Raw genomic sequence first — 57,671 nt, 5'->3', positions numbered from 1 at the left:
ATATAGTGATCAACCCTTTTTATTTCACGTCTTACTTTTTAGCTATTCAGCCGCCTCATTGGTCACGCGTAGCACTTCTTCCAAGGTCGTTTTACCTGCCAATACCTTACGCAATCCATCTTCACGAATAGAACCCGATTGCTGTCGTGCATAATCTTCTAGTTCATATTCTGCAGCATTACCATGAATCAAACGGCGCATCGCTTCATCTACCGGGACAATTTCATAAATTGCAGTACGCCCCGTAAAACCTGTATGTGAGCAATGTTCACAGCCTTTGGGTTGCGGAAGTTTTAAATCGCTTGCATCGGTCACACTTTTAAACAGTTCTTTTTCAAAGTCATCTGCTTCATGCCAGGTGGCACAGTGTGAACATAAGGTACGCACTAAACGCTGTGCAATTACGCCAATTAAAGAACTTGACAGCAAGAATGGCTCAATACCCATATCTTTTAAACGGGTGACTGCACCAATAGCTGTATTAGTATGCAGTGTAGATAACACCAAGTGACCCGTTAAAGAGGCCTGCACCGCAATTTCGGCAGTTTCCAAGTCACGAATTTCCCCGACCATCACCACATCGGGGTCTTGGCGCAGCATGGCTTTTAAAGCACGTGCAAAGGTCATATCCACTTTGGTGTTGACCTGTGTTTGCCCAATCCCTTCTAGTTGATATTCAATCGGGTCTTCTGCAGTCAAAATATTTTTAGAACCGTCATTTAGGTCGGACAAGGCAGCATATAAGGTCGTGGTTTTACCGGAACCTGTCGGCCCTGTAACCAAAATAATCCCGTGTGGTCGATGTACCAGTTGCTTTAAGCGATCATAATCATTTTGCATCAACCCTAAATGCGTCATGTTTAAACGACCAGCCTGCTTATCTAGCAAACGCATCACCACTCGCTCACCATGTGAAGATGGTAGCGTTGAAACACGCACATCAACCTCACGGCCCGCTAATCTAAGCGAAATGCGACCATCTTGCGGGATACGTTTTTCTGCAATATCAAGCTTGGCCATGACTTTAATACGTGACACCAACAATGGCGCCAATTCACGACGAGGTTGTACAATTTCACGTAGCTGACCATCGACCCGTAAACGGACTGACAATTTTTTCTCAAAAGATTCGATATGAATATCGGATGCACCGACCCGAATCGCTTCAGATAGTAAGGCATTGATTAAGCGTACAATAGGTGCATCATCTTCCTGATCCATCAGATCTTCTGCTTCTGGAACTGAATCTGCTAAACTGAGCAAGTCAGGATGATCTTCCAGTCCCGCAGCGACTTGCTGCGACTCACCCGTATCACCAGCAAAACTGCTGCTTAATAATTGGTGAAATTCCTGATCAGTACAAAGTTGATGCTTTGCAGGATGCCCCAAAAAACGACGTGCTTCCTGAATAGCAAGCATCGGCGTGTTTTCACGACGTACAATAAAGGCATGATCGCCCTCATAACAAATTAACACCCCATGGCGTTTGGCAAAGCTATACGGTATTTGTAATTGTTTCAGTACTAACATCAGCGATTATAATAATGATGAAAAAATTTAATTTGAGTGTACTCTAAGCGTATGACAGCGTGAAGTCTGTTTTCGCTGATTTATCAAGAAAGGGATAGGCCATTGTCACAAAATCATGAGATTTCAGAAACTGATTCAGCTAAATTAAAATGGTGGGGTGACTATGAGGTTGAGCTCAATCATCCTAAAGCATGGCAATTTGGCTCACTCTTAGTACGTTTGACACGTGGCATGCAAGAATGGCGTTTGGAATACTATCGTCCGCAAATTCAATACGATTATGAACAGCAATGGCATAAAATTGATGATCCTGAGTTTGCCTTTCCACAACCTATAAAAATTGAACGTTATATGTTCAAATCTACACAAAGTAAATTACAGCTCATGCCACGTTTGGCAGACCGTTCTGTGGTGATTAAACCTGTCGATCCAATTTATATTCCTGCAGGGCAACGTGGCACATTGTATATCAGCACACCGTTGTGGATGTCTGCCTTTGTAAATGGACAACGTGAACCCATTTTTGATTTGCCGATTATTCGCCCGAAAGATACTTGGTTTGGCCCAAATCATCGTACAGGTGAAGTTTGTTATGCCACAGCAGTCGATGGCCGTACCGAATTACATCAACTCAAACCACGTGCATTTCGTGCCGTCACGCCTATTGAATTTCACAACACCAGCAATCAACAATTGCGTTTTGACCGAATGAATGTGCCTGTGCCTGCGCTGCCTTTATTTTTCAGTGAAAGCACAGGTCGTTTATGGACTTCACAAATTAAAGTGATCCACGAAGGTTTAGACCGTCCACCACGGATTCGGATTGAAAATCGTACCCCGCCACATGCAGGTGAGGTGACCTATTTGCAACCGCCACGTGAAACGGCAGGTGCTTTATTTAATATGTTTGATTCATTTTTCTAAGAGGATGTTATGGCAGATTCCAATATTTCCAAAGAAATCACCAACAGCCTCAAAGGAATATTTACCAGTGTCAATACAGATCGCTTGATCGAAATTTTGGTCGCAATTGTACTGTCTTTGATTGGTTTTTTAATTGCACGTTTTGTTTCCAATACCTTTGTACGTACAATCGGTGCGCGTTTTAATGCGCATCAACGCTTGGTTTGGCGACGCGGGATTTTTTACTTTATTTTCCTACTGTTTGTGATGGCGAGCCTAAAAGAAGCAGGCTTTAAACTCAGCGTGTTTTTAGGTGCGGCAGGTATTTTAACCGTGGCTTTGGGTTTTGCCTCACAGACATCAGCATCCAATTTAATTAGTGGTATGTTCCTGATTGGTGAAGGTTCTTTTGAAGTAGGTGATACCATTCAAATTACCCTGATTCGTGGACATACCATAGAAGGCGAAGTGATCTCAATTGACTTACTTTCAGTCAAATTGCTAACCCAAGACAATATTTATGTGCGTTTGCCCAATGAACAATTGATTCGTGCGCCCGTACACAACTTGTCTAAGTTTCCAATCCGACGTGTGCCCATTACCCTCGCGATTAACTTCCATGAAGATATTATTAAAGTACGTGAAGTGTTGCTCAGCGTCGCCAATCAATATCCACTGGTTTTATCTGACCCAAAACCAGCAGTGACGGTTACAGCTTTCCGTGAATCTTCAATTGAATTGTTATTTGCAATATGGTGTCAGCAAGAAAACTTCTTAAAAGTACGTGATGAAATGCAGGAACGTATCCGTAATGGTTTCTTAGACAACCAAATCGAAATCCCTGTACCCAAAATGGGTTTTGTTGATCATCCTTTATCGCACCCTTTAAACAATGAAGACCTTGATCAATATGCCAATGCTCAAGCACTGAAACGAGAACCTGACTTAAAGTAATCGTTGCAGACTTAGACACTTTGCCTTTCATTAAACTTGATGGTCAGTTCAAGCTTTAGAAGAAGGCGAAGTGTTGTTTTTTACGAGATCTGGCTCAGGAATTGGGGCAATATATGCAATCAGCAGCATGCCTAAACCTGCAGCAAAGAATGACAACACGCGCATGAGCGTACCAATATTAGATAAATCTAAAAGTACTAATTTTAAGGTCACAATCACTAAAATACTGCTGCCTAAAATCCACAAGGCACGTAATTGTTTCAGACTGGCAATCCACATAGCGATACAAGCCAAGCTCACCCAAAGCATGGTCAAACTGAGCTGCACAGTGGCGTCTTGCCAAACAGCAATCTGGTTGATTGGAGTTCMCAAATACAGATGCAAGGCGCGTAACAGCACATAACTACTTAGCCACAGTAAACTCAAGACCATAATTACCGCAGCCAAGCCTTGATCTAAATGGGTTTTGCGTTGCAGATTCAGCATCCACAAAATAGCCACCAACATGGCTATACTGACCAAATCAAATGGATTCAAAATAGGCAGTACATAGCCGTAAAATGCTTGTTCAGTCAAAAATTGTGAACATAGCATCCACATCAACATGAAGATTAAATTGCTACGCGCATACCAAAACTTGCGCCAATCTGAATCTGGTTGTTGCCACCAACACCACGCCGCAAAGAGCAATGGTAAAATCACCACACTACTATATGGATGCTGTGGTAACAGCGTTAAACTTGCCATCGCCAAAATGGGTAACAGCCCTAAACTCAGCCATTCTTTGTCGCTACGGACAGTCCATAAAGGACGCAACCACAACACACTGAGCACGCCTGTAAACAAGGCAAATAGCAGACGTTCAGTGCCCGAAACCCAATGCACCGCTCCATCATAGCTACGGCTGAATAATAAACCTGCTGCAGTGAGCGAAACTGGCGTTAGACCTAACCATTTGGGCAATAGCCATGTCCATGTCGCTTGACGAGAAAGTAGTACTTCATTGATGATTAAATAGATCACCACCACCGCCAAAAGCGTCTGTACGGTTGCAAGCTCTCCATCGAAGTAATCTAAGCCTAACCATAGCCATAAACTGGTTGCAGACAACATCATCAAACACAGTACACTGGTAGTTGCTGTGCTCAGTTGTTGTCTGAAAGCTGCACGGCTGTTGGAAAACACCACAACCGTGGCATAACTTAGGCTCAGCACCCAATAAATACTGCGCTCGAAATAAGGCAACTCGACTAAATAATACAGCCCAGATAAGCCCGCTACGGCAAACAAACCGAGTGCCAAATAACGGCTAATTTTAGAATATTGAATAAAGGCAAAAATAAACACAGCCACGCCTTGTAATGCCCAACCAATGACACTCCATTGTTCAGGCAGTAAAATAGGTGGAATCAACACACTAAAAATCAGCATCAAACTGAAATAACTTTGTGCAATAAATTTGGTCTGCCGATGCTGTTTGGTCAGCCAATACAAACCAGCAAAAATTACAGCAAACAACAAACTAAAAGCTGCCTGCCCTGCTGTTTCTTCAAAATACATCAGATATAAACAGGCATAACCGACAATGGGTGCGCCAAAAATCAAGGCAAGGTCTAAAATAGGTTTCAGCTGAAACGTGGCGACATCTTCCTGTGCCAAAAGCTGACTAAAGCGAAAACCCAACCAAATAAAAATAGCCGCATGCGCCAAAACTAAAAGCGTTAGCACCTGCCGTTCAAAGATATAACCATGATAAAAGGCATAGCTGCCACCCACCACAACCGTCATTAAAAACGCAATTTGATTTAAATATTTCCACGGACGTAAACTACTTAAAATGGCAACCGAAATATTAATCAGCAAATAATAGGCAATAAATTCAATGGCTGTTGCATTACGAACAGGTAAAGTAAACGGTGCGAAATACGCAATTAGCATTGCCATGAGGGCAAGTTCGACTGATTGTTGTTTTAAACTCAGCCAGAGCGTGAGCAACATCACCACAATAAAACACAGACTGGCGATAGCTAAATTTGGAATGACCAAATTGTAATAGGCAAAAAATAAGGTCAGACACAGCCCAGCCAACCCCAAACCTTGCACACCCAAAGCAAAGCTGCGATTTTTGTTGCGTAACAAATAACCGAAAACTGTCACTGCAGCACTCACACCAGCAACGAACAAAAGTTTCACTGCCAAACTAAATTGCCAATGCTCAGTAGCAAAACGTAACAGCAACACCACGCCAATGAGTAAGACTGAAATTGCCACTTTTAACACAGGATTGCCATGTAACAGCCAGGATTGAACTTGTTGCAATAAGCTATTAGTTGATGCACGTGCCTGTGTTGCAAAAGGTGTGGCAGACCTTGAGGAATTGGCTAAATCGGAAGCGGAATATTCTTGATGAAGATGTTCTTGATGTGGATATTCTTGATCTTGAGATGGATAAGAAACATGAGCTGGTTGTTCCTGAACCGAGTTCGGCGCACTCGACAATGTGGAATCAGATTGAATAGCGATGATTTCAGGTTGAGAAGTGGTTGATATAACAGTCTCATCCACCTTTGCCTTAACCGATGAAAGATCTGCATCAAGCTCAGATGTATTAGCTAAAACATGCTCTACTAAGTGTGTTTGAGTCTTCGTCTTTTGGACATGCGTATGGGCAGCAGCACTTTGTAATTGCTGTAATTGATAGAGGCCTTGTTCCAAACGATGCAACCATCGCAGTAACATAAAAACCCACACACTTAAAGCAACAGCTGCCAATAAATACCAATCCACCAATATCGCTAAAAAAGCAATTAAAGCCGCAATATATAAAGGAGTTCTAGAGCTTTGGCGTTGTACTTGTGACTGTGCCCCTGCAACCTGTTCCAGTGAGTTCTGCACTCGTCCCACAAAAAACATCACGCTGATCACCGCAGCAACTGCACAGATATAACTCAGCATCGGCACATCGAGCCACCATGCGCCAATTGCAATTATGATTAATAGCATGAACCAAATGATTCGAATTTCATTCTGCCCTGTCTGCATTGCTCTCTGCCCTGTCTGCATTGCTCTTCATTTTATTGATATTGTCATGGCTCCGATCATACAACAGCCAGCACGAATCTGAATCAGTATTCATCAGCAATTCGGTAACTGCTCGTGGGCAGCACTTGACTTAAAATCAGTTTCTGCGACAACTGCAAAAATCACGTACAATAAACTGCTTATTTGCAGAAGGAATCAATCCATGCCACCATTTGTCTTGGTCGATGGCTCATATTTTCTATTTCGTGCCTTTCACGCACTACCACCATTAACCACGTCAACTGGTTTACATACCAATGCTATTCGTGGCGCGATCTCTGCGATTCAAAAGTTGATGCGTCGTACTCAGCCTACTCACATGGCGGTAATTTTTGATACGCCTGAGCCGACTTTCCGTCACGAACTATCGCCAATTTATAAAGGTGACCGCCCAAGTATGCCTGAGGAACTTTCTCAGCAAATTCCATACTTACATGCTTTAATTCGTGCTTTGGGTATTCCACTTTACATGCTACCAGGCGCAGAAGCCGATGATATTATTGGAACTTTAGCCAAACGTGCCGAAGCCGAAGGACAGCAGGTACTGATTTCTACGGGCGATAAAGACATGGCGCAGTTGGTGACTGAAAAAGTTACCCTTGAAGACAGCTTCAAAGAAAAGCCAATGGATATTCAGGCTGTATTTGACAAGTTTGGCGTATGGCCGCATCAAATTATTGATTATCTGACCCTCATGGGTGATGCTTCCGATGGTATTATGGGCGTGCCCGGCATTGGCGCCAAAACTGCTGCAAAACTACTGACCGAATATGGCTCGATTGGTGGAATTTTAGAAAATGTCGACCATATTAAAGGCAAAGTCGGGCAAAATATTAAAGATAATGCCGATGGCATCGCGCTAGATCATCAACTCGCCWGCATTGTTTGTGATCTTGATCTGAACATTGGCTATGCCGATCTAAAACTGCAAGACCCAAATGTCGAAGCCTTACGCAATTTATATACCGAGCTAGAATTCCGTAATCAATTACAATCGCTCGATCATCCCAATAATCCCAACAACAGCAATTATCAACAAGCTGCACAAACAGTCGCCGCACCGACAGCCAATGAAATTGCAACTGAAGATCAATCCACGCAAAGCAGTGTCGATGATCAACTCGGTGCAGCAACATACCACACCATTTTAGATCAGGCACATTGGGATGCTTTACTGCAACGCTTGCAAACTGCACAGCGTTTCGCCTTTGATACCGAAACCACCAGTCTGGATTATCGCATCGCAGAAATTGTTGGTTTCTCTGTCGCATTTGATGCCAAAGATGCCTATTACGTACCTTTGGCGCATGATTATGCGGGCGCGCCACAGCAGCTCAACCGTGATCAAATCTTAGCGCAAATCAAACCTATTTTAGAAAATAATGCGGTGGAGAAAATTGGGCATCATTTAAAATATGATGCGCACGTGCTTGAAAATCACGGTATTCATTTACAAGGTTGGTATTTCGATACCATGTTGGCCTCTTATGTACTCAATTCGGTCGCAACCCGTCACGGCATGGATGATGTGGCACGCTTATATTTAAGCCACCTGACCACATCTTATGAGCAAATTGCAGGCAAAGGCGTCAAGCAAAAAACTTTCAATCAAATTGAAATTGAAACGGCTGCGCACTACGCTGCAGAAGATGCGCATGTTACGTATCGTTTATATGAAGTGCTGTCTGCGAAGCTACAAAAGCATCCTGAATTGGTCAATATTTTGCACAACATTGAAATGCCTGTGGCGCGTGTGCTGACCAGTATGGAAGAAAATGGCATTCAGCTTGATCTGAAATTTTTAGATCAATTGGGTGTCGATTTTTCCCAAACCATGCAAGATTTGGAAAACCAAATTGTAGAATTGGCAGGTGAAAACTTTAATGTCAGCTCACCGAAACAAGTGGGCGAAATCCTGTTTGATAAACTCGGACTCAAAGGCGGCAAGAAAACCGCAACAGGTCAATACAGTACCAGTGAAAGTGTTTTGGAAAAAATTGAGCATCCGATCAGTAGTTTAATTTTAGACTACCGTGGTTTATCTAAACTCAAAAGCACCTATACCGATGGCTTACTGAAACAAGCCAACAACGATACGCATCGAGTGCATACCAGTTATCACCAAGCTTTGACTGCAACAGGGCGTTTATCTTCTACTGATCCAAACTTACAAAACATTCCAATTCGTACCGAAATTGGTCGTCAAATTCGTAAAGCCTTTGTCGCACCTGAAGGTCGCGTGTTGTTGGCAGCCGACTACTCGCAAATCGAATTGCGTTTAATGGCACATTTTTCACAAGATGATGCCCTACTCGATGCCTTTAACCATGGACAAGACGTGCACCGCCGTACTGCGGCAGAAGTCTTGGGTATTGCCTTAGAAGACGTAACCTCAGATCAGCGTCGTCAGGCCAAAGCTGTAAACTTCGGTCTGCTCTACGGCATGTCGGAATTTGGCTTAATTCGTCAGCTTGGGTTTACCCGTGAAGAATCACAAAACTACATCAAGCAATACTTCCAGCGTTATCCGGGCATTTATGAATATATGCAACGTACCCGCCAAGTCGCGCTAGAACAAGGTTTTGTAGAAACTATTTTAGGTCGTCGCCTCTATACGCCAGATATTGCTGCACGTAATATGATGGTACGTAAAGCGGCAGAACGTGCAGCAATTAACGCGCCATTACAAGGCTCTGCAGCTGATATTATTAAAATGGCGATGATTGAAGTCGACAAAATGTTACCGCAAGCGCAAGCCAAAATGTTGCTGCAAGTACACGATGAATTGGTATTTGAAGTCGATGTAGATGCGGCAGATGAACTCGCGCCGAAGTTGGCAGAAGTCATGCAATCTGTGGTGGAAATTTCTGTACCATTGGTGGTGGAAGTCGGAAAAGGCAATAACTGGGATGAAGCGCACTAAAGTCGTTGCGCTCTCTTTTTTCAGCACCTTCCTTCGCCTAGAAGGAGGTCAGGATGCAGGTTATTTGTATTTCTGAAGACTCATTAAGGTCGTCAGCCCAAACTTAAACTACAAAAAAAGGACTCGATTTGAGTCCTTTTTAATGTTTTAGGATAATGCGACTTATAAGCCAGTCAGCAATACAATCGCTACCTGATTCATAATAATTTCAGCGATATATAAAGCCAAAAATGCAATAATTGGCGTCAAATCAATCATGCCCATGTTCGGCAATAAACGACGAAATGGTGCTAATAACGGCTCTGCCAACTCTTGAATCACCTCAATATACGGGCCACGAGATTGAGTAAACATCACCACCCAACTCAAAATAATGGTGGCAAAAATCAAATAACGACAGAAACGGATTAAATCCTGAATCATGGTCACAAAAGTCAGAATCAGTAAGTGAATTGGACTATTCGGCATCGCACCATTGAGATACATAACACCAAAAATTTTGAGTAGATACAACACCACCAACAAAGCCAAGGCTGCAGAGTTAACTCGACCTTTGCCCACCGTTGGAAAAATACGTCCAAATACATCTACAATTTTGGTGGCTTTAATGGTTGAAAGCACCACAGGGTTATAAGGACTCACCGCTGCCAATTGCATTAAGAAACGGAAGAATACGAGCAAAATCGCTACGTTAATGATAATGCCAAAAATTAGCGCAGAATTTGCACCCATACTTAAACTTTCCTAAAATTTAAATTCGTTGTTTTTCAATAATTAAATACTATCACTCAACTCTTGCGCTAATTCTTGACTACGCGTTTTAGCAGCAGCCAACGCCGCCTGAATATTTTGTGAAATTTGTGCATGATCAAACACTTCAATCGCAGCTTGGGTCGTGCCATTTGGTGAAGTCACATTTTTGCGTAATTCTGCAGGTGTATTCGAGCTAGTAATTGCCATTTGCGCAGCACCCAAAGCAGTTTGCAAGGTCAATGCTGTCGCAACTTTTTCATCTAAACCTAAGTTCTTGCCTGCACGAATCATGCTTTCCATCAAATAGAAAAAATATGCTGGCCCTGAACCCGATACAGCAGTTACGGCATCAATTTGTGCTTCAGAGTTTACCCAAATGGTTAAACCTGTTGCCGCCAAAACCTGACTTGCTAATTCACGGTCTGTGCTATTGACCTGTTTGGTTGCATACAAACCATGCGCACCTGTTTGCACCAAAGCAGGTGTATTTGGCATTACACGCACCACACGTTCTGTACCCAATAACTCAGAAATCGTGGCAATTTCTGCGCCTGCAACAATCGAAATCACCAGTTTATCATCAAACTGACCGTACAATGGACGCAACACTTGTGCCAAAACCTGAGGCTTGACTGCAAATACGACAATATCTGCCTGTGCGATTGCAGCCAAATTATCCTCAGTGACATGCACATCTTTTTCTTTCAATAAATCACGTACTTGTTCTACAGGATCTGAAACTGTAATACGGGTAGGCGGCAAACCTCTGGCAATCAAACCACCAATCAAGGCTTGCGCCATGTTGCCACCGCCAATGAAACTAATATTACAATTCAATACTGCACTCATGATCCACGCTCTTCGTTGAGTTCTTTGTCGTTAAGAGACTAAATTCGGTTGCCATCCATCTGCGACACAATAGTCCGACTGTGCAAGCCAAAAGCCTTTGGGGCTAAAAACGCCTAGCATAACATTATCTAGGCTTAATATTTGAATTGTATGACGCGTCCACGGAAAAATTTGTGCTTCCTGAATGGCTTTTTTCAGTGGCCATGTGCCCACCCGACCATACAAATGAATTTTTTCACCACCCAAACGTGGCCGTAAAGTTAACGGACGATTCAGCAAAGTTGCAGATAAACCAACTTTGGCTTGTTGCAGTTGATAACAGCCAGACCACACTTGAAAAGTCTGATCTGCCTGCAAACATAACACTTGTTCTTCTGCCTCAAAATGTTCTGCAGCTAAATACTCCGCTTTCGGCAAACGAAATAATTGTTGCTGATAACGCAAATAATAATAATCCTGACAATGTAATGCCGCTTGTGCATCGGCTTTGGCTTGAATCACCTCACGTTGCAAGCGTTCGACCATATCAAAACTTGGGCGATATTGTGCCTGTCCTTTCATCCATGCCGATAATAGCTGACGTTGCCGTGACAAAGACAATTGTTGTAACTGAATTAAATTCAACTGCGAGTCTGTGCCACATGCAGCTAAATCCTGCGCCAAAACTTCTGCCAAAATGTTTTCAGTATCTTGCATCAAGTTTGCAGTACGCGTCACAGCTTGCTGCATTTTAGGAAAACGCTGTTGCACGACAGGCCACAATATTTCTCTTGCCCAAGCTCGGTCATAATGCACATCCTGATTGCTTGGGTCTTGCACATAATCGAGCTTTAATTCAGCACTCCATTGGCAAATCTGCTCACGCGAAATATCCAATAACGGACGCCAAATACTGATGTCATCACGCACATCGACAGCTTGCATGGCAGCAAGTCCTTGCACACCTGCGCCTGAAAACAAACGCAGCAATACGGTTTCTGCCTGATCTTGCTGATGATGCGCCAATACTAGAACTTCGTTGCTATCCAAGTGCTGCATATAGGCCTGATAGCGCGCCTGACGTGCCTGATTTTCTAGATTGCCCTCAGTCACCCTGACTTTTTGCAGTACACACGGTACATTTAAATCCTGACAGGTGGCTTGCACCAACGCGCCCCACGCTGCGCTTGGACTTTGCAATTGGTGATCAATGTAAATCGCGCGTACTTTTTCAGGGCACAAAAATGCCAAAAGATGCAGTAGCAACATGGAATCCATGCCGCCACTACATCCTATTAAAAATTTTGTCTGTGCAGGAAAAGCCTGTAATTGACTTAAGACGCTAGACCTAAATTGTCGCTGCCAAACTTCATTAAACGTTGGTAACGTTCTTCGCATCGTTGTGTTGCATCCATCGCTTGCAATTCATTCAAAGCTTCTTTTAACACATTTTTCAGACTGTGCATGACGTGTTCAGGGTTTAAATGTGCACCCTCACCTTCATCAACCACGTATTCTACAATACCAATCTTTTGCAGTTTTTCTGCGGTCAATGCTAATGCTTCACTGGCTTGTTCGGCTTTTTCTGCAGTTTTCCAGAGAATAGACGCACAACCTTCTGGTGAAATAACAGAATAAATACTATGTGACAACATCACCACACGATCTGCCACCCMAATACCCAACGCACCGCCTGAACCACCTTCGCCCAATACTGTAGCAATTACAGGTACTTTTAAGTTCGACAGTTGTGCCAAGCTAGTCGCAATCGCTTCTGCCTGACCACGTTCTTCTGCACCTACACCCGGGTAGGCACCCATGGTATCAACAAAAGTGAAAACTGGCAGATTAAAACGCTCTGCCATATCCATAAGACGCTGCGCCTTACGGTAGCCTTCTGGGTTACACATCCCGAAGTTGTGTTGTAATTTTTCGCGGGTACTGCGACCACGATGTTGACCTATAACCATGACAGGTTGACCATCAAAGCGTGCCAATCCACCGATCATTGCCCCATCATCACCAAATAAACGATCACCATGCAAGGCATCAAATTCAGTGAAAATTTCACTCACATAGTCTAGAAATTGCGGACGTTCAGGATGACGTGCAATTTGCACGGTTTTCCATGCTTTAGATTGAGCAGCTTTTTTCATAAGTCGACTGTTATCCCTAAATTAACCAAATCTTAATCGACAAATTGTTCCGACTGAATATTCAATTCAATGTCCCAATTCTTGAATTGCACTTGTTCATCGTGCAATTCAGCGACAAGCAATGGCCACTGTTTGGCATCACCCGACACGCTGAGCTGCCATTGTTGCGCATTGCGTATGCTTAATTCAATGGCAGGAAGCATCGCATCGCTACGACTTGCGTTGACCAAAACTGCAAGGCGAAGCAACAAACTTAAGTAAACAAKTTTATTGCCACCCGCTTTCAGTGCTTCTGTTTTCGCGTCTTGGCGTAACTTTCGACGATGGTTGCCGACCAAATGCGAGAGATAGTTTTGGTCAATTTGTGAAAAACCAGGAATGTCCGAATGTTGCAATAAATATGCACCATGACGATGATAACTGCTGTGACTGATGGCTAAACCAATTTCATGCAGGTACGCAGCACGACGCAATAAGTCACTATCTTCATTATTTAATTTTAATGGTTCTGCCACACTATCAAACAAATGTTGCGCAGTTTTGACCACGCGTCCAGCCTGTTTCGGATCTGAGTTATAACGCCCCATTAAGGCCTGTACACTGCGATCACGAATGTCTTCATGCTGGAAACGTCCCAACAAGTCATACATTACGCCTTCACGCAAGGCACCATCGGAATACACCAGTTTATCGATATCTAATACATCAAATACGGCATATAAAATGGCCAAACCTGCTGGCAAAACTGCTCGGCGGTCTTCTTTTAGACCATCAAATTCCATTTCTGATACGTGTTTAAACTTGAGCAAACGGTCTTTGAGTTTTTCTAAACCTTCACGAGTCAGATTTTCCTGCTCATTGCTCCAGCCCATATTTACCGTAATTTGACGACAGGCTTTAATGGTACCGCTAGAACCTACAACCGTATCCCAGCCTGCTTCTTTATAAGTGTTAGCAATCGAATACAGCTCTTTACGCGCTGCGACTACTGCTTTTTCAAAACTACTCTTGCTAATTTCACCATCGGCAAAATAGGCTTGGGTATAGGCCACACAACCCATTTGTAAAGATTCAGTATAAATTGGCTCAAACTCTTCGCCAATAATTAGTTCTGTCGAACCGCCGCCAATATCAATCACCAAACGACGTCCACTATTCGCCATCGTGTGCGATACACCTAAATAAATTAAACGGGCTTCTTCACGCCCTGCAATAATTTCAATAGGTTTAGGCAAAATTTCTGCGGCTTTTTGAATAAACTCATGTCCATTTTTGGCCTGACGCAATGCGTTGGTTGCCACAATACGCAAACGGTTTGACTGTACTGCAGTTAAACGCCCCACAAAACGCGCCAAACAAGCCAAACCTCGTTGTTGAGCTGCTTCGGTCAAATTCTTATTTTCATCTAAACCTGCAGCCAACTGTACTTTTTCTGACATTGATGCCACTTTTTTTACTTCACCATGATCCACCCGTGCAATCGCCAAGTGGAAACTATTCGACCCCATATCGATGGCTGCGAGTAACTCTTCATCAATTAAAAAATCAGACATTCTTCAAACAAACCTAGACAGAATTGTGCCTAGAGTAATTCACATAAACCTAATTTAAAAGCCATTTATCAACACAATTTAATGACTCTTTAAATTTTCTGCATATATGACAATTGTGTTACAGAATTAGCATTTTCGTTTAGCGTTATCGTCACGATCAATTAGACAAATTTATATTTTGAATGGAAAATCGACACATTCCCCTACTTTGTTCAAGATGGCTATGTAATACTAATTAAAGCTATCTTATAAATTATTTGGAGCGTAATCCATGTCTGGCAACATCGTAAACACCACTGATGCAAACTTCGAAGCAGATGTTCTTCAATCGGATACTCCTGTATTGGTTGACTTTTGGGCTGGCTGGTGTGCGCCATGTAAAGCAATTGCACCTGTACTTGAAGTACTTGCAAACGAATACGAAGGCAAAGTTAAAATTGTAAAGGTTGATGTGACTTCTTGCGAACAAACTGCAGTGAACTATAACATCCGCAATATTCCAGCTTTATTGATGTTCAAAAATGGTGAAGTGGTTGCACAGCAAGTTGGTGCAGCGCCTAAATCTAAATTGACTGCATTTATTGAAGAAAATATCTAAGTCGATTGATCCATCGTCTATTTATAGAGATGATGAAAAAAAATACGCCACACACTGGCGTATTTTTTTTGCCTACAAATTGACAAGTAGACGTTTCTCTCTTATATTGCATGCTCAGGAAACGCAGGATCTTTCATCCTCTTTCTGAAAAGACACAACACAAAAATGCCGCTCGGCAACAGAAATTGTTTTTCACATTTTTCAATCAAACAATGAATCAGTGCTCTGAATCGTTATTGTGCAAATACAATTGCTTTCATTTTATTGTATGAATGCGGCTAAATGTTGCTCCCTCTCTAACCTGTACCCCAGAATTTTAATTCTATCAGAACCTCTATGAATTTAACCGAACTCAAGAAAAAACCGATTGGCGAACTCATCAAGATTGCCGAGTTTATGGGCCTTGAAGGAATGGCGCGTAACCGCAAGCAAGACATTATTTTTGCCATCTTAAAGCGCCATGCCATGAATGGTGAAGAGATTTTTGGTGATGGCGTTCTAGAAATTCTCTCTGATGGTTTTGGTTTCCTACGCTCTGCTGCTGGTTCATACCTAGCTGGCCCAGATGACATTTATGTCAGCCCTTCACAAATTCGTCGCTTTAACCTACGAACAGGTGACACAATTACAGGGACCATTCGCCCACCTAAAGAAGGTGAACGTTATTTTGCTTTACTTAAAGTAAACCAAATTAACTACGACACCCCTGAAAATTCACGTAATAAAATTTTATTTGAAAACTTGACTCCACTTTTCCCAACAGAACAATTGGTAATGGAATTGGGGAACGGAACAACTGAAGACTTAACTGCTCGTGTAGTAGATTTGGTTGCCCCAATTGGTAAAGGTCAGCGTTCAATTATTGTCGCTCCGCCTAAAGCGGGTAAAACCATGTTGCTGCAAAACATCGCCCAGTCGATTGTGCGCAACAATCCTGAGGTTTTCTTAATCGTCCTTCTGATTGACGAACGCCCTGAAGAAGTGACGGAAATGGAACGCACCGTGCGCGGTGAAGTGATTGCATCAACCTTTGATGAATCACCTGCACGTCACGTTCAAGTGGCTGAAATGGTGATTGAAAAAGCCAAACGTTTGGTTGAGCACAAAAAAGATGTCGTGATTTTACTGGATTCGATTACCCGTTTGGCTCGTGCCTATAACACCGTTGTACCATCTTCAGGCAAAGTTTTAACGGGTGGTGTGGATGCACATGCTCTAGAACGTCCAAAACGTTTCTTTGGTGCTGCACGTAATATTGAAGAAGGTGGTTCTCTAACCATTATTTCAACTGCACTGATTGAAACAGGCAGTAAAATGGATGAAGTGATTTACGAAGAGTTTAAAGGTACAGGCAACCAAGAGATTACCTTAGACCGTCGTATTGCAGAAAAACGTGTTTTCCCTGCCATGAACATCAAGAAATCAGGCACGCGTCGTGAAGAGCGTTTAATGAGTGAAGATAATCTACGTAAGGTTTGGATTTTACGTAAATTGTTACATACTCAAGATGAATTGGCAGCAATGGAATTCTTGCTTGATCGCATGAAAGAAACCAAAACCAATGACGATTTCTTTGATCAAATGAAACGTAAAGCAGCCAATTAAACTGCTAGAAATATTAGAACACCTAAAAAAGTCATCTTATAACGATGGCTTTTTTATTTGGTTGACAAAATTTACATAAAGACACAATTGCACGTGGTATGTGTAAACTTATTTTTAAGTAAATGATTATTAAAAAATATTTAGTAAAAACCTTTTAGTTTTTAGCAGGTTAACGTGCAACTCTCCAATCTAAAATGCCAAATTAATTGTTATTTTCTGTTAAAAAAGCACGTATTTTTCGCGTTTTTTGCCTTTTTTTCAATCAACCTAGTAGCAATTCAAAAAGCGCAGTGATAGCATATTCGCAGACCAGTTAGACTGCGCCTGCGTTGTTAGTGCCTAACAAAATTTAGGAATAATAAAAGCATACAACAGACTAACTTCGGTTTTTTTTAATCTCATATTTTAGAGAGTGATGCCATGTTATTCAAAAAAATCGCTATTGCTGCTGCAGTTGCTACTACTTTAGCTTTCGTTGGTTGTGCTAAAAAAACTGAAGAAGCTGCTGCTGACGCTAACGCTGCTGCATCTGAAGCTGTTGTAGCTGCATCTGAAGCTGAAGCTGCTGCTGACGCTGCTGCTGTTGAAGTTGCTTCTGACGCTGAAGTTGCTGTAGACGCTGCTGCTGATGCTGCTGACACTGCTGCTGATGCTGCAACTGATGCTGCTGATGCTGCTGTAGACGCTGCTGCTGCTGCTTCTGAAGCTGCTGCTCAATAATCGATACGATTATGCAGTACAAAAAGAGAGCCAATGGCTCTCTTTTTTATTTACATTTAAACTTATTTAAAATATTTGTTTATTAATCAAACCGTCTAAGTACCACTTTTCCGCACATTATTTTCTTCATCTTTATCGTGCCACTCTAATTCGAATAACACAACACAATAGGCTTCATGCAATCCCCTCATATTTACCCCAAATAAGGCAGTTAATTTCTATTTATTAAGACCTAGCCGTTATTTAGCCTCACAAGCAATCTAAGCAAATCGACTTTTTATTCAGCTGCGAAGCACATGATTCAGCGCTATCTTCGACATTTGCTAAACCAAATATCGTTCAAAAACAAGACAATGCCAATATCCGTTTTATTTATGATGTTTACACAACTTTGACTAGCGAAGACCATAAGAAAGGCATAAAAAAAGCAGATCAATCGATCTGCTCATTTCCTACACGCTGGCGGAATTTCTGCCCTGCGCGGAATGTGACGACACGGCGTGCTGAAATTGGAATTTCTTCGCCCGTTTTGGGGTTGCGACCAGGTCGTTGACGTTTATCACGTAACTCGAAGTTCCCAAACCCTGAAAGTTTAACTTGTTCGCCAGAGATCAGTGCTTGGCTGATCTCATCAAAAAATAACTCAACCATTTGTTTCGCTTCACGGCGGTTTAAACTCGTGAGCTCACTTAAATGATCAGCCATTTCTGCTTTTGTTAATGCTGTCATGAAGCCCTCAATGTCGCTTGGTAAGTGTTTTCCAACACTTGCAGAATGTTATCCATACCAGATTTAATTTCAGCATCTTCAAGTGTACGTGTTGGGTGTTGCCATAACAAGGCAAAAGCCAAAGAACGTTTGCCTTGTTCAACCCCTTTACCGGTATACACATCGAATAACCAAGTTGAGTCTAACAGCGCTCCACCCGTTTTTTCAATAAGTTGCTGAATTTCACTTACATTTATCTTATCACTAATTAAAAGCGCAATATCACGTCTAACCGATGGAAAACGTGATAATTCTGTAAAATTAGATACATAAGTTTGCAAAACTGCTGTTTGATCGAGTTCTGCTACCCAAGTCGTGCCTAGATCTAACTCGTCTTCTAAAGATGGATGTAAACGACCCAAGTAACCAATAGACTGACCATCTACTAAAATTTCAGCAGATTGCCCAGGATGCAACCAAGTACGCTCTGAACGAACGTACTCAACCTGTACACGACCTGCAGCTAAAATTTCTTCAATATCACCTTTAAAATCAAAGAAATCCATAGGCTGTGCCTTGGCATGCCATGATTCTGCATGTTTAGCACCCACGGCAATCAATGCCAAAGTTGGAATTTGTTTTAAATCGTGAATGCTGCTGGCATTTTGAAAATCAAAACGTAGACCTAATTCAAAGAAACGTACACGGTTTTGCTGACGATTCACGTTGTACTGTACACATGGAATCAAACTAGACAATAAAGTCGAACGCATCACAGCTAAATCACTAGAAATTGGATTTGCCAATGCCAACGGATTTACTGCAGGGTTGAGCTGTTTTTCCAATTTTGCATCAGCAAAGCTAAAACTAATCGCTTCTTGGTAACCCAAAGTCACTGCAGTTTGACGTAATTGACCAACCTCAAATTGGTCTTGATATTTCGCCAATTGCACATCAATCACAGGCAAACTAATTTGGATATTGTCATAACCGTGAATACGTGCGATTTCTTCAATCAGGTCTTGATAAATCGCCATGTCGAAACGGTGTGATGGCGGTACGACGCTCCACTGACCTTCTGCCTGAACAGTTACTTCACAGCCTAAACATTTTAAGGCATCGGCAATGAATGCAGCATCGACACTATAACCAAGCAATTGATMTACCTGCGCCTGATTTAATTCAATTGCAGAGCGTGTAGGCAATTGAGATGCTTGTTCTGCCACTGTAATAGGGCCAAACTCACCACCAGCCAATTCAGCAATAAGCTGTGATGCACGATGCATGGCCAATAATGGCAATTCAAAATCTACACCACGTTCATAACGCTGTGATGCGTCAGTATGTAAACCAAAACGACGTGCGCGACCTGCAATATGCAACGGTGCAAAGAAAGCAGATTCAAGGAAAATTTCTGTGGTTTCATCACTGACTGCAGAAGATAAGCCGCCCATAATGCCAGCCATCGCCAAGACTTTTTCGTCATCGGCAATCACCATCACATCTTCTTGTAGCTCTACTTCTTGCTCGTTTAAAAGCACCAGTTTTTCTGCAGCATTCGCCATACGAACCTGAATAGCACCTTGCACTTTCGCACCATCAAACGCATGCATAGGCTGACCCAGTTCAATCAGCACATAGTTGGTAATATCCACCAAAATGCTGTGCTGACGAATCCCTGAGCGCGCTAATGCACGTTCCATCCATTCTGGTGTAGCCGCTTTGGTATTCACATTTTTAATTACACGACCTAAATAACGTGGGCAACCTTCGGTAAGGCTTTGCACGGTTTTTTCATCGCTAATGGTTGCTGCCACAGCCTGAATTTCAGGAGTGTTTACAGCCAATTGGTTAATTACCGCAATTTCACGGGCGATGCCACGAATACTGAAGCAGTCACCACGGTTTGGAGTAATGCTGATATCAATGACATGGTCATCTAAATCAAGATACTCACGTACATTCACGCCTACAGGTGCATCTGCAGGCAGTTCCAATAAACCATCAAGTTTATCTTCAAGGTCAATTTCTGACGCACCGCACAGCATCCCTTGCGATTCCACACCACGCAATTTGCCTTTTTTGATTTTAAAATCGCCTGGCAATACCGCACCAATGGTTGCCACAGGTGCTTTCATACCTGCACGTACGTTTGGCGCACCGCATACAATCTGCAATGGCTCACCTGAACCAATGTTTACCGTAGTGACACGTAAACGATCAGCATCTGGATGCTGTTCAACCGTTAAGACTTCACCTACCACAACGCCTGTAAATGGCTTTGCTGCTGGTGACATATCATCGACTTCTAGCCCCAGCATCGTGAGTTGATTCGATAAGGTTTCACTATCAATGGCTGGGTTGACCCAAGTGCGTAACCAATTTTCGCTAATTTTCATACATTCATTTCCTGAATCTCCCCTAACCCCTCTTTAACAAAAAGGGGAATTCCCACACTTCTATTTATTTCGCGTAAGCCCCCTTTACAAGAGGGATTTAGAGGGATTTTAAAATCTAATAATAATCTCTTTTCTCCTCTCCTAATTGTAGGAAAGGTTGTTTAAAAAAGTTTTAAGCAAACTGGCGCAAGAAACGCACATCATTTTGGTAGAACATCCGCAAGTCATTGATGCCATAACGCAACATCGCAAAACGCTCTACCCCTAAACCAAAGGCAAAACCTTTATATTTTTCTGGGTCGATGCCCGAAGCGCGTAACACGTTTGGATGCACCATGCCGCAGCCCAAAACTTCCAGCCAGCGACCACGTTCATCCATAATATCCACTTCGGCACTTGGCTCTGTGAATGGGAAATAAGATGGGCGGAAACGTACTTTTAAGTCTTTTTCAAAGAATTCATTCAATAGGTTAATCAACAAACCTTTGAGTTCTGCAAAACTGGTATTTTCTGCGACGTATAAGCCTTCAATTTGATGGAACATCGGCGAGTGTGTTTGGTCTGAGTCACAGCGATAAACACGACCTGGACAAACAATACGAATAGGCGGCTGCTGATTTTCCATGGTGCGAATCTGTACGCCAGACGTATGTGTACGCAATAAATGATTCACATCAAAATAGAAAGTATCGTGCATGGCACGCGCAGGGTGATGTCCTGGAATATTCAACGCTTCAAAGTTGTGATAGTCATCTTCAACTTCTGGCCCCGTTGCAACGGTAAAACCTGCTTTGGTAAAGAATTGGCAAATACGTTCCTGTACCTGCGTAACTGGGTGAATACTGCCAATGCTTTGACCACGACCTGGCAAAGTAATATCAACGGTTTCATTGGCTAGTTTTTGCGCCAAAGCCGCTTGTTGTAATTCAGATTGACGCGCAGTTAATGCCGCATTGATTGCTTCACGCACAGTGTGAATTTGTGCACCAAACTCTTTACGCTGTTCAGGGTCCATTTTACCCAGTGCTTTGGATTGTTCCGCAAGCTGGCTTTTTTTCCCCGTAAATTGCACTCGCACCTGGTCGAGTGTAGCAAGGTCCTCTGCTGCTGCAATTGCAGCGAGCGCTTCATTGGTCAGGGCTTCCAGTGACATAGTAACTCTCAAAAGCAACAATTTAGAAATAATTTAAAAACCCCGTATTCTAACAGTTTTTAGTCGCTATGATGAAGCTTCGATGTAATGAAAATTAGATTAGCATCTTGAAATACAAAAAGTATAAGATAAAGCCAATCACCACGAGATCTCAATATTATGGCGCTCGATCAGATTTGGAAACAGCAACTTGCCCTTGTGACTTATGGCAATGAATATTTAGCTCAAGATTTAAGTTTTAATCATTGGCTCAAGCATCAAGTCTTTAACCAGCATCAAATTCAATTTCGTGATTTATTGTCACAACATTTACTGGCACAACATTTTCAAATTTGGTTAGAGCATCTTAAACAACAAGGTGTACGACGTTTAAGCCTACATCAGGCAAGTATTTTAAATGATGAGAAAAACCCCAATCCCAATGTAGAGTTATTACCTTTTGCACACTTTATTGTAAGCCACGAGGCAAAGCACAAATCTGCCTGGATTTTTGGAAAAGAACTTGCGGAATGGTATACCGCGGAACAAGATTATATGGCGCCCGTTTCGCAACAGAGCGAGCTACGTCAGGAAGTGATGTGGCGTTATCAATTAAATCACAAACTTGCCAGACAGCTCGATACAGATTTTGCCTCTCCAAACTGGGATGCAATTGATCGCTTTATTCGCTCCGAGTTATTTTTAAATCCTTGTGCTACAGAGTTTGTTGAACCAGAGCAAAGCGCTAAACCTTATTTCGGTGTAGATCTTACTCAAAACGCAACTGAAAGCATGTACCCAACTTTGGCGTTAATTCCCGCAGACTACCCTGCTGCCTATGCACATCAGATGCTGTATCGTTTAGATGCACTGGATCAATTCATCCGGAGTAAAATCCAGCATCCTTATCATGCAGATGGCACAGAACTCGAACCGAGTGAGCAACTCAATTTACGTCATTTTTCTCAGAAAGTTGAGGATTTACACGCCAAATTTATCACAAAGGTGGCAAACCATTATCAGACCGCGCAGCTCACGCCAGTGCAAACGCCTAATCCTTTTGAATCAACGCCTAGTCAAGTACAAAGCATCGCTTCACCCCAAATAACCACACCTGCAGCTACGCATAAGGTGGGCACATCTGCCGTAATTAAACTGATTTTAATGACTGTGGTTATTTGTGCGGCTGCCTATTATTTTGGTTTATAAGCTTAGGGTCTGTTGACAATTCGTCTATGTTTGCGGCGATGCATATTTTTTAGCTGATATAAGGCATGGGACAGGAAATTTAGTCATTCTAAATGACTGGCACATAACGCAATAGCAGCAAAAAATATGCTCGCCCTGAAAGGCTGTGGCTAAAACTTTCTAAGATTGCGTTATGAAACTTGGCAATAGACCCACTATTCCCTGCGTTTGGTGCCTGATCTGCTCAGTTTTAGCCTACAGCGCAAGCCATTTATGAAATGGCAACAGCCCCCAAATTTCAGGCATAAAAAAGACCGCAAATGCGGTCTTTCTTTTAAGTCATAAAAGACTTATGCAGCTAATGCATCTTTAGCTTTTGTAGCTAAAGCAGCAAATGCAACTGCGTCATGCATAGCGATGTCAGCAAGTACGCGACGGTCGATAATCACTTGAGCTTTTTTCAAGCCAGCGATCATACGGCTGTACGATAAACCATTTTGACGAGCGCCCGCATTGATACGCGCAATCCATAAAGCACGGAATTGACGTTTCTTTTGACGACGGTCACGGTAAGCGTATTGACCTGCTTTGATTACCGCTTGGAACGCTACGCGATATACGCGTGAACGAGCGCCATAGTAACCTTTAGCACGAGCAAGAATTTTTTTATGACGGCGATGAGCCTGTACACCACGTTTTACACGAGCCATTTATAATCTCCTTAGATGTATGGGCACATAGCACGAACAGCAGCAACGTCACTCACGTGAACCATTACACAGCCGCGCAATTGACGGATACGTTTAGCAGATTTTTTGGTCAAAATGTGGCGTTTGAACGCTTGTTTACGCTTGAAACCGTTAGCAGTCGCTTTGAAACGTTTAGCTGCACCACGGCGAGTTTTTAACTTAGCCATAACAACCTCTTTAAACACCTGTTCGGCACGTCTGCACCATTGCAAAAACGACCTGCAGGTAAGGGAGGAAGTATTCTAAAGCATCTTTGCTTAAAACAAAAGCATATTAGCTAAATAAAAATGAGCGTTTCATCACTCGTTTGCCGTAATTCAACTCAGGAAAAATACTGGAATTGCGAACACCCACTTCAATTCAAAACAAAGCTAAAGCTCTGTCAAAAATTGTGCAGATCAACATCCTAAAAACTTGCAATAAGTTACGGATTACTCTTGCGATTATCCTCAATTCCATCAATACTTCGTCTCGGCTTGTGTGAGATAAAAAAGACCGTAACATGATCAAAACATCTTTATATATAACTGTATTGCTTGGACTTAGCGTGACGCATTTATATGCAAAACAAACGCAGCAGAAACCAACACCAAAAGCCACACTCGAGGTACAAAAAAGTGCTGCCTTGCCTGCTCATCTCACCACACGCTTAACATGGCGCAAGTTTCCACAACCCAAATATAAAAATGAAGATTTAAATCAACAAAACCGAGCTGCAATTGTGCGCATTTATGCAGATGAAACGGGCAAAATTAGTCAAGCCAGCATTCAAGAAAGTACAGGGCTGAAAAATTTAGATGACGCCTTATTACAAGCGGTTCGCACTGCTGAAATTCAACCGACCTATGTCGAAGATACTGCTGTTCCGACCATTGGTTTTCAAAGCTTTAATTTAAGATTTCAGGATAATCAACACGAAAATTGCCAGTTTGATTTTCAATCTAAACAATGGTTAGCACAGCAACAACAGCAAAAAGTTCAATTTAAGTATCGTCATCAACCACAATTAAACTTAAGTGCCGAAGATTTAAAAAACCACTCACGCAAGTTAAAGTTTCAATTCAAAGTGAATAAGCATGGGGAAGTGAAACGTGTGAAATTGACACATGGTTCGGGACAATATGCGCTTGATCAACAAATTTTAGCTGCAGTGAAAGCTGCTCAAGTAGATGTACCGCGTCAATTTTGGCTGTATAAAAAGTCAAAATTAAAAGATGAAATTTATTTTGATTTAGACACGTGTGATGTTCAAGAACAGTCATAAGTGTAGATAGATATAGGGGGTTGTTTGCTTAAACCCACGTATAAACAAAATAAATAAACAGATAACGCCCGATTTTGGCAAGACTCACCATCAACACAAAACGGGCAAAATGCTCTTTCATTAAACCTGCAATCAACGTAATTGGATCACCAATAATCGGCACCCAACTGAGTAATAAAGACCAAAACCCATATTTGGCGTAGGTGTGCTGCGCTTTTTCTAATTGTGTAGCCGAAACAGGAAACCATTTTTTATCTTTATAATGTTCGAGCTTGAGTCCCAAATACCAGTTCACACAAGAACCTAAAATATTACCTAGACTGGCAATGCTAATCAGCCAAATGGGGGCATAACTGCCTTCATATAACAGCCCCAACAACACGGCTTCGGACTGTAAAGGCAATAAAGTGGCCGCACCAAATGCAGATAAAAATAAACCAAATAGCGTCCAAAGCATAGACTATTTTAAAGCCCTAAAGCCCGTTTGGTTTTACGATATTCCCAGTTCGCCCAAACAATACTGAGCAAAATAAGTGCCGCACGTGCCCATGTATAACGCTGGGTAACAGGCTCAATCGCAGCACGTAAAACCTGCTGATCTGTGCTATTTAAAGCCGCAATCATATTCTGCACATGAAATGCTTCAACCACAAATAAGATCAAGCAAGACACAATGCCTAAAATAATGCTCCAATACACTTTGGCATTTTTTTCAACAATCTTGGTAAAGTTTAAAAAAAATTCTTGCATAGCCCATCCAATAAAAAAGCCACCTGAAAAAGTGAGGTATCAGGTGGCTGGCATATTAGCATAAAAGTAGATTTAAAATTGAATCGCGAGTGCTTTCTGCACCGCAGGGCGCGCAGTCAGACGTGTAATATAGTCTTGTACATAAGGATAATCTTCTAGCGAAATATTTTGCCAGTCATGACGTAGTGCCCATGGCAAAATAGCCATATCAGCGATTGAATACTCACCTGCCACGTATTTTTGCCCCATCAACTGCTTATTTAACACACCATACAAACGCTTGGATTCATTGATATAGCGTTCAATCGCATAAGGAATTTTCTCTGGTGCATAACGGCTAAAATGATGATTCTGTCCTAACATTGGACCAAAACCACCCATTTGCCACATGAGCCACTGCTCTACTTCCACACGTTCTTGCTCATCGTTAGGGTAGAACATGCCTGTTTTTCGCCCAAGATATTGCAAAATTGCACCCGACTCAAACACAGAGATTGGCTCACCACGTGGGCCGTTCTGATCGACAATTGCAGGAATTTTATTATTGGGCGAAATTTTTAAAAAATCTGGCTGAAATTGATCATCTTCTGAAATATTGATGGGGAAAATTTGATATTCCAAGCCCATTTCTTCTAATGCAATTGTAATTTTATGACCGTTGGGCGTACCCCAATAATATAAATCAATCATTTGTGCCTATGCTCCGTGCACCTTTATTTTGGTGTTTCAACAACATAATAGATCTGACCAAAAACAACAAGTATTGCACCGAAAAATAAATTTTTATTATCTATTCAATTACTTGAAACTTAAAATAAAAAATTTTCGCGCTCTTCCTTGAATTTTTTTCACTCAAACACATATTTATTTTTGCATCAGGATGATATTTCATCTTTTGCCCTGTCGATGATGATCATGACAGATAAATTCTTGTTTTAAGACTTTGCTGACCTCAGGAGGTTCTAATAATGAGTAACATCAATCTTCATCCACTTTTCCGTCGCAGTATTGGTTTTGATCGATTGAATGATTTCATTGATTATGCCATGCAAAGCGATGCACCCAACTATCCGCCCTACAATATTGAAAAACATGGCGAAAACCATTACCGCATTGTAGTGGCAACTGCTGGTTTCGACCAAAACGAGCTGGATATTTCACTTGAAAACCGTTTACTGACCATTTCCGGCAAGCCTGAGGTTGTGCAAACTGAAGGTACTGAATATCTGCATAAAGGTATTGCCCGTCGCTCCTTTAAACTGTCATTGCGTTTAGACGAGCACATTGAAGTACAACAAGCCGATTATGAAAATGGTCTGTTGGTGATTGATCTGCAACGTATCATTCCAGAAGAGAAGTTGCCGCGACAAATCCCGATCGGCAAAAAGTTACTGCTAGAAAATCCGGAAAAGGTGACCGAAAAAACCGTGAATACGGAATAATGTGCTTATTCAAAGAAAGACTCCAACAGGAGTCTTTCTTTTTTTTATACATAACAGCATAGTAGATTCAAAACATGCATAATAAAAACATAGATGAAAGCACAACCTTCAACAAAACAGTATCCGGTTGCTATCTTTAAACTTGCAGCCGTATTTTTTGTTCTCTTACCGCTCTTGTTAACTTCAGTTATTTTCTTTATCGGGCGGAGCAATAATAGGACTTATGTAGAAATCTGGACGCTATTCATTGAGCTGGAACTGACCATGCACTTATACAATCTAGGCTGTATTGCCATCGCAGTGGTCTTATGGAATTTACGTTTAATCATTACACCACAGAGAATTTATTATAGTGTTTGGAACATTCCCATTACTTTCGGCATTCAAAAACATGAAATTTATGATTGCCGGATTAATCATCAGTTTGATGCACCACTTACTTGGATGTTAAGGCAAGTAAAAACTTTCGATTCAACGAGTAATCTGGATGCATTTGACAGAAAAATGGTAACCATAGAGTTTGTTTTTATTCATCAACAACCCATCAATTGGCTGAGACATAAATTCAGCCTGATATATTTACTCAGTTTTTCCAAACAGCATCGTCATGCCATTGTTCAAATGCTTCAAGACCACTGGAAGTTAAAATTCCATCGAGACCCATAAAACCAGCATCAAAAAGCCCTGCGATTGCAGGGCTTTTTAAACTCAATGAGTGCTTACTTTTTCTTTTTAGGACCAAGCAGCATTCCCATTTGACGACCTTCCATTTTTGGTGCTTGTTCAACTACACCATATTCAACTACGTCAGCTTCAACTTTTTGTAATTGAGCCAAACCTAACTGTTGGTGAGCCATTTCACGACCACGGAAGCGTAAAGTGATTTTTACCTTGTTTCCTTCTTCAAGGAATTTGATAATTGCACGTAATTTTACGTTGTAATCGCCAACATCAGTCGCAGGGCGCAGCTTGATTTCTTTCACCTGTACTTGATGCTGTTTTTTCTTCGCTTCTTTCTGCTTTTGCTTTAGATCAAACAAATGCTTGTTAAAGTCCATGATTTTACATACTGGTGGTTCGGCATTTGCCACAATTTCCACCAAATCAAGGTCGACGCTTTCTGCTGCGCGCAATGCATCAGCCAAGCTTACAATACCTTTTTGCTCACCATTTTCGTCTACAAGACGGACTTCTTTTGCACGAATTTCATCATTCAAAGCAGGACGGTTAGATTTTCCGCCCTGTTGATTACGGTCAGGCTGTTTAATCGCTGTTACTCCACAATATACCGGCCGCGTTCTGCGACGGCTGTTTTCACTAGGTCAATGAAAGCATCAATTGACATAGTACCCAAATTTGTTCCTGAGCGAGTACGGACGTTTACCGTTCCCTCTTCCACTTCACGGTCCCCAAGTACCAATAAGTATGGAATACGCTCTAATGTACGCTCACGAATCTTAAAGCCGATTTTCTCATTTCTCAAGTCAGAAATAGCACGAATACCGTTTTCTTTAAGTTTTGCGACGACCTGTTCACTTGCAGCCGCTTGTGAATCGGTAATATTCATCACACAAGCTTGCACTGGCGCTAACCATGGTGGCATAAAGCCTGCATAGTGCTCAATAAGTATACCAATAAATCGTTCAAAGCTGCCAAGAATTGCACGGTGCAACATTACAGGCTGATCACGATCATTGTCTTCAGTGACATAAGATGCCTCTAAACGCTCAGGCAAGTTAAAGTCACACTGGATTGTACCACATTGCCACACACGACCTAAGCAGTCTTTCAGTGAGAATTCAATTTTCGGACCGTAGAACGCGCCTTCGCCTGGTTGCAACTCCCATTCCAAGCCTGCAGCATCCAAAGCATCTGCCAAAGATTTTTCTGCCATATCCCAAAGTGCATCATCTCCCACACGTTTTTCAGGACGTGTAGACAGCTTCATTTGCACCTCTTCAAAACCGAAATCTTTATACACATCTAAAGTCAGTCTGATGAAGTCTGCAACTTCTGGCCCAATTTGTTCTTTGGTACAGAAAATATGGGCGTCATCTTGGGTAAAGCCACGTACGCGCATAATGCCGTGCAGTGAGCCCGATGGCTCGTTACGGTGACATGAACCAAATTCTGCCAGACGAATTGGCAAATCACGATACGACTTTAGCCCTTGGTTAAAGACTTGTACGTGACATGGGCAGTTCATTGGTTTTACTGCATAGTTACGGTTTTCAGAATGGGTCGTGAACATATTGTCTGCATAGTTGGCAGCATGTCCTGATTTTTCCCATAGCGTGAAATCGACCACTTGCGGGGTACGAATTTCCAAGTAACCATTGTCTTGTTGTACTTTACGCATGTATTGCTCAAGTACTTGGTAAATCGTCCAACCATTTGGATGCCAAAACACCATGCCTGGCGCTTCTTCCTGCATGTGGAACAAGTCCAAAGCTTTACCAATTTTACGGTGGTCACGCTTTTCTGCTTCTTCAATACGTTTGATATACGCCGCGAGCTGCTTTTTGTCTGCCCAAGCCGTACCATAAATACGTTGTAACTGTTCGTTTTTCGCATCTCCGCGCCAGTAAGCACCCGAGATTTTGGTCAATTTAAATGATTTTAAGAATTTAGTGTTCGGTACGTGTGGACCACGACACATATCCAAATAGTCTTGGTGATAGTACAAGCCCATTTGGGTTTCGTTTGGCATATCTGCAATCAAACGTAATTTATATTCTTCGCCACGTGCGGTAAATTCTGCAATCACTTCATCACGCGGGGTCATTTTTTTCACGACATCATAGTCTTGGTCGATGAGCTTTTTCATGCGCTCTTCGATAGCAGCCAAGTCATCTAAGGTAAATGGACGTGGCATCCAGATGTCGTAGTAGAAACCTTCTTCAATAACAGGACCAATCACCATTTTTGCTTCTGGGAAAAGCTGCTTTACAGCATGCCCTACCAAGTGCGCACATGAGTGACGGATAATTTCTACGCCTTCTTCATCTTTTGGCGTGATAATTTGTAAGGTTGCATCTTCGGTGATTAAATCACAAGCATCTACCAAACGGTCATTGACGCGTCCAGCAACTGTATTTTTGGCAAGACCTGGACCGATGCTTTGAGCAACTTCCATCACAGATACGGCTTGATCAAACTGTTTTTGATCGCCATTTGGCAAAGTGATAATAGGCATAGATAAAAATCCTTAAGGAGTGATGCCCCGTACCATGGAGCATATCACCGCGAGATTATGATTAAGGGAGACCCTCAAAAGATAAAAACGGTGTATAAATAAAAAAGCGCCTTAAATTTTACACGGCTTGCGTACAGGTTTAAACCATTGTGTCCTAAAAAAGCCAAAGAATCGGTATTTCAGCTGTTTTTATTCCCTAAGTGTTGCCCAAGGCGTGTATTGTTGATGCAGATAGGTATACACCTCGGCAAAGTGTGGTAACACCGTCTCACTCTACTGTTGGCGTAAAAACACCTAATCCTCTATTTGAATGCGATACTGTTTGGGTACTTGAACCAACTCTTGAGTGCTGCTGCGTCCATATAAGGCGTGTGGATGACTATCCTCAAAATAAAATAATCTCCCCATCTAATAGCCACCATAAAACGTTGCGTATTCAGATTTTGGCTTGCATTTTGCAATATTTCCAAACACGCTAGCGATTTCATCACCAGTCGTAGCTACACCCGCGCAGGCAAATGCGCTGCAACATAATCCAAGTTATGCTGAAAACGTGCTATATCCATAATCATTTGTGGTGTTCCTGTATCCTGATGCTGCAAACTTTGAGTAGTTTCTAAAAATAATCTCTGTGCATGTCACGCTCCCCTATTCCATGCGCTTACTTTGGCGATTGCTTGAGTTGTTTATTGAATATCGCGCTGCACGCAAACTTGGAGTCGTTGAAATCTGAATGAAAATGGATTAACCCATTTTTGCTGTAGATTAAGCTGTTCAAGAAGTTGAATAAAAGTAAGCGTCCATTGAATAGACCTTATGAATTCATTCTATAAGCCTTAATTTAGTCCCTACTTAAAACAAGCAGGGACTTAAATTTATGACTATAAATAACCAACAAACATAATATCTCGTCTTTGAACATGACTAAAATTAGCCAACAACTTGACTTTAGAGAATTACGTGAATTTAGCCATGTATTTTAGTATTGGACGAACTTCGCCTATTACGCTATAAAAGACAAATAATAGAATAAGTGATTATTTTTATTAGATAAAAAACTGCTAGTTATACCTAAACTAATTTTTAAACGTACTTACAAGTGATTCAAAATAAAAACAACAGATTTTCGACTAAAGCATAACTGCATAACGGCCATAAAGTCCCTATCGTTTTAGGCAGGATAAAATAACGACACATATGGAGAAAACAATGGTCAGCGCATACGATGAACTACCGCGTACCCCTGCGAACTTTGTCGCCTTGTCCCCGTTACGTTACTTAGAACGGGCAGCTTATATTTACCCTCACCAAAACGCAATTATTCACGGTTCCCGTCAAATTACCTGGCGCGAAACTTATTTGCGCTGCTGCCAATTTGCGCATCAACTTCAAAATTTAGGCATCAGCAAAAATGATACTGTTTCAGTGCTGCTCCCTAATGTTCCCGCCATGCTAGAAGCACACTTTGCCGTACCAATGGCAGGTGCAGTGCTGAATACCTTAAATACTCGTCTGGATGCTAAAACACTGGCATTTATGCTTAATCACGCAGAATCCAAAGTGCTTTTGGTGGACCCTGAATTTGCAGCTTTAGCACAAGAAGCGTTAGAGATGGTTAATCATGAAGTTTATGTGATTGATGTCAGCGATACAGAATATGAACATGCCGCCAACGCCCTTAGCATCGGACAGATTGAATATGAAACTTGGCTGGCTGCTGGTGACCCGAATTTTGAATGGCATTTACCTCAAGATGAATGGGATGCAATTAGCCTGAACTATACGTCTGGCACGACAGGCAACCCGAAGGGCGTGGTCTATCATCATCGTGGTGCTTACATTAATGCAGCCAGCAATATTATTGCCTGCGGGATGACACCCCGTGCGACCTACTTATGGACACTGCCCCTATTCCACTGTAATGGCTGGTGTTTTGCATGGACGATGGCAGCCAACGGTGGCACCAATATCTGCTTACGTAAAGTCGACCCTGAACTGATTTTTAAATTAATCGCAGAGCACAAAGTCGATTATTTCTGCGGTGCGCCAATTGTTTTGTCGATGCTTATTAACACCCCAGAACAGAAAAAGACCCAGTTTGATCACCGTGTCGAAGTGATGGTTGCGGGTGCTGCGCCGCCAGCAGCAATTATTGAGGGCATGCGCAATATTGGCATTAATGTGACTCACGTTTATGGCTTAACTGAAACCTATGGCCCATCTGCTTTGTGTGCTTCTCAAGCAGGATGGAGCGACCTATCCATTCAGGAACAGGCACAGTTACATTCGCGACAAGGCGTGCCTTATCCGCTGCAAGATGGCATGAAAGTTTTAGACCCTGAAACCATGCAACCTGTGCCGAAAGATGGCAAAACCATGGGCGAAATTATGTTCCGTGGTAATATCGTGATGAAAGGCTATTTGAAAAACCCAGAAGCTACCGCAGAAGCTTTTGCAGGTGGCTGGTTCCATACGGGCGATTTAGCTGTCTGCCAACCTGATGGCTACGCCAAAATTACTGACCGTTCTAAAGATGTAATTATTTCAGGTGGTGAAAATATTTCTTCACTCGAAGTCGAAGAAGTGTTGTATCAACATCCTGCAGTTTTGACCGCCGCAGTGGTGGCAAAACCAGATCCACGTTGGCAAGAAGTCCCGTGTGCCTTTATTGAACTAAAAGAAGGTAAACAGGTCAGCCCTGAAGAAATTATTGCTTATTGCAGTCAACATTTGGCGCGTTTTAAAGTGCCAAAGGAGGTGGTCATTACTGAAATTCCCAAAACGTCGACAGGTAAACTACAAAAATTTGTACTCCGCGAATGGGCCAAAGAGCGTTCAGTTGGTGAGTTTAGCTAAAGTTTGAAAAATCCATACACATAAAAGACCCAATGAAAAACGACTCGTCATGAGTCGTTTTATTGTGCAATCATCAGCTCACACTATCTATCTTCTTAGATAAGTAATGCTAATCTAGCTTTCTGACAATAAAGCAACTTGCTGCACATAGTTAAACAACTTAAGTTTAGATGCTTCAAGTTCTTCTGCAGAAATTTCCTGCTTCATATCACGATGGATACGCAATACATGCTGACGCAGCGTATGACGCTCAGCTGCTTTATAGGTTTTACTAAAATCATTAATCACAGGGTCGCCGTCTTTAATAATTCGCTCTACCCAACGCTGTAACTGTGCGGTTTTTTTCGCACCTTGCTGCGGCGTCAAATAAGACAAAATTACGCTTTCATCTTCATTACGCAACAATTTACCAATACGCTGACACTGACGACGACGTGCTTCATGTGAAGTAATACTTTGCAATTCCAGTAAAGCATCAATTAAACGCTCTTCTACTGGAAGTTTTTGAATTTGTTTGGTACTTAACTGCGCCAATTGTTCGCCCAGCGCGGCCATACGTTGTACGGCTTTTTTCTGTTCGGTTTTACTTGCACGCCCTTCTAAAGATTCAAAGTCATCTTCGGTAAAACGTTGCGGTCGACGTGCCACGATTAATCTGCCTCGTAAAATTTTGCTGCAAACAGTGCTTGAATATCAGATAAAGCTTTTTCTTCATCTGCACCATCAATCACCAAGCGTAAAGTAGTTCCCTTGCCTGCACCTAACATGAGCAAGGACATAATATTTTTGGCATCAACCAATTTGTCGCCTTTACCAATTTGGATTGACGAACGGAATTTGGTGGTCACTTCAATCAGTTTCCCAGATGCCCGTGCATGTAAACCTAGTTTATTAATTACGTCAACAGTTGTGTCAATCATGACCAGTGCTTCATTTCTCGGTGTAAGACTTGAATAGACCATTTTGCCTCAAGTGCTTTTTTTAGTCTATCAACGATATAAACAGAACGGTGTTGCCCACCCGTACAGCCAATTGAAATGGTAATGTAGTGTCGATGCCCTTCGGCAAAGGCTGGCAACCATTTTTCTAAAAACTGCTGGATGTCCTGAAACATTTCATGCGTTTGTGAACTTTGTTGCAAAAATTCCTGCACAGGGGCATCTAAGCCTGAATATTTCCTGAGCTCCAAATCCCAATGTGGATTGGGCAAATGGCGCACATCAAACACATAATCGGCATCTAAGGGAATTCCGTGCTTATAGCCAAAGGATTGTAAAATTACAATAAGATTGTCGGTTTGTCCAAGCTTAGACAATAATACGTGTTTTAGATCATGCACACTTTTGTCAGTGGTATCAATATGCACCGTAGAGCGAAACTGAATCGGCATCAACAAGTTTTTTTCTTCTTGAATACATTCATTTAAGCTTTTAAAACGATTAGAGAGTGGATGCGGACGGCGTGATGCACTAAAACGTGCAATCAATTCCTGATCTTGCGTGGTCAGATAAATAATATCGACTGAACCATGCTTTTGCAGTTGTTCAAATACCAAATCAAACTCTTGCAAGTCGGCACGGGTACTGCGTACATCTACCCCCAATGCCAACTGTTCTAAGTTATTTTCCTGATCCAGTTTATCCACAATTTCAGGAAGCAATGCCAAAGGTAAATTGTCAATACAGTAATAACCCAAATCTTCCAACACTTGTAATGCCGAAGATTTTCCTGAACCCGATTGACCTGTTACGATCAAAATACGTTTCATGGCATGCAACCCTTCTATTGCCAGCTATGCAGAATGTTTGACCTGCAAATTATCAATTAAACGTGTATTGCCCAATTTTGCCGCAACGAACAACACCAGATCTTCACTAAATGCTTCAATTTTCTGCAGTTCTGTTGTACGCGCCTCTACATAGTCCACAACAAAGCCTGCTGCTGTCAATGTTGCTTTAATATTCGCTAACACTTGTGACAAAGTTTCACCTTGTTGTAATGCTTGTGCAGCAGCCTTTAAACTTTGATAGATTGTCGGTGCAATTTGACGCTGTTCTGCGCTCAAATAACCATTGCGTGAACTGAGTGCCAAACCATCTGCCGCACGAACAATTGGCACACCAATCAACTCTAGCGGAATATTCAAGTCGCGTACAAACTGGCGAATGACTGCCAATTGTTGATAGTCTTTTTCACCAAAGAAAGCATAGTTTGGCTGTACCATATTGAATAATTTGGTCACGACCACCGCAACACCATCAAAGTGTCCAGGACGCTGCAAACCACATAAGTCTGCCGTAATCTCGCTCACTGAAATATTGGTCAAACGTGGTTTGTTGCCATACATTTGCTCAACTGAAGGTGCAAAAATAATGTCGCAACCAACCTCTGCCAACAATTGACTGTCTTGGTCTAAAGTTCGTGGATAACTATCAAAATCTTCATTAGGCCCAAATTGAATTGGATTGACAAAAATACTGACCACCACCACATCACATATTTTTTTCGCTTCGCGCACTAAGGTTAAATGCCCTTCGTGCAAATTGCCCATGGTCGGAACAAAACCAATGGTTTTTCGTGCAGCGCGTGCAGGCTGTAATGAAGCCGCTAAGCCTTGAATTGTGGTTTCAGTTTTCATATTACAACTCGACTTGGAAAGTTTGTTCACGTGCTGGGAAAGAACCATCTTGAACTGCAGCATGATAGGCTTTAAACGCATCTAAAATGGCAGTTTCACCCGCTTGTTCTTTCATGAAGTTACGCACGAATTTTGCGACACGACCAAAAGTCAGCCCCAGCATGTCTTGCACCACCAATACCTGACCGTCAGTATCTGCGCCCGCGCCAATTCCAATTACTGGAATTTCAGGGAACAAGGCAGAAATTTCTTGACCTAGCTGAGCTGGCACACATTCTAATAATAGAATCGCCGCACCAGTTTCTACAACAGCTTTACAGTCAGCAATTAGTTTGTCTGCAGCTTCCCGGGTACGTGCCTGTAATTTATAACCCCCAAATACATGCACCGATTGTGGCGTTAAACCTAAGTGCACACAGACAGGAATACCATTACGAGTCAGTGTTGCAACGGTTTCACTGAGCCATGCACCACCTTCCATTTTGACCATTTGCGCACCCGCTTGCATCACTTCTTTGGAGCTTTGCAATGCATCATTTAAGGTGGCATAACTCATAAATGGTAAGTCAGTCAAAATAAAAGCGTGTTGATTACCACGACGCACCGCCGCAGTGTGATAAGCCATATCCGCCACGCTGACAGGCAAGGTTGAGTCACGTCCCTGAATAGACATACCCAAAGAATCACCAATTAAAATCGTATCAATTTCAGCAATTTCCATTGCTTTCGCCATGCTTGCATCATAGCAAGTCAGGCAGGAGAATTTTCGACCTTCCGCTTTAAATTTTCTGAGGTCACTTAAACTAATCATGAAAATATTCCTCTATGGAAAAAGCATCACGCATGCTTAATTTAAAACTTTATAGCCCTGCCCAATTGCCTGCATCCACAACAATTAAGCTCGGATGTTCAAGCAATGGCGAGTGTTTTAATAATTGTCCTTTGACGCTTAAGTTAGCATCTAAATCTAACAGCGGGATGACGACAAAATCACGTTCTAATACCCCTACATGTGGTACAGTCAGACGTTCATTTTGAATATTGGCATCAGCATAAATCAACAAGTCTAAATCTAACGTACGCTCACCCCAATGACGTAAACGCACCCGACCTGACTCTTGTTCAAAACGCTGTAATTTATCTAACAATGCCAACGCTTCAAGCTCGGTATCTAAACGCACCACAGCATTAAAATAATTCGGCTGATCTTGTGGTCCCATGGGTGGGCTTTGATACAGTTTAGATGTCTGCACTTGCCCCAGTGTTGCCAGTTTTTGCACCGCTTCAGTCAAAATTTGACGCGAATCGCCCAAATTACTGCCTAAACCAATATAGGTGATGTTGCTCATTGTGTTGGCCCAAAAATCACTTGGCTTAAATCACGTTGCACACGTTTACGTTTTAAAATTGGATGATCTGCACCAATACCTGAACTGCTTGCTGTCGCAGTCAATTGTGCTCGATTTTCTTCATACTGTTTGGCTTTACGGGCCCGACGACTACGAGGCTCAGGCTCATTCACCAAGGGTTCAATCTGCATATCACGAGCATGTGTTGCTGGTGTCACATCAACAGGTTCTTGCGCTGTTTTACGGCGGCTCTTGGCTCGTAATCGATTGTACTGAGCAATCGCACGTTCTTTTTCATCGGTGCTCATGAGTTGGTATGCATCCCACCACTGCCCCATCCCTAAAGTCGAGCTATCACCTGCTTTTTCACGCAGTAATAAAAAGTCAAATCCTGCACGGAAACGTGCATGCCCAGACAATGCTTCAATTTGCTGTGGTTTCGGTTGCAATAAACGGGTTTGCATTTCCCAAACTTCACGAATAAAAGTTTCAGCAAAGCGCGGAATAATGGTACGTGTCGCCTGACGTTTTAGTACATCTAAACCAGCTTGTGCTCGCGCTTCGGCGGCCACCACACCTTTAGAAAGATAAAAGTCACAACGCTCTAAAAACGGTTGCCACAACAGCACCGCATAGAAAAATGCAGGGTTGATGGTTTTACCAATCGCAATTCGTTGATCGGTATTTTTTGCTGCACGTTCAATAAATGAGTTGATGTCTGGTTTGATATCAGCAAATAACTGACGCCAAATACCAAACTCAATCAACATCGGCAGGACTTTGTTTAGATGTCCCATCGTAAAGAGTTTTTGCGACTCATCATATAAACGGTGTGGCGAAACATCACGCAATAACTGCGTCATTTCAGGCGTAAAAATTTTAAGAATTTTTGGATCAATATTGAAATTTAATTTAGCAGCAAAACGCAAAGTACGCAGCATACGCACTGGGTCTTCTTCAAAACGTATGGTTGGATCGCCCAATAAGCGCAAGTTTCTGTGCTTAATATCATCTACCGCATTGCAAAAATCGAGCACGATGCCTTTACGTGGCTGGTAATACAACGAATTGATTGAAAAGTCACGACGGGCAGAATCTTGCTCGATTGTGCCCCAGTTATTATCGCGCAGAATCATCCCAGCCGCAGACGTCACAGCTTTTTTCGGTGGCGCACGGAAAGTGGCCACCTCAATCAGTTCACGCCCTACATAGACATGCGCCAGCTCAAAACGTCGTCCTATAATTCGGCAACGTCGTCCGAAAACTTCTTTCACTTGTGAGGGTGTGGCATTGGTTACGGCATCAAAATCCTTCGGATTTAGCCCTAACATTAAGTCACGAACTCCCCCACCGACGATATAGGCTTCATAGCCTGCTTTGGTTAAAGCATCTAGAACATCTAAAATGGAAGAAGGTAATTGAGCGGTAGATAAACCACATTTTGACGCGCGCAAAGTTTGCAAAAGACGCTGTCTCCTACGTCTGAACGTAAAACAGATAAGATGTCGCTAATCATATCCCTAACACAATCAAAGGGCAATTTGATTCACACGCTAATTTTGCAATGTGCAGTGCTAAAATTCTGCTTGCAGCTACAATGCCAACTTATGTTTATTCTTGGCAAATAAGGCAGGCCCAATCCCTTTGACTTGCTGAAGTTCTTCAATACTTTGGAATTTTCCATTTTGTTTTCGATATTCCACAATCGCTTGTGCTTTTTTTACACCCACCCCAGACAATTGCTGCAATTGTTCAAGCGAAGCACTATTTAAACGCACCTGATTTGAATGAGCACTTTGCTGGGTAGGACGCGCTAAATAATGTTCGGTGGTTGATGATGTGGCTTGAGTCGCGCTTAAACGCTGATCTTGCACGGCTTGCTGTGCTTTCCATTTTAAATAGTTTTGATCATAGCTGTGCCCATCCACCTGAGCAGGCTTGGACTGCACATTTTGTGCTGTACTCCATACGCTGATACTGCATAACAGCAATGCAAGCCAGCACTGCCATCCGAAAGAAAAAAAGCGAAAAGAAACTTTTAATTGCTGCGATATATTCATGTTGCTGCAAAACCTGTCATTTTAATTGTTGTTTTGCCTGCTCCCAAAGTTGATCCATTTCTTCTAATGTCATATCTTCTATTGTTTTTTGTTGTAATTCGGCCTGATCTTCAATGTAAGCAAAGCGTGTTCTAAATTTATGAATCGTGCCCAATAAGCCCATCTCACCGGACACGCCAAGTTTACGTCCAACATTGATTAAAGAAAACAAACAATCCCCAAATTCATCCAGTATTTCGTCGGATTGTTGCTGCTGAATCGCCTGTTGTAGTTCTTGCAATTCTTCTTCTAACTTACCATAGGCATCTTGCACAGTATGAAAGTCAAAGCCCAACTGAGCTGCATGCTCTTGAATTTGCTGTGCTTGCACCAATGCGGGTGCATGTTTCACCTCATCTAAACGGGACTTTGCTTTACCCTGTTTTTCTTGTTGTTTGATGGTTTTCCATAAGGCAGCAACATCTTCTGCGCTAAGCTGTGCAAACTGTTCTGCCTGAAACACATGTGGATGCCGACGCATCAATTTATCACAAATGGCTTGTACCACATCATGAAAATCAAATGCGCCCTGCTCGCTATACATTTGTGCCTGAAACACCACTTGCAACAACAAATCACCTAGCTCATCACGTACATCATCTACCTTGCCTGAACGCACTGCCGCTTCAACTTCATAAGCTTCTTCAATCGCGTATTTAGTCAAACTTTCTGGGGTTTGTTTTTGATCCCACGGGCATTGTTGACGTAACTGTTGCATGATTGAAAGCAATTGCTTCATGGGTTGTTCCTTATTTCAATTTATTGCATGAATGTAGCTATTTTTTGTTATGCTCAGACAGCAAAGACGATATGCACAACAAAAATAACATCAGGGAGCAAGTTCAAATGCACAGTATCTTGATTAGTGGCGCTGCACAAGGCATTGGTGCGGCAATCGCACAATTGTTTTATCAACAAAGTTACCGTGTTGGTATTTATGATATTCATCTCGCACAAGCGCAGCAATTGGCAGACCAATTGGGTGAGCGTGCACATGCAGGTTTACTTGATGTAGCGGACTATGCGAGTTGGCAAACTGCATTATCTGATTTTTGCCAATGGGCAGGTGAGCTGAATATTTTGGTGAATAATGCAGGAATTCTCTACTCAGGCGCATTTGAGAACACCCCTATAGAAGCGCATCATCGAACTATGGCGGTGAATGTAAATGGTGTGTTGAATGGCTGTCATGCGGCTTTGCCTTATTTAAAACAAGCGAGTTTTGCGCGAGTGATTAACTTATCTTCAGCATCAGCGATTTATGGACAAGCCGATTTAATTTCTTATTCTGCTTCCAAGTTTGCAGTGCGTGGCATTACGGAAGGTTTAGATATAGAGTGGCAAAAATACGGCATTCGGGTCTTAGATGTCATGCCGCTATTTGTACAAACTGCAATGGTTAAAGATATGGATGCAGCCACCATTCAAAACATGGGTGTGCATTTATCAACAGAAGATGTTGCTCAGGTGGTATATCAGCAAGCGACGGTTAAAGATTCAATTCTTACCAATACGCATCGTGCAGTTGGTTTAAAAGCCAAAACCCTGATGCAACTTTCAAGTATTAGTCCGCAATGGTTAAATCGTCTATCCAATAGCTTGTTGGCGAAGCGTCATTAATTCTACATCTATCGTTTTTAAATTAAGTCGCTCAAAAAAATCCCGAATGTGAATTCGGGATTTTTTAATCAAACTCATCAAAGTTTAAGCCTTAACCTCGCTTAAACTTCTTCTCGGCTTTCTTAAACTTCTGCACATAACGACGACGACGTGCCGCTGTGCGCTCATCTACTTGTGACTTACGTCCTTCAAATGGGTTTTCAGAGGTTTTGAATTCAATTTTTACAGGTGTACCTTCTAGCTTATAGACTTTACGGAACACATTTTCCAAATAGCGGCGGTAATCTGCAGGGGTTTTATCTACCTTATTCCCATGAATCACGATGGTTGGCGGGTTCTGTCCACCCATGTGTGCATAACGCATTTTGATGGCACGACCTTGCACCTTAGGTGGATGGTGTGCATCTGTTGCATCATTCAAAATCTGGGTCAGTTTCGCAGGTGACACTTTTAAGTGCGATGATTCATAGGCACGGTGAATAGAAGGATATAAATCGCCCACACCTGTACCATGCAAGGCAGAAATTAGGTGAATTTTTGCCCATGGAATAAAGTCAAAACGACGCTCAACATCTAATTTACATTGTTTGCGATCATATTCGGACATATTGTCCCATTTGTTAATCGCAATCACCATGGCACGCCCTGCTTCAAGCGCGTAACCAATTAAGTGCAAATCTTGCTCGACAATGCCATCACGTGCATCCACCACAATCACCACCACGTGTGCATCTTTCATGGCTTGCAAGGTTTTCACAATCGAGAACTTCTCGATCATTTCATCGACCTTACCTTTACGACGCACACCTGCAGTATCAATCAAGGTGTATTTACGTTCATTGCGCTCAAACGGAATATAGACAGAGTCACGGGTCGTTCCTGGCTGATCGTATGCCACCACACGTTCTTCGCCCAATAAACGGTTAACTAGTGTCGATTTACCCACGTTTGGACGTCCAATAATGGCTAAACGCAAACCTGTATCTTGATCATGTGCATCTGGATTTTCATCTTCAGGAACATCTGCCAAAACGTCTTCCAGCATTTGCTGAACGCCTCGACCATGACTAGCAGCCACTTGCAATGGCTCCCCCATTCCCAATTTAAAGAATTCAACCAAAGCGGCTTCGGCATGTACGCCATCTACTTTGTTCGCCACCAAGAATACTTTTTTGCCCAAAGTACGCAATTCACGCGCAATTTGCTCATCCGATGCTAACAAGCCTGCACGTGCATCGACCACAAAAATGATGATATCGGCTTCGTGGATGGCTGTTTTAGATTGTTCAGCCATATAAGAGTCGATGCCACCTTCACTTTCGCCAATACCGCCGGTATCGACCACAATGAAAGATTTATTTTGATAGCTTGCATCACCATATTTGCGGTCACGTGTCAGACCTGCAAAGTCGGCAACAAGTGCATCACGGCTCTTGGTAATCTGGTTAAAYAGCGTTGATTTTCCGACGTTCGGACGACCAATGAGCGCAATTACGGGTTTCATAGATTAACCTTTATTCAAGATCAGTCAGTTTCAATGGTCTGTACATCCGAAACTGTGGAAGAAAGAACAGAGTATGGATGTTGGATTCAGCGTTGCGACCACGCAAACGACAAAGAGAACATCGACCACCCTATTAAATAAAAACACGGGGCATTGATGATTCAATTACCCCGCGTAAAAATACGGACAACTATTTTAGCATAAAAGTCAGAACAAAATTAGCGGTTCTGCCAAACGCTTAATGCGCCCTTTTGCGTTGCGACATAGAGTTGATTGTCTATTACACGCAAAGAACGGACTTCGCCATTGGTTTTTGAACGTCCAACCAGTTGCCCTGAGCTTGGATCAATGAGATGTAAGACACCATCTAAATCACCGACCACCAAATATTTTCCAAACAATACAGGATTAGATAAACGACGGTTCAGTAAAATGTCATTTTCCCAAAGTGCTTGCCCAGATGTGATTTCATAAGCTGCAATTTTGCCATCTGCAGTGCTGACAAATACACCATTCCCCGCGACTTCTGGGCGTTTGGTACTACTTGCATCTTCACTCCAAATCACTTGTTGTGAAGCCAAATCCAATACAGTGACCTGACCTTGGTAGCTTGTCGTCACCAAGAATTGACCTGCAACCACAGGGTCACCATCAATGTCATTTAAGCGTTGAATGTCTGAACGTCCTTCACTTATAGCAACACGGCGCTGCATACGTGGTACACCTGTCACAATATCCAGTGCATAGACATAGGCATTTGCTGAAGCAATCAGCACAGTACGTGAATCGAGCGCAACAGGTGCTGCCATACCACGCAAGCTAAATTGCACGTTTGGCAAGTTATAAGTCCAAACCAATTGACCTGTTTCGGCATTGTGTGCATATACCGTGCCGTCATTACTTACAGTCACCACACGACCTGCCTGAATTAACGATGGTGCAAGAATTGCTCCTGTTAACTTTGCAACCCACTTTTGTTCACCTGTTTGCTGATCTAAAGCAAACAATTGACCTTTGGCATTTCCTGCAACCACAATGCCATCAGCAGCATTGACACCTGCAGTTAAGCCTTGCTTAGACACTTGTTTTTGCCAAAGACGTTGCTTGCCTTGATAGGCTGCCATTTCACCTTTAGGATCAACGGTATAAACCACTCCATTTTCTGCATCTAATTGCAGGCGCAATGGATYGGCTGCTGTAGTCGATGCAACGCTTTGTGAAAATACAGGAACTAGACTTTGTGCTTGCTCAAGTTTTGGCAGTGGATTTGGCTTAACTTCTGCAACTTTAATTTTATTGGTAGAACACCCCACTAAAGCGAGGGTTAAAACGGTCAGTGCAAACGGTATTTTATACTTTCTATTCATTAGCTCTCATCCACTTGTGTTTCTAATACTGGGCGTTCAATTTCAGGATCATCCACCAAAACACCAACACTTTCGAGTTTTATTTGTAAAATTTGACGTTCTTGTTTACGTTCCACCAAAGTATCCCATGCACTTTGATAGGCTTTTTTGGCATTTTCACGGTCATTTTTCGCGACATAAACATCGCCACGCGCTTCATCTGCAGTCGCTTTAAATGCAGGATCAGTCACCGCGGCCAAAGTTTGAATAGCTTCATCGTATTTCTTTTGCGCCAACTGTGCATAAGCCAAACGCAACTTAACCAATTGCACTAAGCCTTGGTCTTTTACTTTAGAGTTTTCAACTTTCTTTAAGGCTTTTTCTGCGGCAGCAAAATCTTGCTGATCGTAAGCGAGTTTAGCCATTAAGAATTGGGTTTGAATGGCTTGCGCAGAATCCGGGGCTTCTTTCACAATTTTATCGGCAGTTGCAGACAATTGACTAAAGGCATCTGGATTACCTTCCGCTGTACGTGCATCATCCATCAATTGTTGCACTTTCGCAGTATTCATTTGCTGCTCTGCCAAGGTTTTTTTCTGCCAATATTGCCATCCGAAAAAGGCAATCAACGCAATTAAAATCCCGCTAATCATGGCTGAACCATATTTTTTCGCAAACGATTTTAAACTATCAAGTTGTTCGTCATCACTCAATGCGCTCATTGGATTACCCTTTTCCTTATGTTATTTGGCTTATTGTGAAGAAAATTTTTCAATGATGAAAGGCACAATTTCGGTCACTGCAACAGTCGTTTGCTCAGCAGTTGCCAAAGTTTTGACTGCCAATTGCTGTGCTTCTGCTTCGCGCTCACCAAAAATCAAGGCATAGATTGCACCTGATTGATCGGCTTTTTTCATTTGGCTTTTCATTGAGCCTTGTGAACCAACTTTTAAGCGAATCGGACTGTCTGCTTGCTCCAATTGGTCACGAATTTGCTCAGCTAAAACCAACGCTTTGCCTTGAGTTGTTGGGTCTGCCAACAAGAACACTTCACAATCACGTACAGGCGTATTATCTTCAACTTGTTCAAGCAACAACAATAAACGCTCAATGCCCATGGCGAAGCCCACGGCAGGTACTGACTGATCTGCCTTACCTTTCAATTGCCCAACCAAACCATCGTAGCGTCCACCTGCACAAACTGTGCCTTGCGAACCTAAATGCGTGGTTGTCCATTCAAATACTGTTTTGTTGTAATAATCTAGACCACGTACCAATTTTTGATTAATTACAAAATCAATGCCTGCATCTGTTAAATATTGCTGTAACTGGGCAAAGTGATTTAGGGTATCTTCACCCATAAAATCATGTAATTTCGGTGCATTTTCTAAGATGCTTTGTGTTTTAGCATCTTTAGAGTCCAAAATACGCAGTGGATTAGTACTTAAACGACGCTGAGAATCTTCATCTAAATCGGCCTTGTGAGCTTCTAAAAACTCAACCAAAGCAGCACGATACGCAGCACGCTCATCCGACTCACCCAAAGTATTCAACTCTAAGCGAACTTTATCGGCAACGCCCATGCGCTTCCATAACCGTGCGGTCATTAAAATCAGTTCGGCATCCATGTCTGGCGTTGCAACCCCAAAGGTTTCTACACCAAACTGATGAAATTGGCGGTAACGGCCTTTTTGCGGCTTTTCATAGCGGAACATCGGGCCGATATACCACACACGCGGGGTCGCGCCACGTAGTAAATTGTGCTCTAACATGGCACGTACACAGCCCGCAGTACCTTCAGGACGCAAAGTCAAAGACTCTGGCGGATTGCCTTTGTCCAAAAAGGTGTACATTTCTTTTTCAACAATATCGGTCGCATCACCAATTGAACGCTTAAACAAATTGGTTTGCTCGACCATTGGCAAACGAATTTGTTGATAACCATAAGCATCCATTAAAGATGCTAAATGTTGCTCTAGACGTCTCCACGCTGGTGTTTGCGTTGGAAGAATGTCATTAAAACCTTTAATTGCAACAATTGAACTCATGTCTTACTCAGAAAAATTTGTACGAATAATCTCTTTAGATTTAGCTTTTTCAAGCTCTGTAACACGCTGACGAACCATACTTTCGATTTCATCAACAAGTTGATTGGTATCAATTAAGTGGCTCTTTTCACCATTACGATAGACCAATGAACGCGGACTTGCGCCCACCACACCAATATCAGCTTCTTTGGCTTCACCTGGACCATTTACCTTACAACCAATGACCGACACATCCATTGGAGTACGAATATCTTCCAAACGCTCTTCTAACGCCTGCATTACAGCAATGACGTTAAATTCCTGACGCGAACAGCTCGGGCAGGCAATAAAGTTAATCCCGTTAGAACGTAAACCTAAAGATTTTAGAATATCAAAACCGATTTTAACTTCATCTTCAGGTTCTGCCGCAAGCGAAATACGCATGGTATCACCAATGCCTTCCATGAGCAGACCACCCAAGGCTATTGCAGATTTAACGGTACCTGTACGGTAAATACCTGCTTCAGTCACGCCCAAATGTAATGGATTATCAATTTCTTGTGACAACAAACGATAAGCATCCATCGTTAAAAACACGTTCGATGCTTTGACTGAAACTTTAAATTCCTGAAAATCTAGACGGTCTAATATATCAATGTGACGCATAGCTGACTCCAGCAATGCTGCGCCTGTTGGCTCACCATATTTTTTCTGAATATCTTTTTCTAGCGATCCCGCGTTCACACCAATTCGCATAGAAATATCATGATGTTTAGCAGCAGCCACCACTTCACGAATCTTGGCTTCCGACCCAATATTGCCTGGGTTAATCCGTAAACAGTCCGCACCCGCATCGGCAACCGCCAACGCAATTTTATAGTCAAAGTGAATGTCTGCCACCAACGGCACAGAGACTTGCTTACGAATTTCACCAAATGCAGCGGCAGATTCCATTGTGGGTACAGAAACACGCATGATGTCTACCCCCGCATCTACACAACGCTGAATTTGTGCCACAGTTGCAGCAACATCGCAGGTTTCTGTATTGGTCATACTTTGGATGCTGATGGGCGCATCACCACCCACATAAACAGAACCCACACGAATTTTACGGGTCGGTCGGCGTTGAATTGGATTTACAATCATGATATCGCTTTACCTTACTGTATTATCGAGATAAACGGAATTCTGCTTTTCCGTTCACCGTGTATGGCGATAATGAAATCGACTCATTGTTCAAACTTAATGACACAGCAGTCGCATCATCTAAGCGAATTTGAAACGGGGCTTCGCCTTGTAAATTTAAAGTAGAAGCTTGACGTCCTGTTGCCAAAACCTTGCCAGTAGCGTCAACAATATGCACTGAAGTTGGACGAGCAAATTGCAAATTCAGCTGATCGCCTGAAGCAATTACAGGCGTGCTGCCTGTTGCATTGTCTGAAATAATTTGCACATCGGATTGCAGCACTGCGATTTCAGGTTCAGCCCCCTCTTGACCAGATGACATCCAGTTTTGAATTAGCGAGACCAATGCCCACAACAACAGTAATACCGCCACAATTATGGCGATACGAGTAAGCCACTTTTTATTGCGCTCACGGTTAGAGCCAGGCAGTTTCCCCATAATTTTGATGGGTGAATTGTTCAAGGCATGGTTCGGTAACAAACCTGTATCGTTGGCATAAATTTCATCAAAACGCTGAATAATCGCAGAAGCATCGACCTGCAAATATTTGGCATAGGTACGATAATAACCTTTAATAAAGGTCGCTTCTGGCAAGGCGGTATATTCATCCTGCTCAAGTGCAGTCAGTGTTTTCAATGGAATTTTCAAATCTTTTGAAACATCAGCCAGATCGCGTTTTTGATTCACACGAATTTGACGAAGGTACTCACCTGGACGTTGAACATTTCCTAATGCATGGGGTACCTGATTGCTCCCCTGTGATGGTTGCGGTGAATTAGGATTTACTTCCATACGGCCTCAGTACTGTACTGTAATTGCAAATAACGTTGGTATTCTTGGCTATTGGGAAATAATGCACGCAGCTGGTTCACTAAAACCTGAGTTCCCAATTGATCGCCATTGGCACGTGCTAAACGAATCCCAATCCATAAGGCACGCGCACCCTGATTTTTTTGCCCGACCGCACGTACAAACTGTTCATACAATTGTCGAGCGGGTGCAAATTGTTGTCTTAAATATAAAATTTCAGACAACTCTAACATTGAAACATAAGAATCGCGGTTGGCTTGCAAGGCTTGTTTGAATGATTTTTCGGCATTCGCGACATCACCCAACTTTAAATAAATACGCCCTACGTTTTCTAATGCTCTAAAACGCTGATCATAACCCAGTGTTGCACCAGCAATACTGAGCTGTTCAATCGCCTCATTATAACGTTCTACTTGATATAAATACGTACCATAGTTGTTACGCGCTTGTGCATTTTGAGGGTCAGCAGCAATCGCACGTTTAAAATAAGCATCGGCTTTTTCTAAATTCAGCTTGCTGCCTTCTTGTTGCAGCAACACGCCCATCATCATATTGGCAGTGGAATCACGTGAATCGTTTTCCAAAGCTTGATCAAGTGCGCGTTTGGCTGAATCTAAATCACCATTTTTTAAGTATTCTGCTGCCAACTGCGTACGTACTTGCACCGCTTTTTCAGGGTCTTTTTGCCCTAAGGTTGGAGCTGTGGTTTGACAAGCTGCAGCAAAAATTGCCGAAATACAAACAGTTGTAATTTGTGCGATTTTAAATACAGGCTTATTCAATGGACATCCCCTTTACGTCTTCGTTCGATGCAAGTTACTTATCTATACAAGTCATTATCCTTGCGAGCGTATAATTTCATTTTGCGCTGCAACTTTCTTTTTCCACTGTTCGGCACGACGGGTGCGGTCTGCCACTTGTCCGACCAATTGCCCACACGCAGCATCAATATCATCACCACGTGTCTGACGAATCGTACACACAAAACCTGCATCAGACAAAGTTTTTTGGAAAGAAATTATTCGATTTCTGCTTGAACGTCCATACGGCGCATGCGGAAATGGGTTAAATGGAATCAAATTAATTTTGCTTGGCAGGTTCTTGAGTAGCTTAATCATTTGCTGCGCATGTTCGGGATGGTCATTTACACCATCTAACATCACATATTCAATGGTCACGTGTTTACGTGCGCTTTCGTTACCATCTTTACCAATATAACGCTGACAGGCTGCGATTAATTGTTCCAACGGATATTTTTTATTGATTGGAACCAGTTCATCACGTAGTTGGTTATTGGTGGCATGTAAAGAAATTGCCAAAGCCACATCAATGTCTTGTGCTAATTGGTCAATTTTAGGTACAACACCCGAAGTAGATAAAGTCACACGACGCTTAGACATACCATAAGCAAAATCGTCCAGCATGATGCGCATGGAATTCAAGACGGCATCGTAATTCAGCAACGGCTCGCCCATACCCATCATCACCACGTTGGTCACTGAACGCTCACGCTCAATCACAGGCACATCTTCCATGTAGGAGTAGTTTGCCATCCACAACTGACCAATAATTTCGGCTTGGGTCAGGTCTCGCTGAAAACCTTGTTTGCCCGTAGAACAAAATGAACAATCCAGCGCACAACCCACTTGCGATGAAATACACAGGGTTTTACGTGAGCCCGTTTTATCTTCTGCAGGAATCAGAACTGTTTCGACCAATGAGCCTTCGCCTTCACCCACACGGAACACCCACTTACGGGTACCGTCTTTAGAATAATTTTTATGCACCACTTCAGGCGCTTTAATTTCACAAATCTTTTCCAGTTTTTCACGTAACTTGCCAGAAATATTGGTCATTTCGGCAAAATCTGTGACAAAAAACTGGTGAATCCATTTCATCACCTGTCCTGCACGGAATTTCTTTTCGCCTAAATCTTCAAAGAATTTTTCCATTTGTGGACGTGACATGCCAAGTAGATTCACTTTCTCTGCAGTCACAGACTGTGCAAGAGCGGACGCAGATGCTTGCTGAACCTCTGTTGAAGATGCAGCGAGGACTTCTGTACTCATGTGTGTATACCTAAACCATGTCTAAAGATGAAAGGAGAAGCTCAAGAGGTGAGCGAAGGTTTATTCAGAAAATAAAATTCAGAGAATAAAAAACCAGATAAGCATAATAACACTTATCTGGTTTGAATACTGCGTATTAACGAGTACGTGGGCAAACTTCAGTTTGAGCAAAGAAGTAGTTTACTTCACGCTCTGCAGATGCAACTGAGTCTGAACCGTGAGCAGCGTTTTCGTCGATGCTTACAGCGAAATCTGCACGGATTGTACCAGGAGCAGCTTCTTTAGGGTTTGTCGCACCTAAAATTTCACGGTGAGCAAGAACTGCGTTTTCACCTTCAAGAACTGAAACAACAACTGGACCAGAAGTCATGAACGCAACTAGGTCACCAAAGAAACCACGTTCTTTGTGCTCAGCGTAGAAGCCTTCAGCTTCAGCTTGAGAAAGGTGTTTCATTTTAGTCGCAACGATTTTAAGACCAGCTTTTTCGAAACGAGCAAAGATGTCACCGATGTGGTTTTTAGCAACTGCATCTGGTTTTACGATAGATAAAGTACGTTCAATAGCCATGATTGGCTCCTTAAGTCAATGTTGACGCGAAAATTTTGCCGCATTATACCGAATAATGGGCTGTTTTCTGCTTTTGATGTGTAAAAAAATTGCTTTTTTCGATATGAAGCAAATTATGCAGATCGACATCGGATAAATCCGTCTGGCTTCACAGCACTATTTTTAACGTGCTTCATCAATCCATGCCATTTGAATGGCTTCTAACAAACCTTCAGTCGATTTTTCAGGATCGTCTTCAAATTCTGGCAAAGCACAAACCCAAGCGTGTAAATCGGTAAAACGAATCCATTGCGGATCGACATCGGGATGCGCCTCATATAACTCAATGGCAATGTCGATGCTGTCCGTCCAACGTAAACCCATTTGTATTCCCTATTCTAGTCAAGACAGCGCCTACTTTAACAAATTTCGCATGGGCTGCCTGCCATTACTGCACTGAATTTTCGATTTGGTTTTATCCAGACTTATAAAACAATATTTACATAAGGTGCAGCCAAAATAATCGCACTCGCTACAGCCCCGCCAATCATCGCCCCGACTGCCACATCACTCGGATAGTGCAAGCCTAAAATCATACGGGAAACGGCCACCAAAATCGTAAAGGGCAACATCAACATCAACAATACTGGCTGGATATAACCCAAAACCGTTGTGGTCATGACTGCATGCAAAGTGTGACCTGATGGGAAGCTAAAATGATCTAAGGGACGTTCACCCAAACGGATCACTTGGTGTACCTGATACGGACGTGGACGGACGGTTTTCTGTTTTAAATATTTATAAATACCTGTACCGACAGAACCGCCTAACAACAGATAAATAATTTGTAAACTATAGCCAATGCCCTGCATCACCCAAGCACTTGCGAGCATGACATACCAGAAAATACCGTCGCCCAAACGGCTAATGACTTTAAAAAATTGTGCCACCCGCTGAGAGTGGGAAAAATGGTTAAGATACAAACAGCCTTTTAAGTCGAGATCCAGCATTCTTATTTTTGCATTTTTAAACTTCATCAGTTCTCTCCTCTTTGGCGTATAGCTAAGATGGCATGTGTAGCTCCTTCGCCACCTGATATAACGCCTGCTCAAATTGTTGGACTGGATACTGCCAGCCAATATTTAAAGTCGCTTTGCGGGCATGTTCGCCCATGTGTCTAAGGGTTGTAAGATCGGGAAGTCGGTGGATATGACCGACCAAATCTTCTGGCTGACCGAGTGGACTCAACCAACCTGTTTCATTCGGTTTTAGGTTTAAACGTGCGCAAGCATAGTCATAAGCAATGACAGGCAAGCCACTGGCCATAGCTTCTAACACGACATTGCCAAAGGTTTCAACCTGACTGGCAAAAGCAAACACATCGGCACTGGCATAGGCTTGTGCAAGTGCTGTGCCACTTAAACTACCTGTAAAAATGATATCTCCCTGAGTGTTCAGGGCTTCTAAACGCTCACGGTCTGGCCCATCTCCAACAATCACCAATTTCACAGGCTGTTCGGTATTTTTTGGCATACGCTGATAGGCATTAATAATAAGATTGACTTCTTTTTCAGGTGATAAACGCCCTACATACAACATCACCCGCGTATTTTCACTCGCACCCCAGCTTGCTCGCAGTTGGGCAGAACGAAAATCTGGTGAAAAATATTCAACATCGACACCACGCCCAACCACCACCAAAGGCCCTTGCACACCAAACTGACGCAATGATTTTTCAGTATGGCTACTTGGCACACACGTCAGCGAGGTATTGTTATGAAACCATTTTAGATAGTGCTGAATTGGCTTGAGTAAAAATGCCAAATCGAAAAAACGGCTAAAATCTTGAAATGCGGAGTGAAAACCACTTGATACTGGAATATTTTTTGATTTTGCAATATGTAAACTGGCAAGCCCTAAAGGGCCTTCAGTGACGATATGCACCACATCAGGTTGAAACTCATCTAAAGCCTGCGAAAGTTTAGACCACTGCGGCCAGCCAAATTGTAAATTATGATATTTAGGAATGGCTTGTGCTTTTACCAGACATTCTTGATACGGTTGGAATTGAGTGCAGGCTTGTTTTTGTTCAGGGCGAATCAATAAAATTTTGTGTCCAAGTTCCTGCAATCCTTTGCAAAGCTGCAACAGTGAACGTGCCACACCATTAATTTCAGGTGGCCAAGTTTCTGTTACAAGGGCAATTTTTAAACGTGGGCGGACAAGGTCTGAGAGTTCAGAGGTAGGCTGGCTGCTTTTTTGTTTTTGATCTTGTTTGAAATAAAATTTAAACGCATCGCTGTAACGCTCTAACTTACTGCTCTGCTTTGCCAATACATTGCTCATCGCCTTTCTGCTCAATTCTTATTTTATGCTTGCTAGCATAGAGCAGCTGCATTGCAGTAATATGATGCTTTGGTGACACGTTTGTCATTTTTTTCAATTTTAAAAAGCTAGCAACCCCCATAATTTGCTGTCATTTAGCCTAATAACAGATGAAAAAAGCAGATATTCAATACCAACCTGCTCAATACATCATCTTGAGTCTGTTATAAATCAAAACATCTAAAACAGTAAGTTAACATATAACTCATCGGTATAGCGTCCTGCTGGCGTTGTCAAACTCGGCTGTTCATCTAACTGTACCGCTACACTGTATTTATGCCCTGATGCAGAAGTCTGCCCTTCAATTGGTGTGTTCCACAGATTATTTTTTGCACCCATAATGCTCATACTGGTACGTAAACGGTGTGTACCATTGCTTACAAAACTGCTGCCGTGCTTGTCCCGTAAATTACGACTACTAAACTGAATGCTATAACCCCGATCACAGTGCACATTAAAACTGGTTGCCGTCTGACTACGGTATTGAGCGCTAATTTGCAATAAAGACTCACTCACCGAACCAATAGTGCAGGCCTGTGTAGGAACACAGACCCAACAACCACACAACAACAAACTTATTTTTTTTAAGATCCCTAATCTTTTCATGTTCTCATCCTCAATCATGCTGCTGATATAATTACTGACAAATCAAATCTAATTGTCTGGTTTGTGGAACAGTGCCAGCTTTAACTTGAGGTAATTCAAGCTGGCTATGGCAAACTTTACCACCTTTGGTTTTAACCTTAAGCATATAACTGCCTGCTTTCACACCATATAAATGTACTTTTCCATCGCTGCCAACAGGTACAAACTCAGTTGCATCATCACTTAAATACACTTCACTGCCCTGCACAAAGGTCTGCTGATCGGGCGTAAGTAAACGCAATATAATCAAACCTGTACGCTGAACAGGGAAATTCACTTTATAGCCACGTTGATTCATGCCAATCACTTTTTGGCTTGAATATTCAAAGCTGTCATACATATCTAACTGGTCTTGATCAAAAGACACGTCGTAATTGACGTAAGGGACAATGTCATGCACAAACGCATAGCCGTGTTGATTGGTTTTACCAACAGGCCTTAACGCACGCAGTACTTCCACATTTGGAATATCACCAACATTCACCAAAGCAAAAGCATTGTCTACATATTTGGTCATGGCCCATTTACGGTCTAACCACACTAATGCACCCTGATAATTGGCTTGACTGTAGCTAAAGCGCTCGCTTTCATCGTGGCTTAAATATAAATTGCCCATCGGCATTTTCAGGGCGGTATAAGCATTTACACCAATATCTCCTTCAGCTTGCTGATGGCGCACAGCAAGCGTGTAATCCACACCATTTTGAGTTAGGCTGCTTTGCGCATAACGTAACTGGGTTTGTTCTTCAAAATTATGTGAAAGCTGCGCACTGCGGCGTTGGTCAAATTGATAATTCAGCGTTAAATAGGCTCCGTCGCTATCCTGCATTTTCAAATCTCTATAATAAGAAAACGACAGTGAAGTCTGACGCCCAAACATACGAGAAAAACCGACTGTAAGCATTTGACTATCTGCAAAGCTATTATTTGCATTGGGATGATAACGGCGCTCTAGATAGTTCACATTTAAGGTATTGATTAAAGGAATATTGAAAATACTGACATAAGCTAAATTGTCGTATTCTACTGTTTGCGTCGTATTGCTATATCCCAAACCGCGATATTCAGGACTGTAGTATTTATGACTTGCACCAAGCGCAATCCTACTTCCACTTCGGCTTAGCGAAGCGCCAAAGGTATAGCCATCGCCCCAATCACTGTGACTAGAAGCTGCATGCGTATCTAACAAGGCATATTTGTTGATAGCTTGTGTCCATAACAAACCAACATTTTGCACATCCTTGCTATAATTTAAATTAGTGCCTAAGGTCGTGCTGTCGGTAATCCCGCGTCTGAAATATAAGTTGCCAAAAAACTCACGATAATCATCCGATACGTAGTCATAGTCATAACGCAGCTTGCCTGCAGAAAAGTTATATTCATTTAACCCAGGTTTGAGTAATTGCGTGGTGACATAGACAGGAAAGGATTGTACGGTACGGTTACCCAATACATCTTCCACCACGACCTGTGCCTCACCCGACTGCTGAATATTGGCACCTGTATTTAAGCTATAGTGTCCAGGCGTAACCTATTGTTGATATAAATTGATGCCATTAATGTATAAATCGACTGTGGATGGCAGTACAGCACTGCCTCTTAAGGTGGGTACATTCCAATAAATAAAATCTGGATAACTACTAAAATTCGAACCAAAAGATACACCGCCAAATCTAAATGTATCTAATAATGGATTATAAACGCTGGTGTTATCACCCAAGGTTAAACGCTGATAACGTGATGGAAACTCTATTTCAAAACTGGTATTCAAACGCAGTAGCTTATCTTGATCTTGTTCTACCTCTTTGCGATACATCATGGCATTTTTAAAAATCCAGTAATCTTTAAAAACACCAAGCTCCGCCAAGCCATTTATTTCATTGTAATTATCATAACGTGCATACAGCACATCATAATTTAAAAAGCCACCCAAGTCCGCTTTTGAGGGAATCGCATGCGTTTGGGTAAATTGTGCATCAATAAAATAGCTGGCAGGTACGGTCAATTTAATCGCTTGCAACGCAAAGTCTTGCTCAGACTGAATTTCATTGGTGGTTACAGAACAAAACTGAGTTTGTGCGCTGTGTTTTTGCAAACGGTCTTGCTGTAAACCGAGTTGTTGCAAGACCTCACATTCCATATAGCGTTGCCCATCCTGTTGCAACACCAGACTTTCAATGACACGATCTACGCCATTTAGCCAGACACTATTTAATACCATTTCAGGCTGAGCAGCAGCGGCTTGCAATGGTATCCCCCACAGGACACTTTGCAGCGCAAAAAACAGTCGAGTTCTATGCATGATTTAGCCCTTCATTTTTAACTCAATGGCTTGCTCACTTTTATCTGTTTCAAGTTTGAGTATGTAATTTTTCAAATCACTGAGTTTGATTTGCCCCATATCAAAGCTGTGCTTTTGTTGATTCAACAAATATTTCATTTCACGTGTGGTTGCGACAGGTTGTTTTTGTTGATTTAAAATACTGATTGAAGAAATTTGCACATGCGATGCAGCATGATTTTCTATCTCTAAAAATAAATGATCATTTTGATAACGCGGAGTTGCTGTTACCTGAATGGCTTCTTGCTTACCCACAAATAAAGGAACAGAAATTGTGAATAAAAATTGTAAGGCGTCTTCTTCCACTACAGGAGCAATTTCTTTAAAAACAATGCGCCAAGTTTTTTCTTGCGCCATTTCTTCCTTCAAAAGTGGTCGGCTAAAACCTACACGAATAATTTRTTGTGTATTAGGTTGTAAAACAAAGTTTTTTGGATTAATTAAAAGGTCTTGATCTGGCTCTAGTACATCTTCACCCTGAGCATTTTGCGACCATTTATAGGCAAACATTTCAAAGCTTTTCGGTTCGGTAAGATCAGTGGCTTCCATCACAACCGTTGCACTGCGTTGTCGTGCTTTATCGCCCAAATACATTTGTGTAGGTGAAATCACCAAATTTGCATAAACTGCATCTACACATAAGCAACTTGCAATCAGCATATATTTCAATAATCGTTCCATGCTTCCCCCAGCAATGTCTTATTTTGTATTTATTTAGACTAAAAAGTTGACTCCACCCATCGGCAAAGCCAACTCATTCAGATTGAGTTCAAACGTATTAGAATGACACTCGAATGTCGTATTTATCAGTATAAGTACCCGCTGGTTTAGAAATACCTACGCTGTCACTTTTAACAAAGACATTGTAAGTGTTCCAGCCATTGCTGCCTGGCGCAATATTGGTTTTCTCATCATTTAACAGAATAACAGACGATGAATTCTCAAGCTTGGTTTCAACTGTGAGACCCACTGCAGGTGCATTATCACCAACACCTAATTTTGCTTTAGATTTTGTTGATTTATCCCCCACGCGGTTAGCGGTATTTACCAGTAGATTGTATTTTGCATTCGCCCCAACCATAAATTGACCTGAAGTTTCAGCACCATCTTTTAATGAGATACTTGATGTTAGTACTTTCAGCTCACAACGCTTAGGTACAGTCACTTGAATTGGAATACTTCCTGTGCAAGGCCCTTCGTTACATACTGGGGTTGGCTTAGGGTCTGGTTTAGGACCGTGATTGCCGCCACCACCTGCCATTGTTACCGTTGAAAAAGCGCCGAAAACCACCACAGCTGCAGCTGTTTTAATAAATTTAGACATGTCATTTCTCCATAACTCTTATAAAAAAACATTTTTTAATCATTCACTCGCTTGAGATATCGTTAGAATTATTGAAACGCAATCCTTAGCAAGCTTCTTCATTTTAGGTATTTCTCACAAAAAACCATCTATACGCGCTATTTCACGCAATATTGAATAAACTTTGAATTTCAGCAAATTAGGAGATTAAAGTACTAGGACTTACGCACTATCATTTATAGATTCTCTGTGGTAGCAGATGATTTTTATCGAGAATAAAGTCATCAATGAAGTCTTTGATGATTGGTCTAAATAATTTCTTCTGCCAACGATATACATTTTCAAAGATCCCCTCAAACTGGTTCTTTTGTATCTCGACGTAGGCCATCAAGGCTGAAAAAATATGATTCAAAATCAGTTTAGATCGTCTTACTTGAAACTTTTCAATATGACAAACCTGTTTAATCACTCGGTGATATTGTTCTATTTTCCAATGACTTGAATGTAATTCATG

At 42.1% G+C, this 57,671-nt stretch carries 55 protein-coding genes and 1 pseudogene; 12 read left to right on the top strand and 44 right to left on the bottom strand.

The window, feature by feature from the left end:
* Nucleotides 1-42: 42 nt before the first annotated feature.
* Entirely contained in the window at nt 43-1,530 is a 1,488-nt protein-coding gene (gene gspE, locus BJN41_RS09740; RefSeq protein WP_070154869.1) for a type II secretion system ATPase GspE, read from the bottom strand.
* A gap of 102 nt (nt 1,531-1,632) precedes the next feature.
* On the opposite strand from gspE, the gene BJN41_RS09735 reads away from it, so the two are divergent.
* Nucleotides 1,633-2,454, top strand: coding sequence for a hypothetical protein (locus tag BJN41_RS09735; protein ID WP_070154867.1), 822 nt, complete (start codon nt 1,633-1,635; stop codon nt 2,452-2,454).
* A gap of 9 nt (nt 2,455-2,463) precedes the next feature.
* Nucleotides 2,464-3,387, top strand: a complete 924-nt coding sequence (locus BJN41_RS09730; RefSeq protein WP_070154865.1) for a mechanosensitive ion channel family protein — start codon at nt 2,464-2,466, stop codon at nt 3,385-3,387.
* A 48-nt stretch (nt 3,388-3,435) separates the two neighbouring features.
* Here BJN41_RS09730 and BJN41_RS09725 read toward each other — a convergent pair whose 3' ends face one another.
* On the bottom strand, nt 3,436-6,429 hold the full coding sequence (locus BJN41_RS09725; RefSeq protein WP_070154863.1) for a DUF2339 domain-containing protein: 2,994 nt from the start codon (nt 6,427-6,429) through the stop codon (nt 3,436-3,438).
* A 202-nt stretch (nt 6,430-6,631) separates the two neighbouring features.
* Here BJN41_RS09725 and polA point away from each other — a divergent pair, with 202 nt between their 5' ends.
* Entirely contained in the window at nt 6,632-9,391 is a 2,760-nt protein-coding gene (gene polA, locus BJN41_RS09720; RefSeq protein ID WP_070154861.1) for a DNA polymerase I, read from the top strand.
* Between the two features lie 162 nt (nt 9,392-9,553).
* On the opposite strand, the gene BJN41_RS09715 is transcribed toward polA, so the two are convergent.
* The 5 genes from BJN41_RS09715 to ppx are packed head-to-tail and all read right to left on the bottom strand — an operon-like array spanning nt 9,554 to nt 14,681.
* Nucleotides 9,554-10,123 (bottom strand): YggT family protein, encoded by a 570-nt coding sequence (locus tag BJN41_RS09715; RefSeq protein ID WP_070154859.1) that lies wholly within the window; start codon nt 10,121-10,123, stop codon nt 9,554-9,556.
* Between the two features lie 42 nt (nt 10,124-10,165).
* On the bottom strand, nt 10,166-10,993 hold the full coding sequence (gene proC, locus BJN41_RS09710; protein WP_019838187.1) for a pyrroline-5-carboxylate reductase: 828 nt from the start codon (nt 10,991-10,993) through the stop codon (nt 10,166-10,168).
* A 30-nt stretch (nt 10,994-11,023) separates the two neighbouring features.
* Nucleotides 11,024-12,370 carry a tRNA lysidine(34) synthetase TilS gene (tilS, locus tag BJN41_RS09705; protein WP_074964464.1) on the bottom strand — a complete coding sequence of 449 codons (1,347 nt, stop codon included), beginning with the start codon at nt 12,368-12,370 and terminating at the stop codon, nt 11,024-11,026.
* Entirely contained in the window at nt 12,307-13,128 is an 822-nt protein-coding gene (locus BJN41_RS09700) for an acetyl-CoA carboxylase carboxyltransferase subunit alpha (RefSeq protein ID WP_070154855.1), read from the bottom strand. The genes tilS and BJN41_RS09700 overlap by 64 nt, the downstream gene beginning before the upstream one ends.
* Nucleotides 13,129-13,160: 32 nt before the next feature.
* A complete protein-coding gene (ppx, locus tag BJN41_RS09695) occupies nt 13,161-14,681 on the bottom strand; it encodes an exopolyphosphatase (protein ID WP_070154853.1) in 1,521 nt (506 codons plus the stop codon).
* Nucleotides 14,682-14,952: 271 nt separating this feature from the next.
* Here ppx and trxA point away from each other — a divergent pair, with 271 nt between their 5' ends.
* From trxA to BJN41_RS09680, 3 genes are all read left to right on the top strand, one after another.
* Complete coding sequence (trxA, locus tag BJN41_RS09690) at nt 14,953-15,279, top strand: thioredoxin (protein WP_019838191.1); 327 nt, start codon at nt 14,953-14,955, stop codon at nt 15,277-15,279.
* A 336-nt stretch (nt 15,280-15,615) separates the two neighbouring features.
* Nucleotides 15,616-16,884 carry a transcription termination factor Rho gene (gene rho / locus BJN41_RS09685; RefSeq protein ID WP_004975162.1) on the top strand — a complete coding sequence of 423 codons (1,269 nt, stop codon included), beginning with the start codon at nt 15,616-15,618 and terminating at the stop codon, nt 16,882-16,884.
* Nucleotides 16,885-17,304: 420 nt separating this feature from the next.
* Nucleotides 17,305-17,604, top strand: coding sequence for a hypothetical protein (locus tag BJN41_RS09680; protein ID WP_019838193.1), 300 nt, complete (start codon nt 17,305-17,307; stop codon nt 17,602-17,604).
* Nucleotides 17,605-18,036: 432 nt separating this feature from the next.
* On the opposite strand, the gene BJN41_RS09675 is transcribed toward BJN41_RS09680, so the two are convergent.
* The 3 genes from BJN41_RS09675 to pheS form a co-directional block, all read right to left on the bottom strand.
* Nucleotides 18,037-18,333 (bottom strand): integration host factor subunit alpha, encoded by a 297-nt coding sequence (locus BJN41_RS09675; RefSeq protein ID WP_004649746.1) that lies wholly within the window; start codon nt 18,331-18,333, stop codon nt 18,037-18,039.
* Nucleotides 18,330-20,711, bottom strand: a complete 2,382-nt coding sequence (gene pheT / locus BJN41_RS09670) for a phenylalanine--tRNA ligase subunit beta (protein WP_070154851.1) — start codon at nt 20,709-20,711, stop codon at nt 18,330-18,332. Before pheT ends, BJN41_RS09675 begins: the two co-directional genes overlap by 4 nt.
* 172 nt (nt 20,712-20,883) lie before the next feature.
* Nucleotides 20,884-21,864 (bottom strand): phenylalanine--tRNA ligase subunit alpha, encoded by a 981-nt coding sequence (gene pheS, locus BJN41_RS09665; protein ID WP_070154849.1) that lies wholly within the window; start codon nt 21,862-21,864, stop codon nt 20,884-20,886.
* Between the two features lie 159 nt (nt 21,865-22,023).
* On the opposite strand from pheS, the gene BJN41_RS09660 reads away from it, so the two are divergent.
* The gene (locus tag BJN41_RS09660; protein WP_070154848.1) at nt 22,024-23,052 is read left to right on the top strand and encodes a hypothetical protein; all 1,029 of its coding nucleotides are present in this window, start codon (nt 22,024-22,026) and stop codon (nt 23,050-23,052) included.
* 329 nt (nt 23,053-23,381) lie between these two features.
* Here the strand turns inward: BJN41_RS09660 and rplT are convergent, their stop codons facing one another.
* Together rplT and rpmI are read right to left on the bottom strand one after the other, a co-directional pair.
* Complete coding sequence (gene rplT, locus BJN41_RS09655) at nt 23,382-23,741, bottom strand: 50S ribosomal protein L20 (protein ID WP_004975153.1); 360 nt, start codon at nt 23,739-23,741, stop codon at nt 23,382-23,384.
* Between the two features lie 11 nt (nt 23,742-23,752).
* Nucleotides 23,753-23,947, bottom strand: coding sequence for a 50S ribosomal protein L35 (rpmI, locus tag BJN41_RS09650; protein ID WP_004975152.1), 195 nt, complete (start codon nt 23,945-23,947; stop codon nt 23,753-23,755).
* Between the two features lie 335 nt (nt 23,948-24,282).
* Between rpmI and BJN41_RS09645 the strand changes: the two genes are divergently transcribed.
* A complete protein-coding gene (locus BJN41_RS09645) occupies nt 24,283-25,044 on the top strand; it encodes an energy transducer TonB (RefSeq protein WP_081406295.1) in 762 nt (253 codons plus the stop codon).
* A 28-nt stretch (nt 25,045-25,072) separates the two neighbouring features.
* Here the strand turns inward: BJN41_RS09645 and BJN41_RS09640 are convergent, their stop codons facing one another.
* From BJN41_RS09640 to BJN41_RS09630, 3 genes are all read right to left on the bottom strand, one after another.
* Nucleotides 25,073-25,501, bottom strand: a complete 429-nt coding sequence (locus BJN41_RS09640; protein WP_070154846.1) for a YqaA family protein — start codon at nt 25,499-25,501, stop codon at nt 25,073-25,075.
* Nucleotides 25,502-25,509: 8 nt separating this feature from the next.
* Nucleotides 25,510-25,794, bottom strand: a complete 285-nt coding sequence (locus tag BJN41_RS09635; RefSeq protein ID WP_070154844.1) for a hypothetical protein — start codon at nt 25,792-25,794, stop codon at nt 25,510-25,512.
* Between the two features lie 72 nt (nt 25,795-25,866).
* A complete protein-coding gene (locus BJN41_RS09630) occupies nt 25,867-26,484 on the bottom strand; it encodes a glutathione S-transferase N-terminal domain-containing protein (RefSeq protein ID WP_070154842.1) in 618 nt (205 codons plus the stop codon).
* A gap of 278 nt (nt 26,485-26,762) precedes the next feature.
* Here BJN41_RS09630 and BJN41_RS09625 point away from each other — a divergent pair, with 278 nt between their 5' ends.
* Both BJN41_RS09625 and BJN41_RS09620 read left to right on the top strand, forming a co-directional pair.
* On the top strand, nt 26,763-27,236 hold the full coding sequence (locus BJN41_RS09625) for an Hsp20 family protein (protein WP_019836319.1): 474 nt from the start codon (nt 26,763-26,765) through the stop codon (nt 27,234-27,236).
* A gap of 93 nt (nt 27,237-27,329) precedes the next feature.
* Nucleotides 27,330-27,902: a hypothetical protein gene (locus BJN41_RS09620; RefSeq protein ID WP_070154840.1), complete on the top strand. Its 573-nt coding sequence runs from the start codon at nt 27,330-27,332 to the stop codon at nt 27,900-27,902.
* A 53-nt stretch (nt 27,903-27,955) separates the two neighbouring features.
* On the opposite strand, the gene infC is transcribed toward BJN41_RS09620, so the two are convergent.
* Both infC and thrS read right to left on the bottom strand, forming a co-directional pair.
* Complete coding sequence (gene infC / locus BJN41_RS09615) at nt 27,956-28,504, bottom strand: translation initiation factor IF-3 (RefSeq protein WP_074964463.1); 549 nt, start codon at nt 28,502-28,504, stop codon at nt 27,956-27,958.
* A gap of 5 nt (nt 28,505-28,509) precedes the next feature.
* Complete coding sequence (gene thrS, locus BJN41_RS09610) at nt 28,510-30,432, bottom strand: threonine--tRNA ligase (RefSeq protein ID WP_019836315.1); 1,923 nt, start codon at nt 30,430-30,432, stop codon at nt 28,510-28,512.
* Nucleotides 30,433-31,641: 1,209 nt separating this feature from the next.
* Between thrS and BJN41_RS09600 the strand changes: the two genes are divergently transcribed.
* Nucleotides 31,642-33,288 (top strand): acyl-CoA synthetase, encoded by a 1,647-nt coding sequence (locus BJN41_RS09600; RefSeq protein WP_070154836.1) that lies wholly within the window; start codon nt 31,642-31,644, stop codon nt 33,286-33,288.
* 114 nt (nt 33,289-33,402) lie between these two features.
* On the opposite strand, the gene yjgA is transcribed toward BJN41_RS09600, so the two are convergent.
* The 9 genes from yjgA to mazG all read right to left on the bottom strand — a co-directional run bounded on the left by yjgA (nt 33,403) and on the right by mazG (nt 40,113).
* Nucleotides 33,403-33,936, bottom strand: a complete 534-nt coding sequence (gene yjgA / locus BJN41_RS09595) for a ribosome biogenesis factor YjgA (RefSeq protein WP_019836311.1) — start codon at nt 33,934-33,936, stop codon at nt 33,403-33,405.
* Between the two features lie 2 nt (nt 33,937-33,938).
* Complete coding sequence (locus tag BJN41_RS09590; RefSeq protein WP_026438354.1) at nt 33,939-34,208, bottom strand: HPr family phosphocarrier protein; 270 nt, start codon at nt 34,206-34,208, stop codon at nt 33,939-33,941.
* Entirely contained in the window at nt 34,205-35,056 is an 852-nt protein-coding gene (gene rapZ, locus BJN41_RS09585; RefSeq protein ID WP_070154834.1) for an RNase adapter RapZ, read from the bottom strand. The genes BJN41_RS09590 and rapZ overlap by 4 nt, the downstream gene beginning before the upstream one ends.
* A gap of 24 nt (nt 35,057-35,080) precedes the next feature.
* The gene (gene panC, locus BJN41_RS09580; RefSeq protein WP_070154832.1) at nt 35,081-35,926 is read right to left on the bottom strand and encodes a pantoate--beta-alanine ligase; all 846 of its coding nucleotides are present in this window, start codon (nt 35,924-35,926) and stop codon (nt 35,081-35,083) included.
* 1 nt (nt 35,927) lies between these two features.
* Nucleotides 35,928-36,737, bottom strand: coding sequence for a 3-methyl-2-oxobutanoate hydroxymethyltransferase (gene panB / locus BJN41_RS09575; protein ID WP_070154830.1), 810 nt, complete (start codon nt 36,735-36,737; stop codon nt 35,928-35,930).
* Between the two features lie 49 nt (nt 36,738-36,786).
* Nucleotides 36,787-37,275 (bottom strand): 2-amino-4-hydroxy-6-hydroxymethyldihydropteridine diphosphokinase, encoded by a 489-nt coding sequence (gene folK / locus BJN41_RS09570; protein WP_070154828.1) that lies wholly within the window; start codon nt 37,273-37,275, stop codon nt 36,787-36,789.
* Nucleotides 37,272-38,738, bottom strand: a complete 1,467-nt coding sequence (gene pcnB / locus BJN41_RS09565) for a polynucleotide adenylyltransferase PcnB (RefSeq protein WP_019836305.1) — start codon at nt 38,736-38,738, stop codon at nt 37,272-37,274. The genes folK and pcnB overlap by 4 nt, the downstream gene beginning before the upstream one ends.
* A gap of 129 nt (nt 38,739-38,867) precedes the next feature.
* Complete coding sequence (locus BJN41_RS09560) at nt 38,868-39,335, bottom strand: ComEA family DNA-binding protein (RefSeq protein ID WP_070154826.1); 468 nt, start codon at nt 39,333-39,335, stop codon at nt 38,868-38,870.
* 16 nt (nt 39,336-39,351) lie between these two features.
* On the bottom strand, nt 39,352-40,113 hold the full coding sequence (mazG, locus tag BJN41_RS09555) for a nucleoside triphosphate pyrophosphohydrolase (RefSeq protein WP_070154824.1): 762 nt from the start codon (nt 40,111-40,113) through the stop codon (nt 39,352-39,354).
* 107 nt (nt 40,114-40,220) lie between these two features.
* On the opposite strand from mazG, the gene BJN41_RS09550 reads away from it, so the two are divergent.
* Complete coding sequence (locus BJN41_RS09550) at nt 40,221-40,994, top strand: SDR family oxidoreductase (protein WP_070154822.1); 774 nt, start codon at nt 40,221-40,223, stop codon at nt 40,992-40,994.
* 91 nt (nt 40,995-41,085) lie between these two features.
* On the opposite strand, the gene der is transcribed toward BJN41_RS09550, so the two are convergent.
* The 18 genes and pseudogenes from der to BJN41_RS09465 form a co-directional block, all read right to left on the bottom strand.
* Nucleotides 41,086-42,498, bottom strand: a complete 1,413-nt coding sequence (der, locus tag BJN41_RS09545) for a ribosome biogenesis GTPase Der (protein ID WP_019836301.1) — start codon at nt 42,496-42,498, stop codon at nt 41,086-41,088.
* Nucleotides 42,499-42,716: 218 nt separating this feature from the next.
* Complete coding sequence (gene bamB, locus BJN41_RS09540; RefSeq protein ID WP_070154820.1) at nt 42,717-43,865, bottom strand: outer membrane protein assembly factor BamB; 1,149 nt, start codon at nt 43,863-43,865, stop codon at nt 42,717-42,719.
* Nucleotides 43,865-44,566, bottom strand: a complete 702-nt coding sequence (locus tag BJN41_RS09535; RefSeq protein WP_019836299.1) for a YfgM family protein — start codon at nt 44,564-44,566, stop codon at nt 43,865-43,867. Before BJN41_RS09535 ends, bamB begins: the two co-directional genes overlap by 1 nt.
* A gap of 30 nt (nt 44,567-44,596) precedes the next feature.
* Entirely contained in the window at nt 44,597-45,892 is a 1,296-nt protein-coding gene (gene hisS, locus BJN41_RS09530; RefSeq protein WP_019836298.1) for a histidine--tRNA ligase, read from the bottom strand.
* A gap of 3 nt (nt 45,893-45,895) precedes the next feature.
* Nucleotides 45,896-47,017 carry a flavodoxin-dependent (E)-4-hydroxy-3-methylbut-2-enyl-diphosphate synthase gene (gene ispG, locus BJN41_RS09525; protein WP_070154818.1) on the bottom strand — a complete coding sequence of 374 codons (1,122 nt, stop codon included), beginning with the start codon at nt 47,015-47,017 and terminating at the stop codon, nt 45,896-45,898.
* A gap of 22 nt (nt 47,018-47,039) precedes the next feature.
* Complete coding sequence (locus tag BJN41_RS09520; RefSeq protein ID WP_019836296.1) at nt 47,040-47,849, bottom strand: helix-turn-helix domain-containing protein; 810 nt, start codon at nt 47,847-47,849, stop codon at nt 47,040-47,042.
* Nucleotides 47,840-48,628, bottom strand: coding sequence for a type IV pilus biogenesis/stability protein PilW (pilW, locus tag BJN41_RS09515; protein WP_413772609.1), 789 nt, complete (start codon nt 48,626-48,628; stop codon nt 47,840-47,842). Before pilW ends, BJN41_RS09520 begins: the two co-directional genes overlap by 10 nt.
* 75 nt (nt 48,629-48,703) lie before the next feature.
* Nucleotides 48,704-49,936, bottom strand: a complete 1,233-nt coding sequence (gene rlmN, locus BJN41_RS09510) for a 23S rRNA (adenine(2503)-C(2))-methyltransferase RlmN (RefSeq protein WP_070154814.1) — start codon at nt 49,934-49,936, stop codon at nt 48,704-48,706.
* A gap of 136 nt (nt 49,937-50,072) precedes the next feature.
* Entirely contained in the window at nt 50,073-50,504 is a 432-nt protein-coding gene (gene ndk, locus BJN41_RS09505) for a nucleoside-diphosphate kinase (protein WP_004975092.1), read from the bottom strand.
* Between the two features lie 162 nt (nt 50,505-50,666).
* On the bottom strand, nt 50,667-50,867 hold the full coding sequence (gene iscX, locus BJN41_RS09500; protein WP_070154812.1) for a Fe-S cluster assembly protein IscX: 201 nt from the start codon (nt 50,865-50,867) through the stop codon (nt 50,667-50,669).
* 101 nt (nt 50,868-50,968) lie between these two features.
* A complete protein-coding gene (locus tag BJN41_RS09495; protein ID WP_070154810.1) occupies nt 50,969-51,520 on the bottom strand; it encodes a phosphatase PAP2 family protein in 552 nt (183 codons plus the stop codon).
* 25 nt (nt 51,521-51,545) lie between these two features.
* Nucleotides 51,546-52,829 (bottom strand): glycosyltransferase family 4 protein, encoded by a 1,284-nt coding sequence (locus BJN41_RS09490; RefSeq protein WP_070154808.1) that lies wholly within the window; start codon nt 52,827-52,829, stop codon nt 51,546-51,548.
* A gap of 219 nt (nt 52,830-53,048) precedes the next feature.
* A complete protein-coding gene (locus tag BJN41_RS09485) occupies nt 53,049-53,474 on the bottom strand; it encodes a hypothetical protein (RefSeq protein ID WP_070154806.1) in 426 nt (141 codons plus the stop codon).
* Between the two features lie 31 nt (nt 53,475-53,505).
* A pseudogene (locus BJN41_RS15875) lies at nt 53,506-55,032 on the bottom strand (fimbria/pilus outer membrane usher protein); the annotation flags it as partial.
* 12 nt (nt 55,033-55,044) lie between these two features.
* Nucleotides 55,045-55,815, bottom strand: a complete 771-nt coding sequence (locus BJN41_RS15870; protein WP_227515230.1) for a hypothetical protein — start codon at nt 55,813-55,815, stop codon at nt 55,045-55,047.
* Between the two features lie 3 nt (nt 55,816-55,818).
* Nucleotides 55,819-56,535, bottom strand: coding sequence for a molecular chaperone (locus tag BJN41_RS09475; RefSeq protein WP_070154801.1), 717 nt, complete (start codon nt 56,533-56,535; stop codon nt 55,819-55,821).
* Between the two features lie 97 nt (nt 56,536-56,632).
* Nucleotides 56,633-57,178: a hypothetical protein gene (locus tag BJN41_RS09470; protein WP_070154799.1), complete on the bottom strand. Its 546-nt coding sequence runs from the start codon at nt 57,176-57,178 to the stop codon at nt 56,633-56,635.
* A gap of 211 nt (nt 57,179-57,389) precedes the next feature.
* Nucleotides 57,390-57,671 (bottom strand): transposase (locus BJN41_RS09465; RefSeq protein WP_141730392.1); only part of this gene is annotated, 282 nt, incomplete at its 5' end.

The organism is Acinetobacter towneri (genome assembly GCF_001758345.1).
GTDB classification, from domain to species: Bacteria; Pseudomonadota; Gammaproteobacteria; order Pseudomonadales; family Moraxellaceae; genus Acinetobacter; species Acinetobacter towneri_A.
This window is presented reverse-complemented; position numbering and strand designations above follow the sequence as displayed.

Bases quoted from the DNA above. Each gene is read 5' to 3' on its own strand.
- gspE (WP_070154869.1), bottom strand. From the start codon at position 1,530: ATGTTAGTACTGAAACAATTACAAATACCGTATAGCTTTGCCAAACGC.
- BJN41_RS09730 (WP_070154865.1), top strand. From the start codon at position 2,464: ATGGCAGATTCCAATATTTCCAAAGAAATCACCAACAGCCTCAAAGGA.
- BJN41_RS09715 (WP_070154859.1), bottom strand. From the start codon at position 10,123: ATGGGTGCAAATTCTGCGCTAATTTTTGGCATTATCATTAACGTAGCG.
- proC (WP_019838187.1), bottom strand. From the start codon at position 10,993: ATGAGTGCAGTATTGAATTGTAATATTAGTTTCATTGGCGGTGGCAAC.
- tilS (WP_074964464.1), bottom strand. From the start codon at position 12,370: ATGCGAAGAACGTTACCAACGTTTAATGAAGTTTGGCAGCGACAATTT.
- trxA (WP_019838191.1), top strand. From the start codon at position 14,953: ATGTCTGGCAACATCGTAAACACCACTGATGCAAACTTCGAAGCAGAT.
- rho (WP_004975162.1), top strand. From the start codon at position 15,616: ATGAATTTAACCGAACTCAAGAAAAAACCGATTGGCGAACTCATCAAG.
- BJN41_RS09680 (WP_019838193.1), top strand. From the start codon at position 17,305: ATGTTATTCAAAAAAATCGCTATTGCTGCTGCAGTTGCTACTACTTTA.
- BJN41_RS09675 (WP_004649746.1), bottom strand. From the start codon at position 18,333: ATGACAGCATTAACAAAAGCAGAAATGGCTGATCATTTAAGTGAGCTC.
- pheS (WP_070154849.1), bottom strand. From the start codon at position 21,864: ATGTCACTGGAAGCCCTGACCAATGAAGCGCTCGCTGCAATTGCAGCA.
- BJN41_RS09660 (WP_070154848.1), top strand. From the start codon at position 22,024: ATGGCGCTCGATCAGATTTGGAAACAGCAACTTGCCCTTGTGACTTAT.
- rplT (WP_004975153.1), bottom strand. From the start codon at position 23,741: ATGGCTCGTGTAAAACGTGGTGTACAGGCTCATCGCCGTCATAAAAAA.
- rpmI (WP_004975152.1), bottom strand. From the start codon at position 23,947: ATGGCTAAGTTAAAAACTCGCCGTGGTGCAGCTAAACGTTTCAAAGCG.
- BJN41_RS09645 (WP_081406295.1), top strand. From the start codon at position 24,283: ATGATCAAAACATCTTTATATATAACTGTATTGCTTGGACTTAGCGTG.
- BJN41_RS09640 (WP_070154846.1), bottom strand. From the start codon at position 25,501: ATGCTTTGGACGCTATTTGGTTTATTTTTATCTGCATTTGGTGCGGCC.
- BJN41_RS09635 (WP_070154844.1), bottom strand. From the start codon at position 25,794: ATGCAAGAATTTTTTTTAAACTTTACCAAGATTGTTGAAAAAAATGCC.
- BJN41_RS09630 (WP_070154842.1), bottom strand. From the start codon at position 26,484: ATGATTGATTTATATTATTGGGGTACGCCCAACGGTCATAAAATTACA.
- BJN41_RS09625 (WP_019836319.1), top strand. From the start codon at position 26,763: ATGAGTAACATCAATCTTCATCCACTTTTCCGTCGCAGTATTGGTTTT.
- BJN41_RS09620 (WP_070154840.1), top strand. From the start codon at position 27,330: ATGAAAGCACAACCTTCAACAAAACAGTATCCGGTTGCTATCTTTAAA.
- thrS (WP_019836315.1), bottom strand. From the start codon at position 30,432: ATGCCTATTATCACTTTGCCAAATGGCGATCAAAAACAGTTTGATCAA.
- BJN41_RS09600 (WP_070154836.1), top strand. From the start codon at position 31,642: ATGGTCAGCGCATACGATGAACTACCGCGTACCCCTGCGAACTTTGTC.
- BJN41_RS09590 (WP_026438354.1), bottom strand. From the start codon at position 34,208: ATGATTGACACAACTGTTGACGTAATTAATAAACTAGGTTTACATGCA.
- rapZ (WP_070154834.1), bottom strand. From the start codon at position 35,056: ATGAAACGTATTTTGATCGTAACAGGTCAATCGGGTTCAGGAAAATCT.
- panC (WP_070154832.1), bottom strand. From the start codon at position 35,926: ATGAAAACTGAAACCACAATTCAAGGCTTAGCGGCTTCATTACAGCCT.
- panB (WP_070154830.1), bottom strand. From the start codon at position 36,737: ATGATTAGTTTAAGTGACCTCAGAAAATTTAAAGCGGAAGGTCGAAAA.
- folK (WP_070154828.1), bottom strand. From the start codon at position 37,275: ATGAGCAACATCACCTATATTGGTTTAGGCAGTAATTTGGGCGATTCG.
- BJN41_RS09560 (WP_070154826.1), bottom strand. From the start codon at position 39,335: ATGAATATATCGCAGCAATTAAAAGTTTCTTTTCGCTTTTTTTCTTTC.
- mazG (WP_070154824.1), bottom strand. From the start codon at position 40,113: ATGAAGCAATTGCTTTCAATCATGCAACAGTTACGTCAACAATGCCCG.
- BJN41_RS09550 (WP_070154822.1), top strand. From the start codon at position 40,221: ATGCACAGTATCTTGATTAGTGGCGCTGCACAAGGCATTGGTGCGGCA.
- BJN41_RS09535 (WP_019836299.1), bottom strand. From the start codon at position 44,566: ATGAGCGCATTGAGTGATGACGAACAACTTGATAGTTTAAAATCGTTT.
- hisS (WP_019836298.1), bottom strand. From the start codon at position 45,892: ATGAGTTCAATTGTTGCAATTAAAGGTTTTAATGACATTCTTCCAACG.
- ispG (WP_070154818.1), bottom strand. From the start codon at position 47,017: ATGATTGTAAATCCAATTCAACGCCGACCGACCCGTAAAATTCGTGTG.
- BJN41_RS09520 (WP_019836296.1), bottom strand. From the start codon at position 47,849: ATGGAAGTAAATCCTAATTCACCGCAACCATCACAGGGGAGCAATCAG.
- rlmN (WP_070154814.1), bottom strand. From the start codon at position 49,936: ATGAGTACAGAAGTCCTCGCTGCATCTTCAACAGAGGTTCAGCAAGCA.
- ndk (WP_004975092.1), bottom strand. From the start codon at position 50,504: ATGGCTATTGAACGTACTTTATCTATCGTAAAACCAGATGCAGTTGCT.
- iscX (WP_070154812.1), bottom strand. From the start codon at position 50,867: ATGGGTTTACGTTGGACGGACAGCATCGACATTGCCATTGAGTTATAT.
- BJN41_RS09495 (WP_070154810.1), bottom strand. From the start codon at position 51,520: ATGAAGTTTAAAAATGCAAAAATAAGAATGCTGGATCTCGACTTAAAA.
- BJN41_RS09490 (WP_070154808.1), bottom strand. From the start codon at position 52,829: ATGAGCAATGTATTGGCAAAGCAGAGCAGTAAGTTAGAGCGTTACAGC.
- BJN41_RS09485 (WP_070154806.1), bottom strand. From the start codon at position 53,474: ATGAAAAGATTAGGGATCTTAAAAAAAATAAGTTTGTTGTTGTGTGGT.
- BJN41_RS15870 (WP_227515230.1), bottom strand. From the start codon at position 55,815: ATGCATAGAACTCGACTGTTTTTTGCGCTGCAAAGTGTCCTGTGGGGG.
- BJN41_RS09470 (WP_070154799.1), bottom strand. From the start codon at position 57,178: ATGTCTAAATTTATTAAAACAGCTGCAGCTGTGGTGGTTTTCGGCGCT.